Annotated in this window: 45 protein-coding genes, 3 pseudogenes and 1 riboswitch (1 of these 49 only partly in view); of the genes and pseudogenes, 22 read left to right on the top strand and 26 right to left on the bottom strand. The window is 72.3% G+C overall.

Annotated elements, in window-relative coordinates; all coding sequences use genetic code 11:
* Positions 1 to 317 precede the first annotated feature (317 nt).
* Positions 318 to 911, top strand: a complete 594-nt coding sequence (locus tag ABZ822_RS17590) for a GNAT family N-acetyltransferase (RefSeq protein WP_360854033.1) — start codon at positions 318 to 320, stop codon at positions 909 to 911.
* A 55-nt stretch (positions 912 to 966) separates the two neighbouring features.
* Here the strand turns inward: ABZ822_RS17590 and ABZ822_RS17585 are convergent, their stop codons facing one another.
* The gene (locus ABZ822_RS17585) at positions 967 to 2586 is read right to left on the bottom strand and encodes a glycoside hydrolase family 20 protein (RefSeq protein ID WP_360854030.1); all 1620 of its coding nucleotides are present in this window, start codon (positions 2584 to 2586) and stop codon (positions 967 to 969) included.
* A gap of 212 nt (positions 2587 to 2798) precedes the next feature.
* Between ABZ822_RS17585 and ABZ822_RS17580 the strand changes: the two genes are divergently transcribed.
* The 8 genes from ABZ822_RS17580 to ABZ822_RS17545 all read left to right on the top strand — a co-directional run bounded on the left by ABZ822_RS17580 (position 2799) and on the right by ABZ822_RS17545 (position 10935).
* Positions 2799 to 3380 (top strand): 2-oxo-4-hydroxy-4-carboxy-5-ureidoimidazoline decarboxylase, encoded by a 582-nt coding sequence (locus ABZ822_RS17580; RefSeq protein WP_360854027.1) that lies wholly within the window; start codon positions 2799 to 2801, stop codon positions 3378 to 3380.
* A 224-nt stretch (positions 3381 to 3604) separates the two neighbouring features.
* Positions 3605 to 3985: a succinate dehydrogenase, cytochrome b556 subunit gene (gene sdhC, locus ABZ822_RS17575; protein WP_360854024.1), complete on the top strand. Its 381-nt coding sequence runs from the start codon at positions 3605 to 3607 to the stop codon at positions 3983 to 3985.
* Positions 3986 to 3990: 5 nt separating this feature from the next.
* The gene (locus ABZ822_RS17570; RefSeq protein WP_360854021.1) at positions 3991 to 4470 is read left to right on the top strand and encodes a succinate dehydrogenase hydrophobic membrane anchor subunit; all 480 of its coding nucleotides are present in this window, start codon (positions 3991 to 3993) and stop codon (positions 4468 to 4470) included.
* Positions 4471 to 4491: 21 nt separating this feature from the next.
* Positions 4492 to 6246, top strand: coding sequence for a succinate dehydrogenase flavoprotein subunit (gene sdhA / locus ABZ822_RS17565; protein ID WP_360854018.1), 1755 nt, complete (start codon positions 4492 to 4494; stop codon positions 6244 to 6246).
* Entirely contained in the window at positions 6246 to 7010 is a 765-nt protein-coding gene (locus ABZ822_RS17560) for a succinate dehydrogenase iron-sulfur subunit (RefSeq protein WP_360854015.1), read from the top strand. The genes sdhA and ABZ822_RS17560 overlap by 1 nt, the downstream gene beginning before the upstream one ends.
* A gap of 144 nt (positions 7011 to 7154) precedes the next feature.
* Positions 7155 to 7649 carry a (2Fe-2S)-binding protein gene (locus tag ABZ822_RS17555; RefSeq protein WP_360854012.1) on the top strand — a complete coding sequence of 165 codons (495 nt, stop codon included), beginning with the start codon at positions 7155 to 7157 and terminating at the stop codon, positions 7647 to 7649.
* On the top strand, positions 7636 to 8634 hold the full coding sequence (locus ABZ822_RS17550) for a xanthine dehydrogenase family protein subunit M (protein ID WP_360854009.1): 999 nt from the start codon (positions 7636 to 7638) through the stop codon (positions 8632 to 8634). The genes ABZ822_RS17555 and ABZ822_RS17550 overlap by 14 nt, the downstream gene beginning before the upstream one ends.
* Positions 8635 to 8643: 9 nt before the next feature.
* A complete protein-coding gene (locus ABZ822_RS17545) occupies positions 8644 to 10935 on the top strand; it encodes a xanthine dehydrogenase family protein molybdopterin-binding subunit (protein ID WP_360854006.1) in 2292 nt (763 codons plus the stop codon).
* On the opposite strand, the pseudogene ABZ822_RS17540 reads toward ABZ822_RS17545, so the two are convergent.
* Together ABZ822_RS17540 and ABZ822_RS17535 are read right to left on the bottom strand one after the other, a co-directional pair.
* A pseudogene (locus tag ABZ822_RS17540) lies at positions 10933 to 11028 on the bottom strand (NAD(P)H-dependent oxidoreductase); the annotation flags it as partial. The gene ABZ822_RS17545 and the pseudogene ABZ822_RS17540 sit on opposite strands and share 3 nt — an antisense overlap.
* Before the next feature lie 126 nt (positions 11029 to 11154).
* Positions 11155 to 12726, bottom strand: coding sequence for an MFS transporter (locus ABZ822_RS17535; RefSeq protein WP_360854003.1), 1572 nt, complete (start codon positions 12724 to 12726; stop codon positions 11155 to 11157).
* A 406-nt stretch (positions 12727 to 13132) separates the two neighbouring features.
* On the opposite strand from ABZ822_RS17535, the gene ABZ822_RS17530 reads away from it, so the two are divergent.
* Positions 13133 to 13675, top strand: a complete 543-nt coding sequence (locus tag ABZ822_RS17530; protein WP_360854000.1) for an HD domain-containing protein — start codon at positions 13133 to 13135, stop codon at positions 13673 to 13675.
* Positions 13676 to 13726: 51 nt separating this feature from the next.
* Here ABZ822_RS17530 and ABZ822_RS17525 read toward each other — a convergent pair whose 3' ends face one another.
* Positions 13727 to 15220: a metallophosphoesterase gene (locus tag ABZ822_RS17525; protein WP_360853997.1), complete on the bottom strand. Its 1494-nt coding sequence runs from the start codon at positions 15218 to 15220 to the stop codon at positions 13727 to 13729.
* Between the two features lie 128 nt (positions 15221 to 15348).
* Positions 15349 to 15579: pseudogene (locus tag ABZ822_RS17520) on the bottom strand (hypothetical protein); the annotation flags it as partial.
* Positions 15580 to 15689: 110 nt separating this feature from the next.
* Between ABZ822_RS17520 and ABZ822_RS17515 the strand changes: the two are divergent.
* Positions 15690 to 16982 carry a D-alanyl-D-alanine carboxypeptidase gene (locus tag ABZ822_RS17515; protein ID WP_360853994.1) on the top strand — a complete coding sequence of 431 codons (1293 nt, stop codon included), beginning with the start codon at positions 15690 to 15692 and terminating at the stop codon, positions 16980 to 16982.
* Here ABZ822_RS17515 and ABZ822_RS17510 read toward each other — a convergent pair.
* From ABZ822_RS17510 to trpS, 3 genes are all read right to left on the bottom strand, one after another.
* Entirely contained in the window at positions 16885 to 17856 is a 972-nt protein-coding gene (locus ABZ822_RS17510) for a YihY/virulence factor BrkB family protein (RefSeq protein WP_360853991.1), read from the bottom strand. The two genes, ABZ822_RS17515 and ABZ822_RS17510, sit on opposite strands and share 98 nt — an antisense overlap.
* A 298-nt stretch (positions 17857 to 18154) precedes the next feature.
* Positions 18155 to 18742 (bottom strand): 2'-5' RNA ligase family protein, encoded by a 588-nt coding sequence (locus ABZ822_RS17505; protein WP_360853988.1) that lies wholly within the window; start codon positions 18740 to 18742, stop codon positions 18155 to 18157.
* A 209-nt stretch (positions 18743 to 18951) separates the two neighbouring features.
* Positions 18952 to 20019, bottom strand: a complete 1068-nt coding sequence (gene trpS, locus ABZ822_RS17500) for a tryptophan--tRNA ligase (RefSeq protein WP_360853985.1) — start codon at positions 20017 to 20019, stop codon at positions 18952 to 18954.
* A gap of 192 nt (positions 20020 to 20211) precedes the next feature.
* Here trpS and ABZ822_RS17495 point away from each other — a divergent pair.
* Positions 20212 to 20751 (top strand): annotated as a pseudogene (locus ABZ822_RS17495) (sigma-70 family RNA polymerase sigma factor); the annotation flags it as partial.
* A 1089-nt stretch (positions 20752 to 21840) separates the two neighbouring features.
* Positions 21841 to 22515 carry a hypothetical protein gene (locus ABZ822_RS17490; protein WP_360853982.1) on the top strand — a complete coding sequence of 225 codons (675 nt, stop codon included), beginning with the start codon at positions 21841 to 21843 and terminating at the stop codon, positions 22513 to 22515.
* Positions 22516 to 22914: 399 nt separating this feature from the next.
* Here the strand turns inward: ABZ822_RS17490 and glyA are convergent, their stop codons facing one another.
* Positions 22915 to 24186: a serine hydroxymethyltransferase gene (gene glyA, locus ABZ822_RS17485; protein ID WP_360853979.1), complete on the bottom strand. Its 1272-nt coding sequence runs from the start codon at positions 24184 to 24186 to the stop codon at positions 22915 to 22917.
* A 38-nt stretch (positions 24187 to 24224) separates the two neighbouring features.
* Positions 24225 to 24316, bottom strand: a riboswitch (ZMP/ZTP riboswitch).
* Between the two features lie 114 nt (positions 24317 to 24430).
* Between glyA and rocD the strand changes: the two genes are divergently transcribed.
* Positions 24431 to 25636: an ornithine--oxo-acid transaminase gene (gene rocD / locus ABZ822_RS17480; protein WP_360853976.1), complete on the top strand. Its 1206-nt coding sequence runs from the start codon at positions 24431 to 24433 to the stop codon at positions 25634 to 25636.
* A gap of 144 nt (positions 25637 to 25780) precedes the next feature.
* Here rocD and ABZ822_RS17475 read toward each other — a convergent pair whose 3' ends face one another.
* The 4 genes from ABZ822_RS17475 to ABZ822_RS17460 all read right to left on the bottom strand — a co-directional run bounded on the left by ABZ822_RS17475 (position 25781) and on the right by ABZ822_RS17460 (position 30717).
* Entirely contained in the window at positions 25781 to 27172 is a 1392-nt protein-coding gene (locus ABZ822_RS17475) for a phytase (protein ID WP_360853973.1), read from the bottom strand.
* An 83-nt stretch (positions 27173 to 27255) separates the two neighbouring features.
* Positions 27256 to 28560 carry a glutathionylspermidine synthase family protein gene (locus ABZ822_RS17470; protein ID WP_360853970.1) on the bottom strand — a complete coding sequence of 435 codons (1305 nt, stop codon included), beginning with the start codon at positions 28558 to 28560 and terminating at the stop codon, positions 27256 to 27258.
* Positions 28561 to 28566: 6 nt separating this feature from the next.
* Positions 28567 to 28980 carry a hypothetical protein gene (locus tag ABZ822_RS17465; RefSeq protein WP_360853967.1) on the bottom strand — a complete coding sequence of 138 codons (414 nt, stop codon included), beginning with the start codon at positions 28978 to 28980 and terminating at the stop codon, positions 28567 to 28569.
* Positions 28981 to 29094: 114 nt separating this feature from the next.
* A complete protein-coding gene (locus ABZ822_RS17460; RefSeq protein ID WP_360853964.1) occupies positions 29095 to 30717 on the bottom strand; it encodes a PLP-dependent aminotransferase family protein in 1623 nt (540 codons plus the stop codon).
* Between the two features lie 46 nt (positions 30718 to 30763).
* Here ABZ822_RS17460 and ABZ822_RS17455 point away from each other — a divergent pair, with 46 nt between their 5' ends.
* Positions 30764 to 31264 (top strand): carboxymuconolactone decarboxylase family protein, encoded by a 501-nt coding sequence (locus tag ABZ822_RS17455; RefSeq protein ID WP_360853961.1) that lies wholly within the window; start codon positions 30764 to 30766, stop codon positions 31262 to 31264.
* Complete coding sequence (locus tag ABZ822_RS17450) at positions 31261 to 32004, top strand: isocitrate lyase/phosphoenolpyruvate mutase family protein (protein WP_360853958.1); 744 nt, start codon at positions 31261 to 31263, stop codon at positions 32002 to 32004. Before ABZ822_RS17455 ends, ABZ822_RS17450 begins: the two co-directional genes overlap by 4 nt.
* Before the next feature lie 184 nt (positions 32005 to 32188).
* Here the strand turns inward: ABZ822_RS17450 and ABZ822_RS17445 are convergent, their stop codons facing one another.
* The 6 genes from ABZ822_RS17445 to ABZ822_RS17420 form a co-directional block, all read right to left on the bottom strand.
* Positions 32189 to 33220: an FUSC family protein gene (locus ABZ822_RS17445; protein ID WP_360853955.1), complete on the bottom strand. Its 1032-nt coding sequence runs from the start codon at positions 33218 to 33220 to the stop codon at positions 32189 to 32191.
* 472 nt (positions 33221 to 33692) lie between these two features.
* On the bottom strand, positions 33693 to 34685 hold the full coding sequence (locus ABZ822_RS17440; protein WP_360853952.1) for an ABC transporter substrate-binding protein: 993 nt from the start codon (positions 34683 to 34685) through the stop codon (positions 33693 to 33695).
* A 1-nt stretch (position 34686) separates the two neighbouring features.
* On the bottom strand, positions 34687 to 36663 hold the full coding sequence (locus ABZ822_RS17435; RefSeq protein ID WP_360853949.1) for an ABC transporter permease subunit: 1977 nt from the start codon (positions 36661 to 36663) through the stop codon (positions 34687 to 34689).
* 34 nt (positions 36664 to 36697) lie between these two features.
* Positions 36698 to 37972 carry a glycine betaine/L-proline ABC transporter ATP-binding protein gene (locus tag ABZ822_RS17430; protein WP_360853946.1) on the bottom strand — a complete coding sequence of 425 codons (1275 nt, stop codon included), beginning with the start codon at positions 37970 to 37972 and terminating at the stop codon, positions 36698 to 36700.
* The gene (locus ABZ822_RS17425; protein ID WP_360853943.1) at positions 37969 to 39531 is read right to left on the bottom strand and encodes a GMC oxidoreductase; all 1563 of its coding nucleotides are present in this window, start codon (positions 39529 to 39531) and stop codon (positions 37969 to 37971) included. The genes ABZ822_RS17430 and ABZ822_RS17425 overlap by 4 nt, the downstream gene beginning before the upstream one ends.
* 93 nt (positions 39532 to 39624) lie before the next feature.
* Complete coding sequence (locus ABZ822_RS17420; protein ID WP_360853940.1) at positions 39625 to 41127, bottom strand: aldehyde dehydrogenase family protein; 1503 nt, start codon at positions 41125 to 41127, stop codon at positions 39625 to 39627.
* A gap of 479 nt (positions 41128 to 41606) precedes the next feature.
* On the opposite strand from ABZ822_RS17420, the gene ABZ822_RS17415 reads away from it, so the two are divergent.
* A complete protein-coding gene (locus ABZ822_RS17415) occupies positions 41607 to 43079 on the top strand; it encodes a glutamate synthase subunit beta (protein WP_360854212.1) in 1473 nt (490 codons plus the stop codon).
* A gap of 124 nt (positions 43080 to 43203) precedes the next feature.
* Here the strand turns inward: ABZ822_RS17415 and ABZ822_RS17410 are convergent, their stop codons facing one another.
* The 4 genes from ABZ822_RS17410 to ABZ822_RS17395 all read right to left on the bottom strand — a co-directional run bounded on the left by ABZ822_RS17410 (position 43204) and on the right by ABZ822_RS17395 (position 47881).
* Positions 43204 to 44193, bottom strand: a complete 990-nt coding sequence (locus ABZ822_RS17410; RefSeq protein WP_360853937.1) for a malate dehydrogenase — start codon at positions 44191 to 44193, stop codon at positions 43204 to 43206.
* 382 nt (positions 44194 to 44575) lie between these two features.
* Positions 44576 to 45802: a DUF2690 domain-containing protein gene (locus ABZ822_RS17405; protein WP_360853934.1), complete on the bottom strand. Its 1227-nt coding sequence runs from the start codon at positions 45800 to 45802 to the stop codon at positions 44576 to 44578.
* Between the two features lie 436 nt (positions 45803 to 46238).
* Positions 46239 to 46829: a DUF3017 domain-containing protein gene (locus tag ABZ822_RS17400; RefSeq protein ID WP_360853931.1), complete on the bottom strand. Its 591-nt coding sequence runs from the start codon at positions 46827 to 46829 to the stop codon at positions 46239 to 46241.
* Positions 46830 to 47020: 191 nt separating this feature from the next.
* Positions 47021 to 47881: a bifunctional methylenetetrahydrofolate dehydrogenase/methenyltetrahydrofolate cyclohydrolase gene (locus tag ABZ822_RS17395; RefSeq protein WP_360853928.1), complete on the bottom strand. Its 861-nt coding sequence runs from the start codon at positions 47879 to 47881 to the stop codon at positions 47021 to 47023.
* A gap of 202 nt (positions 47882 to 48083) precedes the next feature.
* Here ABZ822_RS17395 and ABZ822_RS17390 point away from each other — a divergent pair, with 202 nt between their 5' ends.
* The 4 genes from ABZ822_RS17390 to ABZ822_RS17375 all read left to right on the top strand — a co-directional run bounded on the left by ABZ822_RS17390 (position 48084) and on the right by ABZ822_RS17375 (position 52305).
* Positions 48084 to 48749, top strand: a complete 666-nt coding sequence (locus tag ABZ822_RS17390; RefSeq protein WP_360853925.1) for an RDD family protein — start codon at positions 48084 to 48086, stop codon at positions 48747 to 48749.
* A gap of 238 nt (positions 48750 to 48987) precedes the next feature.
* Positions 48988 to 49617, top strand: a complete 630-nt coding sequence (locus tag ABZ822_RS17385) for a hypothetical protein (RefSeq protein WP_360853922.1) — start codon at positions 48988 to 48990, stop codon at positions 49615 to 49617.
* Positions 49618 to 49861: 244 nt separating this feature from the next.
* Complete coding sequence (locus tag ABZ822_RS17380) at positions 49862 to 50605, top strand: FHA domain-containing protein (RefSeq protein WP_360853919.1); 744 nt, start codon at positions 49862 to 49864, stop codon at positions 50603 to 50605.
* On the top strand, positions 50602 to 52305 hold the full coding sequence (locus ABZ822_RS17375) for a protein kinase (protein ID WP_360853916.1): 1704 nt from the start codon (positions 50602 to 50604) through the stop codon (positions 52303 to 52305). Before ABZ822_RS17380 ends, ABZ822_RS17375 begins: the two co-directional genes overlap by 4 nt.
* Positions 52306 to 52541: 236 nt before the next feature.
* On the opposite strand, the gene purH is transcribed toward ABZ822_RS17375, so the two are convergent.
* Both purH and purN read right to left on the bottom strand, forming a co-directional pair.
* Positions 52542 to 54116: a bifunctional phosphoribosylaminoimidazolecarboxamide formyltransferase/IMP cyclohydrolase gene (gene purH / locus ABZ822_RS17370; RefSeq protein ID WP_360853913.1), complete on the bottom strand. Its 1575-nt coding sequence runs from the start codon at positions 54114 to 54116 to the stop codon at positions 52542 to 52544.
* The gene (purN, locus tag ABZ822_RS17365) at positions 54113 to 54766 is read right to left on the bottom strand and encodes a phosphoribosylglycinamide formyltransferase (RefSeq protein ID WP_360854209.1); all 654 of its coding nucleotides are present in this window, start codon (positions 54764 to 54766) and stop codon (positions 54113 to 54115) included. Before purN ends, purH begins: the two co-directional genes overlap by 4 nt.
* A 251-nt stretch (positions 54767 to 55017) precedes the next feature.
* Here purN and ABZ822_RS17360 point away from each other — a divergent pair, with 251 nt between their 5' ends.
* Positions 55018 to 56061, top strand: a complete 1044-nt coding sequence (locus ABZ822_RS17360; RefSeq protein ID WP_360853910.1) for a hypothetical protein — start codon at positions 55018 to 55020, stop codon at positions 56059 to 56061.
* Positions 56062 to 56171: 110 nt separating this feature from the next.
* Here ABZ822_RS17360 and ABZ822_RS17355 read toward each other — a convergent pair whose 3' ends face one another.
* On the bottom strand, positions 56172 to 56791 hold the final stretch of the coding sequence (locus ABZ822_RS17355) for a DUF6350 family protein (RefSeq protein WP_360853907.1). 916 nt of this gene lie beyond the right edge of the window; 620 of the gene's 1536 nt are visible here — the last part of the coding sequence; the start codon falls outside the window, past its right edge; it ends in the stop codon at positions 56172 to 56174.

Here is a 56791-nt window from a genome sequence, read left to right as displayed (position 1 = left end):
GCATGGCAACCAGAAGTTGACGACTGAAGTAAACCACGGACCCGTTTCATCGCCGCCCGGCGCGATCCAGCACGCTAGGGCCTCAAGCGGGTGCGCGTCCACGTCTCGGCCGGTGTGACAGAAACCGAGCCTCGTACGCAGAGGAGAGTACGGGCCTCCTTCCGGGCCCTCACCGACGACGGCCGGGGTCTCTCCTGTGGGGGGTGGCGACCCCGGCCGTCTCGTGTGAACACCCCGGAGAATCCGCCCCGTTCGCCTCTCCGGCTCCCCCCGTAAATGCGTCGCGACCAGCGGTTCGAGCCGCTTACGGTGGCCCCGTGCAGAGCATCCTCGAGACCCACCGCCTCCGCTTGACACCCCTCACCGAGGCCGACGGGGAGCTTCTCGTCACACTCGACCACGACCCGGGCGTCATGCGCTTCCTCGACGGGGGCACACCGCCGTCGCGCGCAAGGATCTTTGGCGAAATCCTGCCGTCCTTGATCCACCGCGCCGCGTGCTTCCCCGGCTTCGGGCACTGGATCGCCACCGAGAAGTCCTCCGGGACCTTCGTCGGCTGGTTCGAGTTCCGGCCCGAGGAGGACGGCGATCCCCGCGAGGCGGAGCTGGGCTACCGGTTGCGCACCGCCGCCTGGGGCCGGGGCTACGCCACCGAGGGCTCGCGGGCCCTGATCCGCGCGGGCTTCACCGGACTCGGTGTGCGGCGCGCGTTCGCGACGACGATGGCCGTCAATCTCGCGTCCCGCCGCGTGATGGAGAAGGCCGGCCTGACGTACGTACGGACCGTCCATGACGAGTACCCGGTGTACGTCGAGGGCGCGGAGCACGGGGACGTGGAGTACGCAGTGCTCCACGCTGAATGGAGTGAGGGCCGGGACACCGGTCCCGGCCCTCGTACCCGTCACAACTGACCGCGCCACCGCGAACCGGCCCTTACCGCCCGGGCCGGACTCGGCGTCGCACCGGTCAGGGCGTGAACCCGGCCACCGGTCCGAGCTTGTTCGCGAGTGCGGTGAAGTCCGGCCAGCTCAGCGGCGGGCGCCCGGGGTCCCACAGCTTCTGCGCCACCGCCGCCAAGGGCAGCCGGATGCCCTTGGCGACCTGGTCCTGGGTCTGGGCGTCCGCGATGTCGGACCAGACGGCGAAGCGGCCGCCCGGTACCTTCCCCGGGCCGGTGGCGGACGAGGAGAGCGCCGTGTTCCCGCGCAGCACGGACGGGGTCCACTCCTTGTAGATCCGCTCGCCGGTCGGGTAGGTGAACTGGTTCGGCTCACCGAGCACGTAGTAGAGGTACTCGTCGTTGAGGTTCACGACCGTGCGCCCCTCGGACAGGTACTCCGCCGGCTGCCGCTCGCCCGATTCCTTGCCGGTCCAGTACTCGACCTCGATGCCCTTGTCCGGGTGGACGACCCCGCCGCTGAAGAACCCGTCGTTCCACGCCTTGGGGCGCTTGCCCTGCCCCCGGACGAACGACGCCCGGTCGTTCAGCCAGGCCGTCGCCAGGTCCTGGACACGCGCCTTGGACCCGTACTTCGCACGCGCCGCGGCGGCCAGTTGCGGATAGGTCGCCTCGGGATCCGAGGCCATGAGGGCCAGGTACTCGTCGGCGCCGATGTGCATGTAGCGGCCGGGGAAGACGCCCGCGTACTCCCGCAGCAGGTCGTCGACGATGCGGGCCGCCTGCGGGTTCGTGATGTCCACCGCACCCTGCGCGGGGGTCCCGGACGCGCTCTTGAGCTGGAGCGAGGGGTGCGCGGCGATGACCGCGCCCAGGTGGCCCGGTGAGTCGATCTCGGGGATGACGGTGATGTGCAGTTGCTCCGCGAGGTCGAGGATCCGGCGCAGTTCGGCCTTGGTGATGTGCTCCTTGGAGACGACCTCGGGGTGCGAGGTGCTCTCGATGCGGAAGCCCTGGTCGTCGGAGAAGTGGAGCCCGAGCTGGTTGAGCTTGAGGTCGGCCATCTGGCGCAGCCGGGCCTCGATCCAGTCCGGTGTGTAGTGCTTGCGGGCGATGTCGAGCTGGAAGCCGCGTTGCGGACGGTCGGGGCTGTCGTCGACGACGCCCTCGGGGACCTTGCCGCCGGAGCGGAGCGACTGCACGAGCGTGCGGGTGCCGTAGAACACTCCGGCGTCGGCGCTGCCGGTGATGGTGACCCGGTTGTCGCCGGTGCTGAGCCGGTAGCCCTCGGCACCTCCGCGCTGCCCGGTCCTGATGGCCAGTTCGACGTCGCCTGCCCTGGCCGGCGGTGCCGCGACCTCCGCCTTGAGTTCGCCCGCGAGCATGCGGGCCTCGTCGGCCAGGGGTCCCTTGGGGTCGGCGACGATCCGGGTCCTGTCCCCGGGTTTCCAGCCGGGTCCTGTGCCCGGGTCGAAGTCATGGACGGAGGGGATGGTCCGGGGCGCCGAGGACGGGGCGCCCTGGGGCTCCTTGCTCGCCGGGGCGCTGCTCGGCGACCGGTCGTCGTCGCTCGGACGTTCGCCTCCGTCGCCGCCGGAGCAGCCACCGAGCACGGCGGTGGCGACCACCGCCGCGGCCCATACGGCCGACCGCCTGGGCCGTCCGCCTGTCCTTGCCACATGAATCATCCGCCCAAAACCTCCTATTTAAGGATGAAGGTACGGCTTCTCGCTCACCATTTCGTCCATCACGCGCGCGCATTAGTCCCCGTCCGGGTGAAATACACGTCATCCATCAGTCGCTGCCCGACATCCCCCGATACGGTTACGACTCAGTCGTACCTCCAGTCCCACCTGCATCCCAGGACTGGTCCGCGCCGCAGGGAATCCCAGAGGAGCCCATGCTGACCAGCGACTTCCCCGCAGGCCCCGCACGCCAGGAGCCGCCCACACCGGCGGCCCGGCGGGCCCGGCGCCCCGTGCCGGCACAGAGTCGCGGCAGCGGCCCCGCCGTCACCGCCCCGCTTTCCCGCCTCGAGCGGTTCAACACCGCCGGTCCGGACGCGGCTGAGACCGCGTTGCTCGCCTGCTGCGGCAGCCGGCGGTGGGCGCACCGCCTGGTCAACCACCGCCCCTATCCCGATGTCGCAGCGCTCCTCGCCGCAGCGGACGAGGCGAGTTACGACATGGCGCCCTCCGATCTGGCCGAGGCGCTCGGCGGAGAATCGGTTTCCCACGCCCTTCCCGCCCGCGCCCCCTCCGCCGCGCTCACCGCGCTGCGCGCCGCCCAGCAGGCGTACGAGGACCGTTTCGGGCACGTCTTCGTGGTCTGCCTGGACGCACTCCGCCAGGACGAACTGCTCGACCACGTGCTGGCCGCGCTCCGCACCCGGCTCGCCCACGAGGTCGACGAGGAGCGCGCGGTGACGGCCGACGAGCTGCGCCGCATCGCCCGCGGCAGGCTCGCCCGTCTTGTGGCCTGAACACCTGAAACAGCCCGCAACGGGTGCTTTGCACCAGCCTGGTACGCCGTACGTGCCTGTTTGATCACACCTGCAGGCCCCCGGGGCAGGGAGCCGACAACGCGTCGCTACGATGGCCAGGGCCGGTGGAAGGTACCCGGCCGGGCCCGACCGACAGTGCAGTACCCCACCGGTAGAAGCTGGCGGCCAGCCCCACCCGATCCCCGCTTCCGGAGGGTTTTTCCGTGCCGGCTGGAACGCTGTACCGCGGCCGGGAAGGCATGTGGTCGTGGGTGGCTCACCGAGTCACCGGTGTCCTCATTTTCTTCTTCCTGTTCGTTCATGTCCTCGACACCGCTCTCGTCCGCGTCTCCCCCGAGGCGTACGACGACACCATCGCGCTCTACAAGACGCCGCTCGTCGCGCTGATGGAATACGGCCTGGTGGCCGCGATCCTCTTCCACGCGCTCAACGGTCTGCGCGTCGTCGCCGTGGACTTCTGGTCCAAGGGCGCGCGCTACCAGAAGCAGATGCTGTGGACCGTCATGGGCATCTGGATCGTGCTGATGGCCGGGGCCGTGTACCCCATCCTCAACCACGCCGCGCGTGAGCTGTTCGGGAGCTGAGAGACATGGCATCCACTGAGACACCCTCGACGGATTCCGTCGAGCTGGCCGGCGCCGGCTACGGCCCGGACAACCCGGCCCCGCTCATCGAGGCGCCGCGCGCCCGTACCGCCAAGACGCCCAAGGCGTCCCGGACGAACTTCGAGATGTACGGCTGGCTGTTCATGCGGCTGTCCGGCATCGTGCTCGTCGTCCTGGTGCTCGGCCACCTGCTGATCCAGCTCGTGCTGGACGGCGGCGTCAGCAAGATCAGCTTCGCGTTCGTCGCGGGCCGCTGGGCCTCGCCGTTCTGGCAGATCTGGGATCTGCTGATGCTGTGGCTGGCCATGCTGCACGGCGCGAACGGCCTGCGGACGGTCATCAACGACTACGCCGAGCGGGACAACACGCGCTTCTGGCTGAAGATGCTGCTCTACACCGCCACGGTGTTCACCGTCCTCCTGGGCACGCTGGTGATCTTCACCTTCGACCCGAACATCCGCTAGAGCCGGGGCTGACCCACGATCATGAAGATTCACAAGTACGACACCGTCATCGTCGGCGCGGGCGGCGCCGGCATGCGCGCGGCCATCGAGGCCACCCAGCGCAGCCGCACCGCCGTTCTGACGAAGCTCTACCCCACCCGCTCCCACACCGGCGCCGCCCAGGGCGGCATGGCCGCGGCCCTCGCGAACGTCGAGGAGGACAACTGGGAGTGGCACACCTTCGACACGATCAAGGGCGGCGACTACCTGGTCGACCAGGACGCCGCCGAGATCCTGGCGAAGGAGGCCATCGACGCGGTCCTCGACCTCGAGAAGATGGGCCTGCCGTTCAACCGCACCCCGGGCGGCACGATCGACCAGCGCCGCTTCGGCGGGCACTCGCGCAACCACGGTGAGGCCCCGGTCCGCCGGTCCTGCTACGCCGCGGACCGCACCGGCCACATGATCCTCCAGACGCTGTACCAGAACTGCGTCAAGCAGGGTGTGGAGTTCTTCAACGAGTTCTACGTCCTCGACCAGCTCATCACCGAGGTCGACGGCGTCAAGAGGTCGGCCGGCGTCGTCGCGTACGAGCTGGCGACCGGCGAGATCCACATCTTCCAGGCGAAGGCCGTGATCTACGCCTCCGGTGGCTGCGGCAAGTTCTTCAAGGTGACCTCCAACGCGCACACCCTCACCGGTGACGGCCAGGCGGCGGTCTACCGGCGCGGACTGCCGCTGGAGGACATGGAGTTCTTCCAGTTCCACCCGACCGGCATCTGGCGCATGGGCATCCTCCTCACCGAGGGTGCGCGCGGTGAGGGCGGCATCCTCCGCAACAAGGACGGCGAGCGCTTCATGGAGAAGTACGCGCCCGTCATGAAGGACCTCGCCTCGCGTGACGTCGTCTCCCGCTCGATCTACACCGAGATCCGCGAGGGCCGCGGCTGCGGTCCCGAGGGCGACCACGTCTTCCTGGACCTGACGCACCTGCCGCCGGAGCAGCTCGACGCCAAGCTGCCGGACATCACCGAGTTCGCGCGGACCTACCTCGGCATCGAGCCCTACACGGACCCGATCCCGATCCAGCCGACCGCGCACTACGCGATGGGCGGCATCCCGACCAACGTCGAGGGCGAGGTGCTGGCCGACAACGCGACGGTCGTGCCCGGTCTCTACGCGGCGGGCGAGGTCGCCTGTGTCTCCGTGCACGGCGCCAACCGCCTGGGCACCAACTCGCTGCTCGACATCAACGTCTTCGGCCGCCGCGCCGGCATCGCCGCCGCCGCGTACGCCGAGAAGGCCGACTACGTCGAGCTGCCGGACGACCCGGCGCAGCTCGTCGTCGACCAGGTCGAGCGGCTGCGCAACTCCACGGGCACGGAGCGGGTCACCGAGCTGCGCAAGGCCCTGCAGGAGACGATGGACGCCAACGTGATGGTGTTCCGTACGGAGCAGACCATCAAGACGGCGGTCGAGAAGATCGGCGAGCTGCGCGAGCGGTACCGGAACGTCGCGGTCCAGGACAAGGGCAAGCGGTTCAACACCGACCTGCTGGAGGCCATCGAGCTGGGCAACCTGCTCGACCTGGCCGAGGTCATGGCCGTGTCCGCCCTCGCCCGCAAGGAGTCGCGCGGCGGTCACTACCGCGAGGACTACCCGAACCGCGACGACGTCAACTTCATGCGCCACACCATGGCGTACCGCGAGGTCGGCGACGACGGCACGGAGTCCATCCGCCTCGACTACAAGCCGGTCGTCCAGACCCGCTACCAGCCGATGGAGCGTAAGTACTGATGAGCACCCCGACGCTCGACAAGGACAAGGTCGAGGCACAGGACACGGCGTCGCCGTACATCACGGCCACCTTCCGGATCCGCCGGTTCAACCCGGAGATCTCGGACGAGGCGACCTGGGAGGACTTCCAGGTCGAGATCGACCCGAAGGAGCGTGTGCTCGACGCGCTCCACAAGATCAAGTGGGAACTGGACGGTTCGCTGACCTTCCGGCGCTCCTGCGCGCACGGCATCTGCGGCTCCGACGCGATGCGCATCAACGGCCGCAACCGGCTGGCGTGCAAGACGCTGATCAAGGACATAAACCCGGCCAAGCCCATCACGGTCGAGCCCATCAAGGGGCTGACGGTCCTCAAGGACCTGGTCGTGGACATGGAGCCGTTCTTCCAGGCGTACCGCGACGTCATGCCGTTCCTCGTGACGACCGGGAACGAGCCGACGCGGGAGCGGCTGCAGTCCGCCGAGGACCGTGAGCGCTTCGACGACACGACCAAGTGCATCCTGTGCGCCGCGTGCACCAGCTCGTGCCCGGTGTTCTGGAACGACGGCCAGTACTTCGGCCCGGCGGCGATCGTCAACGCCCACCGCTTCATCTTCGACTCGCGTGACGAGGCCGGGGAGCAGCGGCTGGAGATCCTCAACGACCGGGACGGCGTCTGGCGCTGCCGTACCACCTTCAACTGCACGGACGCCTGCCCGCGCGGTATCGAGGTGACCAAGGCGATCCAGGAGGTGAAGCGGGCGCTGATCACGCGCCGCTTCTGACGCCTCCGCCGCACATCCGCGGGGCCCCGCCGTCCGAGCGACCGGACAGCGGGGCCCTTCGCATGCCGGGCGCCGCCCGTGCCGCCGCCCCCAATGCCGTAGGCCGAGTCGCGGCGGCCGGGCGGGGCGACGAGAGTGGTGGGCATGAATGCTCCCCCGCAGGTCGCCGTCTCCCTCCGGGTCAACGGCACCGAGCACCGGCTGGAGCTCGACGCCCGGGTCACGCTGCTCGACGCACTGCGCGACCGGCTCGGCCTGACCGGGACCAAGAAGGGCTGCGACCAGGGCGCGTGCGGCGCCTGCACGGTCATGCTCGACGGCAAGCGCGTGGTGTCCTGCCTGACGCTCGCCGCCAGTTGCGAGGACCGCGAGGTGACGACGGTCGAGGGGCTGGCGGAGGACGGTGCGCTGAGCGCGATGCAGGAGGCGTTCGTCCGTCATGACGCCTTCCAGTGCGGATTCTGCACCCCCGGGCAGGTCGTGTCGGCGGTCTGTCTGCTGCGGGAGGGCCGTGCGGGGTCGGACGAGGACATCCGGGAGTACATGAGCGGCAACATCTGCCGCTGCGGGGCGTATCCGAACATCGTCGCGGCGATCCGTGAGGTGGCCGGGGCCGGAGGCGGCGATGCACGCGTTTGAGTACGTACGGGCCGCGGACGCCGGGGCGGCCGTGGCGACGGTGACCGGCGACCCGCAGGCCTCGTATCTGGCCGGGGGGACCACGCAGCTCGACCTGATGAAGGACGGGGTGCTCGGCCCGGGGCGGCTGGTCGACATCACACGGCTGCCGCTCGGCGGGATCACGCGCGACGGCGACACCCTGCACGTCGGTGCGCTGACCACCATGGAGGAGCTGGCCGCGTTCCCCGCGGTGGGCAAGCGGCTGCCGCTGGTGCGGCAGGCGCTGCTGCAGGGCGCGTCCGCGCAGTTGCGGAATCTGGCCACGATCGGCGGCAATCTGCTGCAGCGCCCCCGCTGCCGCTACTTCCGCGACCCGGCCGAACCCGCCTGCAACAAGCGGCGGCCCGGCACCGGCTGCGCGGCGCTCACCGGACCGGCCCGCATGCACGCGATCCTCGGCGCCAGCGAGCACTGCATCGCCGTCCACGCCTCGGACCTGGCCGTGCCGCTCGTCGCGCTCGACGCGGTCGTCCGCGTCCAGGGGGCCGACGGAGAACGGACCGTGCCGCTGACCGGGTTCCACCGTGAGCCGGGGAACACCCCGGACGTCGAACACGTCCTGGCCCGCGGTGAGTTGATCACTTCCGTGGACGTCCCGCTGCTGCCGAAGGCGGTCCGCTCGGGCTATCTGAAGGTCCGCGACCGGATGTCGTACGAGTTCGCGCTCGCCTCGGCGGCCGCCGCGCTCCACGTCGACCACGGCACCGTCCGCGAGGCCCGGCTGGCGCTCGGCGGCGTGGCCACCGTCCCGTGGCGGGCCCGCGCCGCCGAAGAGGTGCTGCGGGGTGCCCCGGCGACCACGGAGACCTTCCGGGCGGCGGCGCGGACGGTGGTCGAGGACGCCCGCCCGGTACCCGGCACGGCGTTCAAGGTGGAGCTGGCGCAGCGCACCGTCGTACGGATCCTGGAGGACCTCGCGGGCATCGGGCCCGGAGCGGAGTGAGGTGGCGCCATGACGACCATGGAGGCTCCCAAGAAGCACGAGGCCGGTGCCGTCGGCCTGGGTGTGGACCGGGTGGACGGCCCGCTGAAGGTCACCGGCGCCGCCCCGTACCCGTCCGACATCGGCTTCCCGCACCTGGCGCACGCCGTGCTGGTGCGCACCACGGTGGCGGCCGGGCGGATCAGCGTGGTCGACACCTCGGAGGCCGAGGCGGCGCCCGGTGTGCTGGCCGTGATCACGCACCTCAACGCGCCCCGCCTGGCCCGCGGCGGCCGCACGATCCTGGGCCCCGAGCCCCCTCCCCCGCTGCAGGACGACCGGGTGCTGCACTACGGGCAGTACGCGGCGGTCGTCGTCGCCGAGACGTTCGAGCAGGCCACGGACGCGGCCCGGCTGGTCCATCTCTCCTACGACCCCGGCGACCCGCTGCTGGACGCGGAGGATCCGCGGGTCGTGCCGAAGAACAACCCGTATCTGCTGGACATGAAGCGGGGCAGTGTCGCGGACGGTCTGGATCAGGCGGAGGTCCGGCTCAAGGCCACCTACGTCACCGCGGAGAACACCAACAACCCGCTGGGGCCCTTCGCGACGGTCGCGGCGTGGGACGGCGACCGGCTCACGGTCCACGACGCGACCCAGTGGCCGTACAACGTGCGCAACTCACTGGCGTCGGCGTTCAAGATCTCCAAGGACCAGGTGCGGGTCCTGGCGCCCTATGTGGGCGGCGGGTTCGGGGCGGGCCTGCGCACCTGGCCGCATGTGATCCTCGCCGCGCTGGCGGCCCGTACGGTGGCGCGCCCGGTGAAGCTGGTGCTCACCCGCCCGCAGATGTTCACCGGCGTCGGGCACCGGCCGTCCAGCGTGCAGCACATCAAGCTGGGTGCGCTGCGCAACGGCAGGCTGACGGCGATCGACCACGAGGCCACCTCGACGACCGCCGTGGAGGACTCCAACATGGAGCCGATCACGATGGGTACCGCCGCCGCCTACGCCTGTCCCAACGTCGCGACCCGCGACAAGCAGGTCAAGCTCAACATCCCCTGCCCCGGCTCGATGCGGGCGCCCGGTGAGGCCCAGGGCAACTTCGCGCTGGAGTGCGCCCTGGACGAGCTCGCGTACGAGCTGGACATGGACCCGCTGGACCTGCGGCTGCGCAACTACGCCGGCTTCCAGCCGCAGACCGGGCTCGCCTGGTCGAGCAAGGCGCTGCGCGAGTGCTACCAGGCGGGCGCGGAGCGCTTCGGCTGGCGGACGCGCGATCCCAGGCCGGGGTCGATGCGGGACGGGCGTGTGCTCATCGGGTACGGCATGGCCGGGGTCTCCTTCCCGCACTACCAGTCCAAGTGCGCGGCGCGGGCGACGATCGCGCGGGACGGCACGGCGTACGTGCGCAGCGCGGCGACGGACATCGGTACCGGTACGTACACGGTGATGGCTCAGCTGTCGGCCGAACTGCTGGGCCTGACCATGGATCAGGTCCGGTTCCAGCTCGGCGACAGCGACATGCCGCAGGCGCCGCAGGCCGGCGGGTCCGGGCTGACGGCCGCTCTGGGCACGGCCGTTCACGACGCGTGCGGGCGGCTGGTGGGCGCGTTCCTGGACCTGGTGCGCAAGGACGCCGAGTCGCCGCTGCACGGGTGCCGGCTGGAGGACGTGGTGGTGGCGGGCGGGCGGATCCTGCGGGCCTCCGACCCCTCGCGCGGGGAGGCGTACACGGACATCCTCGCCCGGCACGGCCTGCCCGAGCTGACCAGCGACGGCAACTCGGCCTTCCCCAAGGCCGACATCGGCCAGCTCGTCGGGTCGCTGGCGGTCTCACGGCTCGGCCGGCTGGGGAGCTTCGCCGTGAAGGCGACGCGGGCGACGGTTCCGGCGGGCGCGTTCGGAGCGAAGTTCGTGGAGGTCCATGTGGACCGGGACCTGGGGCTGGTACGGGTCGCGCGCGTGGTGTCGGCGATCGACGGCGGGCGCATCCTCAACGCGAAGACGGCCCGCAGCCAGATCATCGGGGGCACGGTCGGCGGCATCGGCCAGGCGCTGTTCGAGGACACCGTGACCGATCCGGGGACGGGCCGCATCGCCAACGCGACGTTCGGGGACTATCTGGTGCCGGTCAACGCCGACGTCCCGGACATGGACGTGCTGTTCGTCGGCGGTCCGGACCCGGCGACACCGGTCGGGACGAAGGGGATCGGCGAGATCGGGCTGGTGGGGGTGGGGGCCGCCGTCGCCAACGCCGTCCATCACGCGACGGGGCGGCGGATCCGGCGGCTGCCGATCACCCTCGACCAACTGCTCTGAGACGGCGTGCAGCCCGGCGAAGACCTGCCGCAGATGCTCGACGGCGCGCAGCCCGCCCGCCGAGCCGCCGTAGCTGACGAGGCCGACGGCTCGGCACGACGGCTGGTGCGCCGACGGCTCGGCACCGACGGCTGGTGGGCCGGCGCCCTCGTCGACGCCGAAGGTGCCCGATGGACGCGAACTCGGCTTCCCCGTACGCCGATCGGCGAGATGTCGTGGTCAACCGTCCCCGGGGGCCCTGCCCTGCGTTCCGGGCCCGCGGTTCGTGCGGCGCGGCACATGGAAGGCTCCCAAGGCGAGCAGAACGCCCAGGAACAGCACCGCGGCGGCCGTCAGCAGCGTGGTGGTCAGTGCCGTGGTGAAGGCCGCGTCGGCAGCATCGTGGACGAGTCGGCGCTCGGCGGGCGGCAGGCGGTCGAGCAGGGCTCTGCCCTTGTCGGCGTCGGTGAGGACGGTGTCGAGTCCGTTCTGCGCATCGGCGGTGAAGTGCTCCCCCGGGTCGGCGAGCCGTGCGTTCCGCTCCTGCCACTCCACGTAGGTGAACAGGGCGCTCATCAGGGCGAGTCCCATGGTCGCGCCGATCTGGCGAGCCTCCACCTGCAGACTCGCGGCCACACCGCGCGCGGAGGGCGGAAGCGCGCCCAGGCTCAGCGCTCCGGCTGATGGATAGATCAGGGGTACGGCCAGGCCGAGCAGGAGGAGGGCGGGCACCAACAGGGTTCCGTGCCGGTGTGTGACGCCCAGGGCGAGCCACAAGACGGATGCGGTCAGCAGGACCAGACCGCCGAGGACGAGGTGGTGGCCCGCGCCGCGGTCGGTCAGTCGGCCCACGACCGGGCCGAGCAGGACGGAACCCACGCTCGCGGGAAGCATCAGCAGGCCCGTCTCGACGGTGCCGAGATCGAGGACCTGCTGCAGGTACAGCGTCACGTACACGGTGACCACGAGGACGGCGCACTGGGCGAAGGCGAGAGCGGTCAGGGGTACGGAGACCCCGGAGCGGCCCAGTGGCCGCAGGTCGAGGAGCGGATCGGCGGCCCGCCGCTCGTTGCGGACGAAGGCCAGGAGCAGCAGGAGGCCCGCGGCCAGCGGCACCAGGGTTTGGCGGTCGGTGAAGCCCCAGTCCGACGAGCGCTCGAAGGCGAAGACCAGCAGGGTGAGGCCACCGGCGATGAACAGGCACCCCCGGACGTCCATCGAGGCACCAGGGGGGCGCGGGGACTCGGCGATGTGACGGCGGCCCGCCAGGAAGACGTAGACCGTGACGGGCACGAAGGCGACGAAGAGCCAGCGCCAGCTGACGTAGTGCACCAGGACCGCGACGGACGGCGGGACGGCGACCGAGACCCCCGTGGTGACCGCGGACAGCACACCGATCGCCCAGCCGCGCCGGTGTCCGGGGAGAGCACCGGTGAGGTTGGCGAGGGCCAGGGGGACGGCCAGGGCGACGCCGATGCCCTGGATTCCGCGGGCCGCCACCAGCACGACTTCGTCCGGGGCGACCGCGCACAGCACCGAACCTGCGCCGAAGGCGATGATGCCCGCCAGGAAGACGCGGCGGCGCCCGAGCACGTCGCCCAGCCTGCCGCTGACCACGGCAAGCGCGCAGAGCGGGAGCAGGGCGGCCACGATCACCCAGTGCAGGGCCGAACTGCTGATGCCCAGGTCCCGCTGGATGACCGGGAGGGCGACGGTGATGCTCGTCAGACTGGAGAAGAGCAGGGCACTGGCGGTGATGGTGGCTGCCATCACCGTGCGCTGCTGCGAGGTCAGCGCACCGTGGTCTCCCATCCCTGCGCCCCCTAGGTGTCCCGTCGAGGTCCGCGCCCCTGCAGGTCGCGGTCCGCCTCGCCCCCCTATGTCCCGCGCCGTGGCGTCGGCGACACCCGGCCGAGGCCGCGTGGGTGACGTACGGGAGCAGCGTCCACGGCCCCTCGACCCCACCGACCGGGAGGGACAGACCACGCCCTGCAGGCGACCCCGGCCTGAGCTGCGGCGCCGGGCAGGGCCGGAGGGCCTCTCCGGAGCCGGCTTCGGAGAGCGGCGGGCGCGGCCGGCAGGCCGCCATGGCGGGGTGCCCTCTCCACGGGATGACCGGACCCGCAGCCTGAAACCTCGATGAAGGCTGAGGTTCGAGCCATGATCGTTCCGGTACGAACGGGAGAAATACGACGGGTCAGGCCCTAGGCTCCGCTTTATGCACCACACGCAGGACACCCGCCGCACCCTCACGCTCACCGAGACCGACGCCCTCGCCGCGTCGGCGCACGCCGGGCAGACGGACAAGATCGGGGTGCCGTACGTCGAGCACGTACGGGCCGTGGCCCATGGCCTCGCGCCCGCCGGGGAGCACCTGGCCCAGGCCGGGCTGCTCCACGACGTCGTCGAGGACACCGACTGGACCCTCGCCCGCCTGCTCTCGGCCGGCGTCCCGGCGGAGGTGGTCGCGCTCGTCGACGCGGTGACGAAGAAGCCGGGGATCACCTACCGGGACATGATCCGCACGATCGCGGCCGACGAGGACGCGTCCCTGCTGAAGATCGCGGACAACGCGCACAACTCGCGTCCCGACCGGCTCGCCGCCCTCCCGGAGGAGCAGCGCGCCCGGCTGGAGCTGAAGTACGAGGACGCGCGGACGGTGCTGTGGCCGGTGGTGGAGCCGGAGCTGCTGGAGACGGTGGTACGCCGGATCAACCCCTCGCTGCTGCTGGACGGGGTGCCGGCGCAACGCCACGCCTGAGCCCCGCTCCCCTGGGCGCCCTCCTGGCCCCTTCGGGCCCGCCGCGGGGGCTCAGGCCTGCTTCGAGGCGAGCGTCACGACGGTGATGTCGGACTCCGCGCCCACCCGTACCGGCGGGCCCCATGCGCCCGCGCCCCGCGTGACGTAGAGCTGGGTGTCGCCGTAGCGCTCCAGCCCCGCCACCGTCGGATTGGCCAGCTCCGCAAGGTAGTTGCCGGGCCACAGCTGACCGCCGTGGGTGTGCCCGGAGAGCTGGAGGTCCACGCCGTGCTTCACCGCGTCGTGGACGACGACGGGCTGGTGGGCGAGGAGGACGGACGCGCGGCGCGGATCGCGGTCCCCCAGCGCCCGCTCGAAGTCCGGTCCCTGGCTGGGGTGCAGGTCCTCGGCGGACACGTCGTTGACCCCGGCGAGGTCGAACCCCGGCAGCTCCTGGCGGGCGTTCTCCAGCGGATGCACTCCGAGTTCGCGGACGTGGTCGATCCACTCGGCCGCGCCGGAGAAGTACTCGTGGTTGCCCGTGACGAAGTACGCGCCGTGCCGCGCGCGGAGCCCGGCCAGCGGCTCGGCGGCCGGGCGGAGATCCGAGACGCTGCCGTCGACGAGGTCGCCGACGATGGCGATGAGGTCGGGCTGGGTGCGGTTGACCGTGTCCACGATCCTCCGGCAGTGCGCGCGCCCCAGGACCGGGCCGAGGTGGATGTCGCTGACGACGGCGATGCGGAAGCCGTGAGCGCCGCGGGGCAGCTTGGCGAGCGGGACCCGTACATGCTTGACCGCGGGCCCGTTCAGCACACCGTAGGCACCGTGGGCGACGGTGCCGGCGGCCACGGCGGTCGCGGCAGCGGCCACGCTCCGCGCGACGAACAGCCGGCGGCTGACGGCCCGCTCCTCGGGGGCCGGGACGCCCTGCTGCGCGGGCTCGTCCTCCACGGCCGGAGGCGTCTCGGTACGGACCGAGCCGGCGGCCGTTCCCTTCGCGGCGGACGAGAGCGGTTCCGCTCCGTCCGCCGGTGAGAGGTCCGTCGGTGAGAGGTCCGGTGCCGGCCTGGACGCGGGGGCGGCGGGCGCCGCTGTGGAGGACAGGGCGGTCGACGTCACCGGCACGGCATCGCCGCCCTCCGCGGGCGCGCCCGCGGAGGGCGTACGCGTACGGGACACCGCCGACGCTCCGTCAGGCCCCGCTGCGGGCTCGGCAGCCGCGGGCCCGCTCGCACGCTCCTCCCGCGCAGCGAGCAGGCGGTTCAGCAGCGGCCGCACGGCCTCGCCCACGAGCAGAGCCAGCGTCAGATACAGGACCAGCGCCAGCCACAGGTACCCGGGCCAGGCGAGGACCTGCTCCAGCGCAAACGGCGCACCGGCACGGCCGCCGATGAGAGCACCGAGGGTCGTCAGGGGAAGAACTACGGCAGCGACGGTGCCCACCCGCCGCGCAAGCCCGCCCCGCGCGGTCGTGTCCCGTACGAGCCTGCGCCACAGATACCAGTGCACCAGGCCCAGCAGACCCAGGATCACCAGCAGGACCAGGAGGAAGACCACGACCATCGCCAGCTCTCCTAGCCCGCCGAGCCGGCGCGGCCCGCGGACCGCGCGCCCTCGGAATCCGTGCCGGCGGTGCGCGGTGAGCCCGTACCGGCGGCCCCTCCGGTGTCCGTGCCGGCGCCACTTCCGCCACGCAAGGCCAACAGCCCCCGCAACCCGATCACTCCAACGGCCGTCCCCAGGAGAAAGGACGTCACGGCGAGCACAAGATGCACCCAGAAGTACGCAGTCGGTTCACCCGCATCGTCGAACGCGAGCCCGCTGGCGTCGTTCCAGAGGTTTTTGACGAAAGTAATCCAGATGAGCCAGCTCCACACCCCGAAGGCGAGGAGGAACCATGACACGGGGCGGGAAAGCTTCATACGCTCCAGTATCACCGCCCGTTGCGAACACCGGCCGCGGGGGTGCCCAGGGGCACCGCAGGCGGACCTCGGTGTCTCGTAGCGGCGGGGCGCCCGGTACGTTCACCGGCGTGCCCGCATTCCTCACCGCCTCCGGCCGTCCCCCCTCCCGCCTCACGAGCCGCCGCCTGGCGATCACCGTCGCCGCGGCGGCGCTGCTGCCGGTCCTGACGGCCGCACCGGCGCACGCGCTCCTGCGAGCGCCCCAGGACGGGAAGGAGAAGCAGCCCCGGCCGCCCGCCAAGATGTCGGCGATCGGCGGCAAGCGCCTCGCCCGCGCGGGCACGCAGGTGCAGCTCGGGCCCGGGGCCCCGAAGCTGCCGAAGAAGCTCTCCGGGCGCTCGTGGGTGGTGGCGGACGCCGAGTCCGGCGACATCCTGGCCGCGCACAACGCGCACTGGCGGCTCCCACCCGCCAGCACGCTGAAGATGCTCTTCGCGGACACCGTCCTGCCCGAGCTGCCGAAGGACCAGAAGCACAAGGTCCTCCCCTCCGACCTGGAGGGCATGGGCGAGGGCAGCAGCCAGGTCGGCGTCAAGGAGAACTACAGCTACTCGGTCCACGACCTGTGGCTGGGCGTCTTCCTTCGCTCGGGCAACGACGCGGTGCATGTCCTGTCGGCGATGAACGGCGGCAAGGAGAAGACCGTCCAGGACATGCAGGCCCACGCCCAGGAGCTGAACGCCCTGGACACCCATGTCGTCTCCCCCGACGGATACGACGAGAAAGGCCAGGTCAGCAGCGCGTACGACCTGACGCTCTTCGCCCGTTCGGGACTGCAGAAGCCGGACTTCCGGGAGTACTGCTCGACGGCCGTCGCGGACTTCCCGGGCGGGGCGAAGAAGGACAAGAAGACCAAGAAGAAGAAGCGCGAGTCGTTCGCGATCCAGAACACCAACCGTCTGCTGACGGGTGACTTCGGCCTGGAACCGTACAAGGGGATCGCCGGGGTCAAGAACGGCTACACCTCGCACGCCGGGTCGACCTTCACGGGCGTCGCCCAGCGCGGTGACCGGACTCTGCTGGTGACGGTCATGAACCCGTCCGAGGGGGAGCACAACGAGGTCTACAAGGAGACCGTGCGCCTCTTCGACTGGGGCTTCAAGGCGTCGGGCAAGGTCGAGCCCGTCGGCAAGCTGGTGCCGCCGCAGGGCGCCGCCAAGCAGGTCTCCGGGGCCAAGGGCGAGGCGCGCAGGGACCGTACGAGCGCCTCCGTCGCCGCCTCGGAGGAGCAGGAGTCGCGCGGGATGTGGATGGCGCTGGGCGTCACCGGCGCGGCGCTGGTGGCTCTGGCGGGGGCGGCGCTCCTGGTGCACCGCCGCTGGCCGCTGCCGGAACTGGTCCGCCGCCGTCCCCGGGGCTGACCTCCGCCGTACCGGCCGTTTCCGGGCTGTTGTGCTGCGTCGCCGTCCAGGCGGCGCAGTACAGCAGCAGCTTGGCCATGAAGTTGATCCACAGCAGGAGCGCGACGGGCACACCGAACGCGCCGTACATGCTCTTGGTCGCCACGCTCTGCAGATAGCCGCTCAGCAGCGCCTTCAGCAGTTCGAAGCCGACCGCGCCCATGAGGCCGGCCACCAGGACCGAGCGGAGGCCGGGGTGCACCTGGGGTAGCCGGGTCAGCAGATAGGCGAGCATCAGGAAGTCCGCGAGCACGGAGATGGCGAGGCTCGCGACGACGAGCAGGACCCGACCGGCCCCGCCCTCCGCGAGCCCGATCCGGTCCGCCACCCATCCCACGGCGCTGGAGGCGAAGACCGATCCGCCCGCGGCCACCAGCCCGACCGCACCGAGCCCGACCAGCACCACGGCGTCCTTCGCCTTGAGCAGGAAGGGATTGCCCGGGTCCTCCTCCTTCAGCCATACGGCGCGCAGGCACTCGCGCAGCGAGCCGACCCAGCCGACACCTGTGACAAGCAGCAGCGCACCGGCGATGAGCCCGACGGTCGTGGCGTTGGCGACGAGGGAGTCGAGGTCGAGCTGGTCGGAGATGCCCGGCACCTGCTGGGCGAGCTTGTCCTTGAGCGTGTCGAGCTGCTTCTGGCTGAGCAGCGCGGCGCCGATCGCGGCGCCGACGGTGATCAGCGGGAAGAGCGCGATGAAGCTGATGAAGGTGATGGCCGCGGCGAGACGCGTCCACTGCACCGAGTCGAGACGCTCGTACGCCCGCCAGGCGTGGGTGCGCATCAGCCGTACGACCACGGGCCCGATCACGGGGAGCTTGGTGAGCCACTCCATGCGAGGACGCCTACCCCGGTCGGGCGCGGGCGTGCCCAGGCGATCTGCAATCACCCCTTCCGGTGACCGGGGCGGGACCGGTGATCGGGGCGGGCTCAGGGGCGGGCCGGAGGCCGACGGGGAGCCGGGGGGCCGGTGCAGGGGCAGCGGGGGCCGGTGCAGGGGCAGCAGGGGCCGGTCCCGGGGCTACGGGCGGGCGCGCTCCGGGTCCAGGAGCGTCGCCGGGCACGGGAGTGTCGCCGGGCACGGGAACGGGCTCAGCGGCGACCGCGACGCGACGGGGCTCAGAAAAGTCCGTTCAGGGGCGCAGGGAGTGCGCGGGCGCCTCCACCGGGCACGCCTGCGCGGGTACCCCCGGCGCCGGAAGGCCCTCCCCGAACGGGAACTCGCGCATCTTGCGCCAGTGGCCGTCCCCGCCCTGCTCGTACAGGGCGAACCCGGTGACCAGCCAGGAGGCGGCGTAGTCGGCCAGCTCCTCGTAGGCCCGGTCCATCGCCTCCTCGGCGATGCCGTGGGCGACCGTCACGTGCGGGTGGTACGGGAAGAGCAACTCGCGCTGCACCGGCCCCGAGCGGACCCGCTCCTGCAGGTCGGCGCACTCCCCCATGCCCTCGGCGAGCTGGACGAAGACGACCGGGGAGATCGGCCGGAAGGTGCCGGTGCCCTGCAGCCGCATCCGGAAGCACCGGCCCTCCGTGGCGATCCGGGCCAGGTGGTGCCGGAAGGCGGGGAGGTCGGCGACGTCGACCTCGGTGGGCGGGAGCAGCGTCACATGCGTGGGGATGCCATGGGCGGCGGGATCCCCGAAGCCCGCGCGCCGCTCCTGGAGCAGGCTGCCGTAGGGCTCCGGGACCGCGATCGAAACGCCGAGCGTTACGGTCCCCATTCGCTCTCCTCTGCTGCTGGTGCGGTCGCTTGTGCTGCGTCCGGTCCGTGCCAGTGTGCCGGGTCCGCCGCCCTGTCCGCGAGCCCGCTGATGAGGGGCTCGGGGGACGGGGTACCGGCTCCGGCCCGTACGCGTCGTACGGGCCGGGTGACCGCGTCCTGAGGTCGCGGTCGGTGGTGATCGATCGTGATCGGTACTGGTCAGTGCTGTCAGTGCTTGGCGGGGAGGAAGCCCACCCGGTCGTACGCCTGCGCCAGCGTCTCGGCGGCGACCGCACGTGCCTTCTCCGCGCCCTTGGCGAGGATCGAGTCCAGTGTCTCCGGGTCGTCAAGGTAGGCCTGGGTGCGGGCCCGGAACGGGGTCACCCAGTCGACGTAGACCTCGGCCAGATCGGTCTTGAGCGCACCGTAGCCCTTGCTCTGGTACTTCTGCTCCAGCTCGGTGATGCCCGTACCGGTGAGGGTGGCGTAGATCCGCAGCAGATTGCTGATCCCGGGCTTGTTCTCCTCGTCGTAGAGGATCTCGGTGCCCGTGTCGGTGACGGCGCTCTTGATCTTCTTCGCGGAGGACTTGGGCTCGTCGAGAAGGTTGATGATGCCCTTCGGCGCGGACGCCGACTTGCTCATCTTGATCGCCGGATCCTGAAGATCGAAGATCTTGGCGGTCTCCTTGACGATGTACGGGTCCGGCACGGTGAAGGTCTGGCCGAACCGCCCGTTGAAGCGCTCCGCGAGGTCCCGGGTCAGCTCGATGTGCTGGCGCTGGTCCTCGCCGACGGGGACCGCGTTGGCCTGGTAGAGCAGGATGTCGGCGATCTGCAGGATCGGGTACGTGAACAGTCCGACCGTCGCACGGTCGCTGCCCTGCTTGGCCGCCTTGTCCTTGAACTGCGTCATGCGGGAGGCCTCGCCGAAACCGGTGAGGCAGTTCATCACCCAGCCGAGCTGCGCGTGCTCGGGGACGTGGCTCTGCACGAAGAGGGTGCAGCGGTCGGGGTCGAGGCCGGCCCCGAGGAGCTGGGCGGCGGCGAGGCGGGTGTTGGCGCGCAGCTCCGCCGGATCCTGCGGGACGGTGATCGCGTGCAGGTCCACCACGACGTAGAACGCGTCGTGCGTCTCCTGCAGCGCCACCCACTGCCGGACCGCGCCCAGGTAGTTCCCGAGGTGGAACGAGCCTGCGGTGGGCTGGATGCCGGAGAGCACTCGCGGACGAGAGGGCGGCGCGGAGCGCCCCGGTTGCGGGGGGCTGTGGGTGACGGGCGGGCGATCAGATGCCATGCCGCCCATTCTCTCAGGTGCGGAACCGATCCCCCGCCTCCGGTGTAAGAGAAGTGTGAGCACGCGCAAGGGGGCCGCATCGTGATCGACATCCCGGCCGGTGAGGGCATCGGCGAGGGCACGGGTGGGGACATCGGTGAGGGCACGGGTGGGGGCACGGGTGGCGGTATCGGTGAGGGCACGGGTGAGGGCATGGGCGAAGGCATCGGTGAGGACGCGAGGATCGCGCGGGTCCGCGCCGGTGACCGCGAGGCGTACGCGGATCTGGTGCGGGCGCACGCGCAGATCGCGCACCGCACAGCGGTGCTGATGGGGGCGGGCGCGGACGCCGAGGACGTGGTGCAGACGGCGTTCCTGAAGGCGTACCAGTCGCTCGGGCGCTTCCGGGACGGGGCCGCGTTCCGTCCGTGGCTGCTGCAGATCGTCGCCAATGAGACGAGAAACACAGTGAGATCGGCGCGCAGACTCCGCACTGCGGTGGATCGCGAGGCGGCGTTGGTGGGGGCGGAGCCGCTGATACCCGAATCCGCCGACCCTGCGGCCGCGGCGTTGGCGGGTGAGCGGCGTGCGCGGCTCCTGAAGGCGCTGGACGGGCTGAGCGAGGAGCAGCGGCAGGTGGTGACGTACCGCTATCTCCTGGATCTGGACGAGGCGGAGACGGCGCAGGCGCTGGGCTGGCCGCGTGGCACGGTCAAGTCCCGGCTGAACCGCGCGTTACGGCGTTTGGAGCGGGCGCTGGGAGCAGTGGACGGCACGGCCGGGGCTCGGGCAGGGGCCGGGCCGGGGAGGACGAAGGGGCCGGGGAGAGGGGCGGGGGCGGGGAGGGGGAAGGGGCCCGGTCCCGAGAGGAGAACGGGACCCGGAGCAGGGAGCCGAGGCCGGCCGCCCAGGGGCCGGGACGTGCGGCGCCCCGGCCCAGAGATGGGGCGCTCCGGCCCAGAGATGGGGCGCTCCGGCAGCCCTCGGCTGCGGGCAAGCGATGGGCCGGGAGAGACGGAGGCGACGCGGTGAGGAAGCAGGACGAGGACGGAGGAAGCGAAGGCCTTGAGGTCTCTCGTGGCGGACACCCGGGTGAGCGGTGCGCCGAGGGTGTGGGTGGTGAACGGGAGCTGTTGCCGGAGGAGTTGAGATCGCTCAGCCGCGACCTCCGGATACAGCCGGTGGACGCCGAGACGCTGGTGGAGCGGGTCCTCGCCGGGCTCGTGGGTGAGCCCGCACCCGGGGCGCCGGATGCGGTCAAGGGTCCCGATGCATCCGAGACGCCCGAACTACCCGGCGTGTCGGGCGAGTTCAGAGCCGGACGTGGCCGCGGCGGTGGTGCCCGGAGGGTTCGCGGTGTTCGCGGCTCGGATCCCGGCCGTGGCGGCAGCGCCCGGGGGTGACCGCTGGCCGACGCCGGAGGCCGGGCCGGGCCTCGGCACGGCCGGTCGTCGGGTGGACAAGGGGTACGGCGGAACGGGCACATGGCGCGGAGCCGGTGCTGAGCGTGCGGCATGGCTGGCCGAAGGCCGCTGGGAGGCGGGCGGGCGTGGAACGGCCGCTGCGGGGCGGGCGGGTGGCGAACGGGGGCACATGGGGCGGACGTGTGCCGAACGGGCCGTTGTGGGGCGGCCGGTGCTGAAATCGGCGCCGTTGGCGCAGTGAAGGGTGTGGGGCCGGTGAAGCGTGCCCGAGACGCTTCGAGTCTCCGCGCCGGGCCAATCCTGAACCGGGCTCGGCGAGTTGGGGCGGAAATACCGGAATCGGGAACCTGGTGGGCCCGGGAGGTGTACCAGATGTGACGTGGGGCGGAGGGGCCGCACCACGTGGTTGGGGGGAATCATGCGTCGTTTCACCGTGCGGGCGGGCATCACGGCAGTGACAGCGCTTGCTGCGTTATTCATCTGCGGCTCGCCGGCGGGCGCGGTCGGGCGGACGAGCGTGGTGATCACCTCGCAGGCCACGGGCGAGGCGACAGCACTTCCGGTCGACACGGAGCGCTACAGACGGCTGGAGCAACTGCTCGGGCCTGCCACGGGAGAGCGGAAGCGGCCGCCGAGCCTTAAGGAGACCGGTGGGGCCGGGGGGCCTCAGGTCAATGTGAGTTGGGTGGTCCGCGATGTGTCCGTGTGGCGCACCGACGGTATCTACGCGGACGACCCGTCCGGGACGGTCTGGATCCGTACGGTCTCCAGCGGCAGAGGCTCGGCTCCGCGCTCTTCGGAGACGGGCTTCTGGCACGCGGCCGAGAAGCCGCGGGAGCTCCGTGCCCTCCTCGGCGATCTCGGACTGATGGGTGGGAAGACCCGTCCGGTGTGGGGCCGGGCCGAGGCGATGGAGGGCGGGGCCATGCACGCCGTCGCACCGGGGCCCAGCGGCATGGACGGGTGGTGGACCGTGCCCGGGTTCGCGGCGGGCATAGGCATAGGCTGCGGCGGCACCGTGCTGCTTCGGCGCTGGGTGATCCGCCGCAGCCTTGCCGATCCGGTGATGCACCACCGGCTTCTCGACGTCTGACGTCCCGGACGTCCCTCCCGGCACACCTGCCGACGCGAGCCGCCGGGCGGCGTCATCTACCGGGACCTGTCAGGCGCGACCGCGGTCGGCCGTGAACCATCGGCGCCACCGCGGTGTGCCGAGACCCGCGGCGGGGCGCGACCTCCCTGGGCCTGTGGCCGCCCTCAGGTGCAACTGTCGTCGGGCCGTCATCCGCCGAGCGCGCGACTGCGGTCGGCCGCGCCCCGGAGGGCGCCGGCGTCATCAGCCCGTGAGAGTCCGCGAGTTGCGGCTTCTGGGGTCATCACCGAAGGGGGGCCCACGAGGGCATCCGGCAGGAGAGGGCGCCACCGCAGGCGCTCACCACCGCAGAGGACCACCGTCGTTGGGGTCGCCACCGCCGCCTGGAGGTCGGCGCGGTCAGCCCGTGGGAAGGCCCGGGGCCGGGTGGGCGGCCATCACGTCGCGGACCTCGGCCCGGATCTTGGCGAGGGCGTCCTCGTCGCCGTTGCCGGCGGCGGCGACACCTCGGTCGATCCACTGGGCGACCAAGGGCATCTGGTCGGTGCCCAGACCGCGGGAGGTGAGCGACGGGGTGCCGATGCGGATGCCGGAGGGGTCGAACGGCTTGCGGGGATCGAAGGGCACGGTGTTGTAGTTCACGACGATTCCGGCGCGGTCGAGCGCCTTCGCTGCGACCTTCCCGGGCACGCCGTTCCGGGTGAGGTCCATCAGGATGAGGTGGTTGTCCGTGCCGCCCGAGACGAGCTCGAAGCCGTGCTCCAGCAGGGATTCGGCGAGCGCCTTGGCGTTGGCGACCACGGAGTGTGCGTAGTCGCGGAAGGAGGGTTGCGTGGCCTCGTGGAGGGCCACGGCGATGGCGGCGGTGGTGTGGTTGTGGGGACCGCCCTGGAGGCCGGGGAAGACCGCCTTGTCGAGCGCCTTCGCCTTCGACTCGTGGGAGAGGAGCATGGCGCCGCGGGGGCCGCGGAGCGTCTTGTGGGTGGTCGTGGAGACGACGTCGGCGTGCGGGAAGGGGGAAGGGTGGGCACCGCCCGCGACGAGTCCGGCGATGTGTGCGATGTCGGCGACCAGGACGGCGTCGACCTCTCGGGCGATCTCCGCGAAGGCGGCGAAGTCGATGGTGCGCGGGACGGCCGTACCGCCGCAGAAAATGATCTTCGGCCGTTCCTTGACGGCCAGTTCACGCACCTCGTCGAAGTCCGTCAGCCCCGTGTCGGCCCGGACGCCGTACTGGACGCCGCGGAACCAGGTGCCCGTCGCGGATACGCCCCAGCCGTGGGTGAGGTGGCCGCCCATCGGGAGGGACATACCCATCACGGTGTCGCCGGGCTCGGCGAACGCCAGGTAGACGGCGAGGTTGGCGGGTGATCCCGAGTAGGGCTGGACGTTGGCGTGCTCGGCGCCGAAGACGGTCTTCGCCCGCTCGACGGCGAGGAGCTCGACGCGGTCGATGTTCTGCTGGCCTTCGTAGTAGCGGCGGCCGGGGTAGCCCTCGCTGTATTTGTTGGTCAGCACGGTGCCGGTGGCTTCGAGCACGGCCTGCGAGACGTAGTTCTCGCTGGGGATCATGCGCAGGGTGTCGGACTGGAGCTGTTCCTCGTCGGCGATGAGGGCGGCCAGCTCGGGGTCCTCGGCGGAGAGGGCGGGATGGGAAAGGGACACGGTCACGGCGTCCTCCGGGTCGATCCGTATGTCGGTTCACGAACCCGGGGTGCCCAGGCGGGCGGCACCTCGTGGGGGATGTCCGCACACTGCTCCCTCGTGGTCGTTTCCACGCGCGCCAGTCGCAATGTGTGCGCACAGTCTATGGCCTGAGTCGTATCGGAGCAGTTCTGGAAGGTTTCTTCGCAATCCGACCGAGCGACGATAGAAATGAGCACGGAACCGCCACGACACCGAACGGAGCATCGCCGTGACGACTACGGAACGCAGCATTGCCGCCGCCGAGGCACACAGCGCGCACAACTATCACCCGCTGCCGGTCGTCGTCGCCTCCGCCGAAGGCGCATGGATGACGGACGTGGAGGGTCGGCGCTACCTGGACATGCTGGCCGGGTACTCCGCGCTGAACTTCGGTCACGGCAACCGCCGGCTGATCGACGCGGCGAAGGCGCAGCTCGAGCGGGTGACGCTCACTTCGCGGGCGTTCCATCACGAGCGCTTCGCCGACTTCTGCACGCAGCTCGCCGAGCTGTGCGGCATGGAGATGGTGCTGCCCATGAACACCGGGGCGGAGGCCGTGGAGACGGCGGTGAAGACCGCGCGCAAGTGGGGCTACCAGGTCAAGGGGGTCCCGGACGGCCAGGCGAAGATCGTCGTGGCGCGCAACAACTTCCACGGGCGGACGACGACCATCGTCAGCTTCTCGACGGACTCGGAAGCGCGCGCCGACTTCGGTCCGTACACCCCCGGTTTCGAGATCGTGCCCTACGGCGACCTGACGGCGCTGGAGGCCGCGGTCACCGACAACACCGTGGCGGTGCTGCTCGAACCGATCCAGGGTGAGGCGGGTGTCCTGGTGCCGCCGCCGGGCTACTTCTCCGCCGTGCGGGAGCTGACCCGGGAGCGGAACGTCCTGTTCATCGCGGACGAGATCCAGTCCGGGCTGGGCCGGACGGGCAAGACCTTCGCATGCGAGCACGAGGACGTCGTTCCTGACATGTATGTGCTGGGGAAGGCGCTGGGCGGCGGAGTCGTCCCGGTCTCGGCCGTCGTCTCCTCGCACGACGTCCTCGGCCTCTACCGCCCCGGCGAGCACGGCTCCACCTTCGGCGGCAATCCGCTGGCGTGTGCCGTCGCGCTCGAGGTGATCGCGATGCTGCGCACCGGCGAGTACCAGCAGCGGGCAACGGAGTTGGGCGAGCATCTGCACGCGGAGCTGAATCTGCTGGTGGGCGGCGGGGCAGTCGAGGCGGTGCGCGGCCGCGGCCTGTGGGCGGGTGTGGACATCGATCCCGCGCACGGCACGGGCCGGCAGATCTCGGAGAAGTTGATGGACCAGGGCGTGCTGGTCAAGGACACCCACGGGAGCACCATCCGGATCGCTCCCCCGCTGGTGATCAGCAAGGAGGACCTGGACTGGGGCCTGGACCGGCTCAGGGCGGTTCTCCAGGGCTGAGCAGTTCCGCAGGGCTGAGCGCGTCGGCCGGGCGTGCAGAGCAGTTCGGTGCCGGGAGGAGGGTCGGCCGTCCTCCCGGCACCGTCATGTGCATCCCGGCCGGCCCGCTCTGTGCGGTCGGGCGCGGGGACCGTCGTCAGGCGATCAGTCGGGGTCGCGCGGGTCGAAGGACGCGGTGTCCACGATCAGGTCGTCCGGGAAGGCGGAGGCGATGGCGTCCCACTTGACGAACTTGAAGTTGGTGGTTTCGCGGTCGCCGTCCGCCGGTTCGGCCTCCCCGTCGTGGGTGACCAGCAGGCCCTTCGGATAGTTCCGGCCGAGGGGGACGTTGACGACGGTCGAGCCGTCGGAGTGCTGGACGGCGTCGGCAGCCGGGCCGCCGGCGACCTCGAACGACCCCAGATACGAGTTGCGGCCGCCGCGGCCGTAGACCGCGAAGGTGTTGTCACCCTGGCTGGAGGAGAGCACGTATCCCTTGCCGTCGCCCGCGTGGTAGACGGTGACGCCTTCGGCGTCGGCCCGGAGGTGCTTACCGCCGTAGCCGGGGTCGTGATCGGTGTCGATCACGCACTCCTCCTCGGTGCTGTCGTACGTCCACGGCACGCCGTACTCCCGTACGCGGTCGAGGAGGCGCGGGGTGTCGAACTCCTCGTCGTCGAGGTCGATGCGCCACAGGCCGACGTCCTCCTGGGCGGCGTAGAGGACGCGCTCCTCCAGGTCGACGGCCATGCCTTCGACCTGCGCGTGGTCGCCGGGGTCGGCGCACGGTTCCCAGCGCTTGCCGTCGGGCAGCGTGAAGGAGCCCGGCAGGTCGACGGTGTCCTCGGCGGTGTAGCCGACCTTGCCGCCACCGGCGTCCGTCAGCTTCAGCAGCTTCAGACGGGTCTCCGAGCGCCGCGAGACGACCACATGGGCGTCTCCGTCGTGGGTGTACGCGGCCAGCCCGTACGCGGTGCGCTGCTCGTCGACGTCGCCTTCGTCCCGGGAGAACACGGGCGCGACGCCGTCCGCGGTGACGTCGCGCAGCGGCGCCCGGCCCGCGCGGACGGCGCGCGGGTCGATGGCGTAGGCCCGTACGCGGTCCCGCCCCCGGTCGCTGACCAGCGCCAAGTCGGTCTTGCGGCCGTCGAGTTCGAAGCCGTAGACGATGTCGACGTTGTTGAACCGGCCGGGTTCGGTGCCGTCGCCGGGCGGCGCGGGCGGTGCGGCGATGTGCTGCAGGCGCTTGCCGTCGAGTCCGTAGACGTCGAGTCCGGCCTCCTTGAGGGTGCTGACGACGATGCTGCGCCCGGAGTCACGGGGATCGACCCAGACCGCCGGGTCGTCGGCATCGGCGTTGCCGCCCGCCTCGTCGTCGTGGACGGCGGGGGTCTCGGCCGTCGCGGTGACCCGCGCCGGTCGCGGGGCCGCGTCAGCCCCTCCCGGGCCGTCCGCCGCCGCCCCGGCCCCGGTCGGGGCCATGAGGGCGGTCAGCAGCAGGGCGCCAAGGACCGCGCCGTTCCTGGGAGTTGCGATTCTCTGCTTCGTGGGCGTCACAGCTCTCCTCGGGTTCGGACAAACTCTCGAACCGTAGGAGCAGACGGTGAACACGCAAAGACCACAAGGGAAAGGGAGACACGTCAGAGGATGACGTGCGGGAGGAAGCGGGCGTATTCGTCGGTGACGGGCCCGGCGGACTCGCGGATGCCGAGACCTGCCGCCTCCCCCTCGACGACCCAGGCGCCGAGCACCACGTGGTTCCCGCCCACCGCTCCGTCCCCCACCGAACCTTCCCCCGCCGAGCCGTCCCCCACCGGGCGGTCCCCTGCCGAACCGTCCCCCGCAGGGCCTTTCGCTCCCGGACCGACGTCGGCCGCCGTCGCTGTGAGGTCCGGGAGCAGCGCCAACTCCTGGTAGCAGCAGGGCTCGTCCCGTACGACGGGTGCGGCGCCCGGTTCGTGCAGGGTGATCCCCGCGCCTTCCCGGCCCAGCAGCGGCTTGGCGACGTATCCCGTCGTCCCGGCGAGTTCCCGCGGCCCGTCCAGGTAGGCGGGCAGCAGGTTCGGGTGCCCGGGGTGGAGTTCCCAGAGCACGGCCAGGAGCGCCTTGTTGGAGAGCAGCATCTTCCAGGCCGGTTCGATCCAGAGGGTGCTGCCGGTGCCGCCGCCGTTGTCCAGGGTGTCCAGAGCGCCCTGGCCGAAGCCGTCGGTGACCAGCCACTCCCACGGGTAGAGCTTGAAGCAGCTGCGGATGAAGCGCATCCGCAGGTCCACGAAACGGCCGGAGAGCCGGTCCCAGCCGATGTCCTCCATGGAGATCGACTCGGTCTCCAGACCGGCCTGTCCGGCGGTCTCCCGCAGATAGGCGACGGTCATCAGGTCCTCGCCCAGCTCGTCCCCCGCCGAGTGCGCGAAGTGCACGGGAGCGCCCGGGGGCAGCAGTGTCGCCTGGCGCTTCCAGGCGGCGACGAGCCGCTCGTGCAGCGAGTTCCACTGGTCGGCGCCCGGGAAGCGGTCCTCCATCCAGAACCACTGCGGGCTCGCCGCCTCGACCAGCGAGGTGGGGGTGTCGGCGTTGTACTCGAGCATCTTCGCCGGGCCGGTGCCGTCGTAGCGGAGGTCGAACCGGCCGTAGATACTGGGCTGTTCGTCCCGCCGTCGCCAGGAGTCGGCCACGAGCGCGGCCAGCCGGGGATCGTCGATGCCCAGTTCGGCGAAGCGGTCGTGCTCCACGATGTGCGCGGCCGCTGCCAGGCACATGGCGTGCAGTTCCTCGACGACCTCCTCCAGCGCCTCGACCTCGGGGAGCGTGAACGCGTAGTACGCGCTCTCGTCCCAGTAGGGGCGCAGCGAGCCGTCCGGGTAGCGGGTGAGCGGATAGATGAGCCCTTGCTCCTCGACCGTCTGCTGCCAGCCGGGGCGCGGGGCGATGTTGTGGCGCCGCATGAGGGATCAGCCGCCGCCGCTGCCGCCGTGGCCCTTGCCGAAGCCGCCGCGTCGTACGTCCGAGTCGTCGTACGAGCCGCCGGAACCGCCCGATCCCTCGGAGTCGTCGGAGAACGAGCCGCCGTCGACCCAGCCCTTCTTCTCCTCGCCGCCGTAGTACCAGGAGGCGTCCCCCGTGAGGGAGGCGCGGCCAGTGCTCCTGCTCTTGCCCTTGGCGTTCCAGCCGCTCTTCAGGCTGCTGCGGCCGTTCTTGCAGTCGTCCGCGTCGATGACCCGGTAGCCCTGGGTGACGCGGTAACTGTCCTCGTCCACGCACCGCTTGTCGGGCTCCGAGCTGCAGGCGGTCAGGGCTGCCGCGAGGGCGCCCATGCTGCCGAGAATCACGGTGCCGGAGCGCAGCCTGCGTCGAGTGTCCGTCATGTCTTCCTCAACCCCCGTCGTGTTCATGTCCAGTTGAGCCCGGTCATCCTAGGGGCGGTGGAGGGCTTCCGCGTGACGGGGTCCGCGTGGGTCACGCCTGTGGGTGACGACACGTCAGGGCAGCGCGGCACACAGGGCGTCGAGGGCGCCGGAGAACGCGTGGTCCGGTGGTGTGCCGTATCCGACGACGAGGGCGTCGGGGCCCGCGTCCGGCCTGCCGGCCCCGGCTGTCTCCGCGTCCTCGTGCCGGTAGCGGCCGAGCCCGTCGAGGGCCAGACCGTGCCAGGCCGCCGCGGCACCGATGACGGACCGCTCGGTGCCCGTGGGGAGTTCGAGCACGGCGTGCAGTCCGGCCGCGATGCCGGTGACCCGGAGGTGCGGGGCGCGTGCGGCGAGCACGGACACCAGCTGGTCGCGGCGGCGCCGGTAGCGCAGGCGCATGCCCCGCACATGCCGGTCGAACGCCCCGGATGCGATGAACTCCGCCAGCGTGAGCTGGTCGAGCGCGCTCGCCTGCCATTCGACGCCGCCCTTCGCCTCCACCACCGGCTCGACGAGGTGGTCCGGCAGCACCATCCACCCCAGGCGCAGGCCGGGGGCGAGGCTCTTGCTCGCGGTACCGACGTAGACGACGCGCTCCGGGTCCAGGCCCTGGAGCGCGCCGACCGGCTGCCGGTCGTAGCGGAACTCGCCGTCGTAGTCGTCCTCCACGACCAGCCCGCCGGTGCGCCGCGCCCAGTCGACGACGGCGGCCCTGCGCTCGGGGTGGAGCGGTACGCCGGTGGGGAACTGGTGGGCCGGTGTGAGCAGCACCGCGCCCGTGCCCGGCAGATCCGCCAACTCCTCGGTGCACCCGCCCCGTTCGTCAACCGTCAGCGGAGGCGTACGGAGTCCGGCGCCGGTGAGGATGCGGCGGTGGACGTCGAGCCCGTAGCCCTCGACGGCCACCCCGGAGGTGCCCGACCGCCGCAACACCTCGGCGAGCAGCCGCAGTCCGTGCACGAAGCCGGAGCAGACGACGATCCGTTCGGGTTCGGCCAGGACGCCGCGTGCCCGGGCGAGATACCCGGCGAGGGCCTCGCGCAGCTCGGGGCGGCCGCGCGGGTCTCCGTACCCGAAGGCCGTTGCGGGTGCGGCCTGCAGGGCCCGCCGGGAGGCGGCGAGCCAGGCGGTCCGGGGGAAGGATCCGGGGTCGGGAGAGCCGGGGAAGAGGTTGTGGGCGGCGCCGGTGCGGGGAGCCGGCCCCGCGGTGGGACCCGACCGGTCACCACCGGCCCGGCGCACCGCCGGTGCGCTACGGGATACCCGGTCCGCCGGTGCGCCACGAGATGCCTGGTCCGCCGGTGCGCTACGGGATGCCCGGTCCGCCGGTGCCGTACGGGAGGTCCGACCCTCCGGTGCGCTACGGGACGCGCCCCGGGCCGGCGCGGTCCCCGTCGCCCGAGCCGCCGGTACGGCTCCCGTCGACCGGTCCGCCACGCGCGTCCCGGAGCCCTGACGGGCCATGAGCCAGCCCTCGGCGACGAGTTCGGCGTAGGCGTCGGCGACCGTGTTGCGGGCCAGTCCCAGGTCGGCGGCGAGCGAGCGGGACGAGGGCAGGCGTGTCCCGGGGGCCAGCCGACCCGTACGGACCGCGTCCCGCAGCGCGCCGATGAGCGCGGCCCGGACGCCCGTCGTGCCGCCCGCCGGCAGATCGAGATGCAGATCGCTCCCGTAAGTGGCCCACGTTTTCTCCATGGAAATGGACCATACTCCTGGGTCAATGCATGCCTAGGGTGGGGGCATGACGATCAAGGACACCACCCTTGGCCAGGCCCCGCGGATGCGTCTGGCGGACCACGCCCCCGAGGTCTACAAGGCGATGGTCCGGCTCGACGCGGCCGCCTCGAACGGCGTCGACCCGGTCCTCGCCGAGCTGGTCAAGATCCGCGCCTCGCAGATCAACCACTGCGCGTTCTGCCTCGACATGCACACCAAGGACGCCCGCGCGATGGGTGAGCGCGAGGACCGCCTGTACCTCCTCAGCGCCTGGGAGGAGGCGCCCGGCCACTACACCGAGAAGGAGCGTGCCGCCCTCGCGCTGACCGAGGCGGTCACGGTACTGACGGACGGCTTCGTCCCCGATGCGGTCTACGCCCGCGCGGCCGAGCATTTCGACGCGACCGAACTCGCCCATCTCATCGCCCTGATCCTCACCATCAACGCCTGGAACCGGATCGCGGTGACCACGCGGTCGGTGCCGGGCTCCTACCAGCCCGGCGATCGGAAGAAGGCCGCCGTATGACCGCCGCGGCGACTCTGCGCGCCCTGCACCTCGGCCGGGAGGCGGGCGACCCGCTCGTCCTGCCCGGTCCGTGGGACGCCGTGAGCGCCCGCGCGTTCGAGGAAGCGGGCTTCCCGGCCCTGGCCACACCGAGCGCCGGGATCTCGGCGACGCTGGGGTACGAGGACGGCGGCCAGACCCCTCCCGCCGAGATGTTCGCGGCGATCGCGCGGATCGTACGGGCGGTGGACGTGCCGGTGTCCGCGGACATCGAGGACGGCTACGGGCTCGCACCCGCCGAGATCGTGGAACGGCTGCTGGAAGCAGGCGCAGCGGGCTGCAACCTGGAGGACTCCGACCCGGCCACGGGACAGCTCGTCGACCCGCGGCGGCACGCCGACCGGCTCGCGGACGTTCGGGCCGCGGCGGGCGGCCAACTCGTCGTCAACGCGCGGATCGACACGTTCCTGCGCGGTACGCCCGACGCGGCGGCGGCGATCGAGCGCGGGCTGCTCTACCGGGAGGCGGGTGTCGACTGCGTGTACCCGATCCTCGCGCCGCGCGAGCTGCTGCCGGAGCTGGCGGCGGGCATCGGCGGTCCGCTCAACGCCCTGGCGGCACCGGCCGGGCGGCCGTCACCGCGCGAGCTGGGCGCTCTCGGAGCCACCAGGATCACCTTCGGTGGCGGTCCGCAGCAGCGCATCGCGGGAGAAATCCGGTCCCTCGCGGGAGGGTTGGCCACGACGGCAGCCGCCCCCTGAGCACGCCGGAGGCACCCGTACGCGAGCCGGTCCGCCGACAGGAGTCGTTCGTCGGTGGTGCGCCTGTACGCGGGCCGGGTCTCATTCGCCGGAAGCGGCGCCCCCGCCGGTCACCCCGTTCGCGAGCGGGGGTACGCCGGTCACCCCGTACGCGAGCAGGGGTACGTCAGCGGGCGCCCGGCGTTCACCCCGTACGCCGCCGGACCGCCGCGGTCAGCCGGCCCCCGGCCGCGAGCATCACCAGGGCCAGGGCGACACCGCCGACCGTCAGGGCGATGCGTTCCGCGGCCAGTTCCCAGTCCCCCATCCCGTGCTCCATACCGAAGACCAGCGCCACGACGGTCAGGCACAGCGTCCACCACCCGTACCGGGCCGCGGTCACCAACTGCATGGCACAGAGGGTGACCGCCACGACGAGGGCGAGGAGGAGGACGGGGACCCGGGGGGTGAGGAGCAGCGCGGCGATGACTCCGCCGCCGAGCGTGCCCAGGACGCGGTCCTTCGCGCGTGTGTGCACCGCCTCCCGGGAGGGCTTGGCCACCCGCAGCGCCGAACTGGCCAGCCAGACGGCGTGGGAGAGGGGGATCAGCCAGGCCGTTCCGGTGGCGAGGGCGCCGGTGCAGGCGAGGGTCGCGGCGAACGGCGTCGCGTCCCGCAGCCGCCCACGCGTCCGGCGCAGGCTCGCGGCCGGCCCGGGGCCCGTGACCGTCCGTCCGGTGGCGGTGATCACCAGCGCCTGCCACAGCGTCCCGGCCGCGAACTGGGCCGCGTACGCCCACCAGGACACGCCCTGGGCGAGGTCGACCCCGGCCAGGAGGAAGGCCAGGACCGCCATCGCGGCCGCCATGCGCAGCGGGCCGCCCGCGACCTCGGACACCCCTTGGAGGGCGGCGGCGAGCGCGGCCCCCGCGACCACGGCGGCCGCGATGCCGGCCGAGGCCGCACCAGCCGCGGCGGCGAGGCTCAACAGCACGCCCCCGGCCAGCAGATCGGCGACCGGGGGCCTGGAGGTCAGCGAGGAGAAGGCGGCGAGCGTGAGATAGGCGCCGAACGAGCAGGCGAGCCCCGGGCCGAGGTGGCCGGTCCCCGCTCCGACGGCCATCGGTGCCGCCACCGCGGCCGACCGCACGAGGGCGATGAGGCGGGCCCGGCCGGGCGGGACGGCGGACGGCCGGTCACGTGGCGCGGGCGGGCGCTCCGTACGACTCCGGCTCATCAGCCGGATGCGGAACGCGCGGCGCCGGACCGCGCGGGCGCGGCGGACGTGGCGCCGGACCGCGTGGGCGCGGCGGACGTGGCGCCGGACCGCGCGGGCCGAGAAGTCGCGGCGGCGGGGACGGCCACGGCAGCCGCTGCGGACCGTCCGGACATCGAGAACATGGCAGGCATGGCAGACATCACGGACATGCTAGCCACGCGGCCGCAGCGGCACGGCACGAACGCGCGCCCCGCCTCCCCCGCGCCGAGCGCCCGACCGGCCGAGGGCCCGAGCCCCGAGCCCCGAGCCCCCGAGCGCCCGAGCGCCCGAGCGCCCGAGCGGCAGCGCGGCAGCAGGGCAGCAGGGCAGCAGGGCAGCAGGACGTCACCCCACGAACGCGGCTGCCCCGCCTCCCCCGCGCCGGACGGCAGGGGGAGACGGGGCGGGCCGAGCCGCTGTCAGGCGCGGACGGTGAGAGCGGCAGTACCCGTCAGGGCATCCACGCCTTCCAGACGTCCGGGTTCTCCTTGACCCACCGCTCCGCCGCGTCCTGCGGCGACATCTTGTCCGCGGCGATCATCTCGGAGACCTCGTTCTGGTGCTCCTTGGTCCACCGGAACTTCTTGAGGAAGGTCGCGGCCTTGCCGCCCTTCTTCGCGAAGTCCGCGTTGAGGAACTTCTGCAGCGGAGTCGTCGGATACGCGCAGTCGATGGACTCGGGGTCCTCGGTCCCCTTCTCCGCGCACGCGTCCGTGTACTTCGGCAGCTTCACCTCGACCATCGGCACCTGGTTGAACAGCCACTGCGGCTCGTACCAGTAGGTGAGGAACGGCTTCTTCTGCTTGGCGAACTGCTTGATCTGGGTGATCTGAGCCGCCTCCGAACCCGAGAACACGACCTGGTAGTCCAGGTTCAGGTTCTTCACCAGCGCCTTGTCGTTGGTGATGTACGAGGGCGAGCCGTCCAGGAGCTGGCCCTTGCCGCCGCTCTCGGCCGTGCGCAGCTGGTCCGCGTACTTGTTGAGGTTCTTCCAGTCCGTCACATCGGGGTGCTGGTCGGCGAAGTACTTCGGGACGAACCAGCCGATGTGGCCGGTGACACCGAGGTCGCCGCCGCGGGCGATCGTCTTCTTGTCCTCGATGTACCGCTGTTCCTGCTCGGGGTGGCCCCAGTCCTCCATGATCGCGTCGACGCGGCCCTGGCTGAGCGCGTCCCAGGCCGGGATCTCGTCGACCTGCACGGTGTCGACGCGGTAGTCCAGTTCGTGCTCCAGCAGGTACTGGGCGACGGCGACGTTGGCCTGTGCACCGACCCAGGACTGCACCGAGAGGTTGACGGTCTTCGCGCCCTCCGCGTTCGCGAACGGCGATGTCTGCTGGGTCATGTCGGCGGCACCGCAGCCGGTCGCCGCGAGCAGCGCGGCGGCGACAAGGGCGGCGCCGGCGACCCGCCGGCGCGGGCCGGGGATCCGTATGCGCACCATGTCAGCTCTCCTTCCGCTCGCGGCGGGTCGTGGGCTGGGTGACCCGGTCGAGCACCAGCCCCAGGCAGACGATCGCCGCGCCGGCGACCAGGCCGGTCGCCAGTTCGCCGCGGGCCAGACCCGCCACGACGTCGTAGCCGAGCGCGCCACCGCCGACCAGGCCGCCGATGATGACGACGGCGAGGACCAGGACGACGCCCTGGTTGACGGCGAGCAGCAGCGCTGAGCGGGCCAGCGGAAGCTGGACCTGACGCAGTTGCTGGACGGTGGTGGCGCCCATGGAGCGCGAGGACTCCAGGGCCGCCGGGTCGACCTGCCTCAGGCCCTGGGTGGTGATGCGGACGACGGCGGGCAGCGCGTAGACGACCGCCGCGGCGACGGCGGGCGCCCGGCCGACCGCGAACAGCGCGACCACCGGGATGAGATAGACGAACTGCGGCATCGTCTGGAACACGTCCAGCACCGGGCGCAGCATGCGTTCCAGCCGGGGGCTGCGTGCCGCGGCGATCCCGATGAGGAAGCCGAGGACCAGCGTCACGGCGACGGCCGCGAGGACCTGCGAGAGCGTGTCCATCGACGGCTTCCACACCCCGAGGACGCCGATCGCGGCCATCGAGGCGACGGCGGTGAGCGCGGTCTGCCAGGTGCCGATGACCCAGGCGAGCGCGGCGACGATGAGCAGGACGCCCCACCAGGGCAGGCCGAGCAGCCCGCTGCGCACGGGGTCGAGGACCCAGCGGGTGAAGTGGGCGGCCCAGTCGGCGGTTCCGCCGACGACGGGCACGCCGGTGTAGAGGTGGTCGACCATCCAGTCCTTGGCGGTGTTGACCGGTTCGGCGATGGCGAACGTCCAGCTCTCCGGCCAGCTCAGGGCGCCCGTCAGCCGTCCGGTCACTGCCACGGCGGCCGCGGCCACGGCGGCGAGGCCCCAGCCGCGCGGGCCGCGCAGCGCGGCGGGCCCGGTCGGTTCGGCGCCGAGCTTCTCGCCGGCGGCGCCGGTGACCCGGTCGAGGACGACGGCGAGCAGCACGATCGGGATACCGGCGGCCAGCGCGGCGCCCACGTCCACGGACGACAGCGCCTGGTAGACGCGGTCACCGAGACCGCCCGCGCCGATCATCGAGGCGATGACAGCCATCGAGAGGGCCATCATGATCGTCTGGTTGACGCCGAGCAGCAGTTCCTTGCGAGCGAGCGGCAGGCGGGCCGTCAGCAGCCGCTGCCTGCCGGTCGCGCCGAGCGAGGCGACGGCCTCCATGACGCCGCCGTCGGCGCCCCGCAGTCCGAGCGCGGTGAGGCGTGTCATGGGCGGCGCCGCGTAGACGACGGTCGCGAGGACCGCGGCGGGCACGCCGATGCCGAAGACGAGCGCGACGGGCAGCAGATAGGCGAACGCGGGCAGCACCTGCATGGTGTCGAGCACGGGGCGCAGCGCGCGGTACGTGCGGTCCGACAGCCCGGCCGCCAGGCCGAGTACGCCGCCCAGCACGACGGAGGAGAGGACCGCCACCACCATGACGGCGAGCGTCTGCATCGTCGGCACCCACATGCCGAGCACTCCGCACAGCGCCATGGAGGCGGCGGAGGTCAGCGCGAGCCGGAGCCCGGCCACGCGCCAGGCGACGAGGCCCGCGACGGCCGTGACACCGGCCCAGCCGAGGGCGAGCAGCACGAGGTAGACGGCGCGTACGGACAGCACGATGGCGTTGCTGATGTGGCCGAAGAAGTACAGGAACAGCGGGTGGCTGTCGCGGTTGTCGATGATCCAGTCGCTGGCGGTGCCGAGCGGCTCGGACACGTCGACGGTCAGCGCGCCCGGCCAACTGCCGCTGGACCACTGGGCGTGGGCGAGCGGGACGAGTACGGCCGCGGCGACGGCGAGCAGGAGCAGCTTGCCGAGCGAGCGGTGGCGGGTGAGCGAACGCAGCGAGAACGTACGGGCGGTGTCGGGGCTGCCGACGGAGGTGACGGCACTCATCTGCGCCCCCTGACACCGGCGGGGTCGGGCAGCGTCATGCGGCGACCCCCTCGCCTTCCGCGGTCTTCGCGTCCTTCGGACTCCCGGAGTCCTTCACGGCCCCGGAGTCCTTCACGCCCCCGGAAACCGTCGCGTCCTCGGTGCCCTCCGGCCCGTCGGTGCCCCGCGGCCCGTCGGGGTCCGGGCCCTGCGGGCCGTCGGGGCCCTCGGTGCCGGCCACGACGCCGAGCAGGCACTCGTGGTCGACGACGCCCAGCAGCTTGCCGTCGGACATGACGCGCGCGGCCGGGTCGCCGGAGCGGGCGACCGCCTCGATCGCCTCGGAGACCGTGGCGCTCGGGGCGATGGCCGGGCCGGTCTCGGACTCGCCGATGTCGGCGGGGCGCATGGCGGAGCGGACGGTGATGACCTGCTCGCGGGCGACGTCGCGGACGAACTCGCGCACGTAGTCGTCGGCCGGGGAGCCGACGATCTCCTCGGGCGTGCCGAGCTGCACGATCTGCCCGTCGCGCATGAGCGCGATGCGGTCGCCGAGGCGCAGGGCCTCGCTGAGGTCGTGGGTGATGAAGATCATCGTCCGGCCCTCCTCGCGGTGCAGCCGGATGACCTCCTGCTGCATGTCGCGGCGGATGAGCGGGTCGAGGGCGCTGAACGGCTCGTCGAAGAGCAGCACTTCGGGGTCGACGGCGAGCGCCCGGGCCAGGCCCACGCGCTGCTGCTGACCGCCGGAGAGCTGGCCGGGGCGGCGGGCCTCCAGGCCCTCCAGGCCGACCTTGGCCACCATCTCGGCGGCGCGGGCGCGGCGTTCGGCCTTGCCGACGCCCTGGATCTCCAGGCCGTACGCGACGTTGTCGAGCACCGAGCGGTGCGGCAGCAGGCCGAAGTGCTGGAAGACCATGGAGGCGCGGTGGCGGCGCAGTTCGCGCAGCCGGGCGCGGTCCATGCCGAGCACGTCCTCGCCGTCGATGGACACGCCGCCGCTGGTCGGCTCGATGAGCCGGGTCAGACAGCGCACCAGGGTGGACTTGCCGGAGCCGGACAGGCCCATGACGACGAAGACCTCGCCCTTGCGGACGTCGAAAGAGACGTCGCGGACGGCCGCGGTGCAGCCGGTGCGGCGGCGCAGTTCGTCGGCCGGGAGGGAGGCGTGCGGGCCGCCGGGTATGCGGTCCGCCTTGGGTCCGAAGACCTTCCACAGGTTGCGGACGGAGAAGACGGGAGCCTGCCCCAGCGCCGTCTTCTCCTCCGCTTCCTGGCGCGGGCGTGACGCGCCCGCCGTCCCGGTGTCGCTTCTACCGGTAGCCGTCATCGGACATCACCTTCATCTTTCGGGCCTGATGCGAGCAGTTCTGCGCACTTCTCCCCCACCATCAGGACGCCGATCATGGGGTTCACGGCGGGGATGGTGGGGAACACGGACGCGTCGGCGATCCGGATGCCCTCCAGCCCGCGGATCCTCAACTCGGGGTCCACGACGGCGAGTTCGTCGTCTGCCGCACCGATGCGGCAGGTGCCCGCCGGATGGTAGACGGTGTGCGCGACATGGCGTGCGTATGCGCTGATCTCCTCGTCGGAGGTGACCTCGGGGCCGGGGCAGACCTCGCGCTTGAGCCATCCGGCCAGCGGTTCGGTCTTCGCGATCTCCCGTGCGGTCTTGATGCCGTCGACGAGGGTGTTGCCGTCGTAGTCGTCCTCGTCCGTGAAGTAGCGGAAGTCGAGGGCGGGTTTGACGGCCGGGTCGGCGCTGGTGAGGTAGAGGCGGCCGCGGCTGCGCGGCTTGGGGATGTTCGGCGTCATCGACACCCCGTGCGCGGGCTTCTCGTAGCCCAGGCGCTCGGGGTTGTCGGTGAACGGGATCTGGTAGAAGTGGAACATCAGGTCCGGGCCGCCGGACTCCGGGTCCCGCCGGACGAAGAGCCCGGCGTCGGAATCCATCGCCGAGTTCTCCGGGATGGGCCCGTTCGTCTCCCACACGATGACCGACTCGGGGTGGTCGAGCAGGTTCTCGCCGACGCCCGGAAGGTCGTGCACACCGGCGATGCCCAGCGCCTCCAGGTCCCTCTTCGGCCCGATGCCGGAGTGCATCAGCAGCCGCGGGGTGTCCACCGCGCCCGCGCAGACGATCACTTCGCGGCGGGCCCGGATCAGGCGCTCCTCGCCGTCCTGGGTCCGGATGCGGACGCCGGTGGCGCGGGTGCCGTCCAGCTCCAGCTTGTACGCCCAGGTCTCCAGCAGGATGCGGAGGTTCGGGCGGTCACCGGCCTCGATGTGCGGGTGGAGGTAGGCGACCGAGGCGGAGGAGCGCTTGTTGTCCTCCGGGTGGTAGGCCAGGTCGAAGAAGCCGACGCCCTCGTGGAACGGCTTCTTGTTGAAGCCCTCGACGCGCGGCACGCCGAGCGCGGCCTGGGCCGCGTCCACGAAGTCCCGCGCGATGGCGTTCCGGTCCTGCTCGTCGACGGCCACGATGTTGTTGCGCAGCCGGTCGAAGTACGGGTCCATGGACGCCGCGTCCCAGCCGTCGGCGCCGGCCTCCGCCCACTCGTCCCAGTCGGACGGCAGCGGCTTGAAGCTGATCAGGGTGTTGTGCGAGGAGCAGCCCCCCAGCACGCGGGCCCGGCTGTGCCGGATGTGGGAGTTGCCGCGCGGCTGGGGAACCGTCGGGTAGTCGTAGTCCAGATCGCCGCCGAGGAGGCCGAGCCAGCGGCGGAGGGTGAGGACGTCGGGCCGGTCGATGTCGGTCGGGCCGCCTTCGATGACGGTGACCGTGACCTCGGGGTCCTCGGTGAGGCGGGAGGCGATCACCGATCCTGCGGTGCCGCCGCCGACCACGACATAGTCGGCTGCCTCGGTCTCAAGGGAGGGGGGCATGGTGGGTCCTGCTCCTTGCAAGGTGCGTGCGTGTGCGTGATCCGCAAGGGCGGGTACGGACGTGACGCCCGTACCCGCCGGGGGGGGCGGGCGTCAGCCCGCGAACCAGCGGACGGGCCGCGGGTCGAGGTTCTGGTAGATGTGCTTGGCCTCGCGGTACTCGTCGAGACCGGTGGGGCCCAGCTCCCGTCCGACGCCGGACTTGCCGAACCCGCCCCACTCGGCCTGCGGGAGGTACGGGTGGTAGTCGTTGATCCATACCGTGCCGTGGCGAAGCCGACGGGCCACGCGGCGGGCGCGGCCGGCGTCGGAGGTCCACACGGCGCCCGCGAGCCCGTACTCGGTGTCGTTGGCCAGGGCGACCGCGTCGTCCTCGGTGTGGAAGGTCTCGACGGTGAGGATCGGCCCGAAGGTCTCCTCGCGCACCACGCGCATCTCGCCGTGGCAGTAGTCGAGGATCGTCGGCGGGTAGAAGTAGCCGGTGGCGGGCCGTACGCCGGAGGGCTCGGGCCGGCGGCCGCCGCAGCGCACGACGGCGCCCTCGTCGCGGGCGGAGTCGACGTACGCCTCGACCTTCTCGAGCTGCTGGGCCGAGACCAGCGGGCCGCACTCGACGCCGTCCTCGGTGCCGCGGCCCAGTTTGATCTTCTCGGCCCGGCGCGCCAGTTCGGCGACGAAGCGGTCGCGCACGGACTCCTCGATGATGAGCCGGGCGCCGGCCGAGCAGACCTGGCCGCTGTGGATGAAAGCGGCGTTCAGGGCCTGGTCGACGGCGGTGTCGAAGCCCTCGTCGGTGGCGCAGGCGTCCGCGAAGACGACGTTGGGGTTCTTGCCTCCCAGCTCCAGGGCGACCTTCTTCACGGTCGGCGCGGCGGCCTGCATGACCTTGGTGCCGCTGGCGAGTCCGCCGGTGAAGGAGACCAGGTCCACGTCCGGGTGCTCGGAGAGCCGGGCGCCGACGGGGTCGCCGGTGCCGGTGACGAGGTTCGCGACACCGGCGGGGAGGCCGGCCTCGGCGAGCAGCCCGACCAGGTGGACGGTCGAGAGCGGGGTGACCTCGCTGGGCTTGATGACGAACGTGTTGCCCGCGGCGAGCGCCGGGGCGACCTTCCAGCTCGCCTGGAGCAGCGGGTAGTTCCAGGGCGTGATCATCGCGCAGACGCCGACGGGCTCGTGGACGACGACGCTGTGCACCGTCTCGCTGCCGGCGTCGACGACCCGGCCTCCGCTCTCGTTCATGACGAGATCGGCGAAGTACCGGAAGGCATTGGTCACGTCGTCGACGTCGACCCGGCCCTCCTCCAGGGTCTTGCCGGTGTCGCGGCTCTCGGTGAGCGCGATCTCCTCGCGGTCCCGCTGCAGCAGATCGGCGACGCGGCGCAGCAGCGCGGCGCGTTCGGCGACGGGAGTGTGCGGCCAGGGACCGGAGTCGAAGGCGCGGCGTGCCGCGGCGACGGCGGCGTCGGTGTCCTCGCGGCCACCCTCGGCGACGAGGGCCAGAGGCTTGGCGTCGGCGGGGTCGAGGACCTCGCGGGTGGCTCCGGATGCGGCCGTCCGCCACACGCCGTCGATATGGATACTCTCGGTAGCCGACACGTTTGTTTCTGCCTTCCCCTGCATGTCATGTTCATCGCTGGTCGACCGCCGGTCGAACCAGCAACGGGGACCCCTCCCCCGTCACGGGAAACCCATGCGCAAGTTTTCACGCTCAGTGACCCATTTCACGCTGCCGGGAAGGGATTCGGGCCGGAATGGCAGATTCGGGCAGCGGGACCGCGGATGACGGGCGACGGACGAGCACGCCCCCGGCTCGATCGAGCACCACGTCCGCATCCGCCGCGAGCCAGGTGTCCGCGATGCACGGGACGGCACACGGGAGTTGGGCGGCGGCCCGGCACGGGACGCCGGTGCCGGACAGGAGCCGGTCCGCGCCGGAGGAATAGGCCGGGCGGCGGAGAACCACCGGGCGTGGAGGTCGGCGTGGAGCCCCCGTCCCGCACTGATGAAAGGCGGACAAACCAGGCGTAGAGTGGCCGGAACGCCACGGTCCGATGCTGCGAGCGACGGAGCAGCACATGGTCGACCCCAAGGGCTTCCTCAAAACCTCACGCGCCGCGAGGCCACGCCGGCCCGCCGAGGAGCGCGTGGCCGACTGGCATGAGGTCTACACGGGCCAGGAGCTGCTTCCGCTGGTCACGAAACAGGCGAGCCGGTGCATGGACTGCGGCGTCCCGTTCTGCCACAGCGGCTGCCCGCTGGGGAATCTCATCCCGGAGTGGAACGAGTACGCCTCGCTCGAGGACTGGCGTGCCGCCTCCGAGCGCCTGCACGCCACCAACAACTTCCCCGAGTTCACCGGTCGCCTGTGCCCCGCTCCGTGCGAGGACGCCTGCGTCCTGGCGATCAACTCCGACCCCGTGACGATCAAGGACATCGAGTCCACCATCGCCGACCAGGCGTGGGCGCTCGGCCACACGCCCCCGCAGCCACCGGAGCGGCTCAGCGGAAGGACCGTCGCCGTCATAGGGTCCGGGCCCGCCGGGCTCGCCGCCGCGCAGCAGCTCACCCGCGTCGGGCACACGGTCGCCGTCTACGAGCGCGAGGACCGTATCGGCGGGCTGCTCCGCTACGGCATCCCCGAGTTCAAGATGGAGAAGCGCCACATCGACCGGCGCATCGAGCAGATGGAGGCCGAGGGGACCAAGTTCGGCCCCGGCGTGGCCGTCGGGCACGACGTCGACGCGGCCGAGCTGCGGGCGCGGTACGACGCGATGGTCCTCGCCGTCGGCGCCACGGCATGGCGGGAGCTGCCGGTTCCGGGCCGCCAGCTGCGCGGCATCCACCAGGCGATGGAGTACCTGACGCTCGCCAACCGCGTGCAGGAGGGCGACTACGCGGCACCGCCCGTCACCGCCGAGGGCAAGGACGTCGTGATCATCGGCGGGGGCGACACCGCGTCGGACTGCCTGGGCACCGCGATCCGGCAGCACGCCGCGTCCGTCACCCAGCTCGACATCAACCCGGAACCGGGCGCGGAGCGGCGCGAGGACGAGCCCTGGCCCACGTACCCGAAGGTCTACCGGGCCTCGCACGCCCATGAGGAGGCCAGGGCCGGGTCGGGGCACGACCCGCGGATCTTCTCCTCGGCGACGCTGCGCTTCGACGGCGACGACCACGGCACCGTACGGGCGTTGCACCTCTCCGAGGTCGAGCCCGTGCACCGGCACCCCGTGCCGGACACCGAGGAGGTGCTCCCGGCGCAGCTCGTGCTCCTCGCGCTGGGCTTCTCGGGCCCCGAGCGGGACAGCGGCCTGGTGGACCAGCTCTCCCTCGGGCTCGACGTCCGGGGGAATCTCGCCCGCGACCGTCGGTTCGCCACGGACCTGGACGGCGTCTTCGCGGCCGGGGACGCGGGCCGCGGCCAGTCGCTGGTGGTCTGGGCGATCGCCGAGGGACGTGCCGTGGCCGCGGCCGTGGACTCCTATCTGACGGGCGGCACCGTGCTGCCGTCGCCGATCGGACCCGCCGACCGGCCGCTCAAGGTCTGACCGAGGCCCCTCCACGGCGGAACGCCCCGTACGGGGAACGCCCCCGGCAGCGGTGTGCTGTGCCGGGGGCGTTCGATGCGCTCGACGCGCGGGCGCGGCACGGAGGCCGCGGCAGCGGACGGGCTCAGATGAGGCCGAGACCGCGGACCGCTTCGCGCTCCTCCGCCAGCTCCGCGACCGAGGCGTCGATTCGGGTGCGGGAGAAGTCGTTGATGTCCAGGCCCTGCACGATCTCGTACGAGCCGTCCTTGGTGGTGACCGGGAAGGAGGAGATCAGACCCTCGGGAACGCCGTACGAACCGTCGGACGGAATGCCCATCGAGGTCCAGTCGCCGTCGGCGGTGCCGTTGACCCAGGTGTGGACGTGGTCGATCGCGGCGTTGGCGGCGGAAGCGGCCGAGGACGCGCCACGGGCCTCGATGATCGCGGCGCCGCGCTTGGCGACGGTCGGGATGAAGGAGTCGGCGAGCCACTTCTCGTCGCCCACGACCTCGGCGGCGTTCTTGCCCGCGACCTCCGCGTGGAAGATGTCCGGGTACTGGGTGGCCGAGTGGTTGCCCCAGATGGTGAGGCGGCGGATCTCGGAGACCGGCGCGCCCGTCTTCTTCGCGAGCTGGGACAGCGCGCGGTTGTGGTCGAGGCGGGTCATCGCGGTGAAGCGCTCGGCCGGTACGTCCGGGGCGGAGGACTGGGCGATCAGCGCGTTGGTGTTCGCCGGGTTGCCGACGACCAGGATCTTGACGTCGTCCGCGGCGTGGTCGTTGATGGCCTTGCCCTGCGGCTTGAAGATGCCGCCGTTGGCCTCGAGCAGATCGCCGCGCTCCATGCCCTTGGTGCGGGGGCGGGCGCCGACGAGAAGCGCGATGTTGGCGCCGTCGAAGGCCACGTTCGGGTCATCGGCGATGTCGATGCCCTGCAGCAGCGGGAAGGCGCAGTCGTCGAGCTCCATCGCGGTGCCCTCGGCGGCCTTGACCGCCTGCGGGATCTCGAGGAGTCGCAGCTTGACCGGCACGTCGGCGCCGAGCAGCTGACCGGAGGCGATGCGGAAGAGCAGCGCGTAGCCGATCTGGCCGGCCGCGCCGGTGACGGTGACATTGACGGGAGTGCGGGTCATGGCGATCTCCTGCTTGCTTGCCTGGCGGTGGGTGTCCCTGGCCGTCTAGGGATCTCTTGGTATCGAGAGAATTCCGGCCGTCAGGCTATCGCCCCGCGCTGGGCGGCCGCTCGCGGGTGTGAGGGGGGGGAGCGAGCGGCCGCCGGGGGTGCGCGGCACCCGTGGGGGGGTGTTGTTCCGTCTGCCCTCGCTTCACAGGGCCATGCCTCAGAATTTCAGCCGCTTTCCGGGGCGGTTTCCGGCCACATCCGGACACGCCATGACACAGGGCCCGCGCGGCGACATTCGCTGCACGGGCCCTGTGTCATGACCTGCGGGAGGTGGAGCTGGAGGGCGTACGGGAGCGGGCCGGGTGGCACGGGGCGGGACCGGCGCCCCGTGCTCAGTTGCCGGCAGTCGTACCGGCGTCGGTGCCTGATCCCGTTCCCGCGCCGGTACCGGAGTCGGCGCCTGCGCCCGAACCCGTGCCCGCCCCTGCCGCGTCGCCGTCCGTGCAGCCGCGCAGGCCCGCCTGCGTCTGCGCACACGCCTTCGCCGCCTCCGGGGACTTCGCGGCGACCATCGCGGTGTACGCGTCCCGGTCGGCGTCCGCCGTACGCCTCTGGCTGCCGCGCGCGGCCGTGACGGTGACCTCGTCGCCCGCCGCGGCCTTGGTGATGCGCGCCCAGGCGGCGGCGCACACCTTGCTGTAGCGCACCTCCACGACCGCGGTGCCGACCGTCGTATCGGCCACGGTCTCGGCGTACTCGCCGCCGCAGCCCATGGCCTCGGGATCGGCACCGGCGCACTTCTCGCCGGTGCACTCGACCCCGGCCGGAAGCTCGGGCGACTTCGACGCGGTGGGGGAGGGCGGGGGCTCGGCGGCCTCCGACCCGTCGTCCTTGTTGAGGCCGAGCAGCAGCACACCGGCGGCGACCACGGCCAGCGCGCCCGCGATGCCCGCCAGGAACATCGGTACGCGGCGCGCGCCCTGCCTCCGCGCGCCCCGGCCACGACCGCCGCGATCGCCGCCGCCACTCGCGGAGTCGGCGGGCGCGACGGGGCCGGGGTGACCGGCGCCGTACGGCTGCGGCGTCGCGGAGGCGGCCGCGTACGGGGCCGCCGCATGCTGCACGGACGGCTGCCCTGCGGCCCGTTCGGAGGTCTGCCCTGCGGCCCGTTCGGGGGTCGGTGCGGACGTCCGTGCCGGGGTCTGCCCGGGGGCGCCCACCTCCGGGGCCTGCGCCTTCTTCGCCTTGCGGCCCTTGGCGGCCTTCGGCGGCTGCGGGCCGAACTCCCCCAGCGCGGCGCGCGCCTGGGAGACCCGGATCGCCTCCATCGTCACGTCGTGCCGCATCTCGGACCGGCTCCACGCACGCTCCGCCAGCTCCCACATCGTGGTGAGATGGCCGCTGTTCGTGCCGGTCACGTCCGCGAGCGCGACGACGGCGCCCTGCGGCGGCAGCAGCCTGCCGTTGAGGTAACGCTCCCACGAGGTCCTGCTGTAGCCCGTGCGGTCGGCGACCGCCGAGACGGACAGACCGCTGCGGTCGACGAGTCTGCGGAGCTGACTGGTGAACTCCTGCACCTGCGGGTCGAGTTCCTCGGGCAGCGCCTTCCAACGAGGCATGTGGCCTCCCCCTGTTCCCCCCGAGTCGATCTGTGGTCCTGGCGCCCTGGGCCCCACGGTGTCCCGGTCCGGACGCCCATGCACAGGATGTCAGTTCGAGGCCCGGGGTTGCGATGTGGGCCGGAACACGTCCCTCCCGTCCACGACGCGTCACAGGAACCGGACAGCCGGCACACGGCGGTGACGCTTGTTGCACTGCCGCAGCACGGCGGCGATACGGTCACGTCCGCGCCACAGCGCGCCCGTGAACCTTGAGTGGCGTCGCCAGGCACAAGATCCTCATGTGCGGAAGGGACGCGCCACGGGGGCGCGGCAGCGACGCACCCTTCCCCACGCAACGGCGCCCGTCCTCACCCGGGGGAGAGGGCGGGCGCCGTTGTTCCGGGTGTCGCCGTCCGCACGACGGGGGCCGTACGCGTCGCCGTCGCCGTACGCGTCAGCGCACCACCGCGCGGATCAGGTCCTGCAGCCAGGGCATCTCCAGCCAGGGATCGGGCTGGATCATCATCGCCAGCAGCACGATCACCACACCGAGCGTGCCGTAGGTGACCATGTCCGTGAACCGCGACCGCACCGCCAGCATGCCGACCGACGGCAGGACCCGGCGGAGCACCGCACCCGCGATCAGCGCAAGCCCGATGATCAGCGTGCCGATGCGCGCCGCGTCGGCGGCGACGACGAGCAGCCCGGTGGCGGTCCCGCCGAGCACGGCCAGCAGCGGCCACTGGCGCGCGGGCGCGGGCGCATCGCCCGGCGCGGCCCGTCCGCCGCCTTCGGGCCGTGCGGTGTCCCGGGTGATCCGCGGGAACCTCCGGCTCCCTGCGGGCCGGTCCGTCTCCTCCTCGCCGCCCGGGCGGTCGTCGCGGCCTTCGCGCTCCGCGACACGGCCTCCCGCACCCGGCGCAGCGCCGTCCGCGCCCTGGGCGCGTGCCCCGGCGCCCGCGGCGAAGGGGCGGGCGGACGCGGCCGAACCGCGTCCGGCGTGCGGCGCCCCGGGTGCGCCGTTCGCTCGCGCATCAGCAGCCATGGTTGGTCGACCCCTTCCCTTCCGGCGAGGGCATGGTTCCGAAGGTAGCGCTGTCCGGCCGGGGAACGTGCCCCCGGCGTCCGCTCCGTGCGTCACACGGCGGGGCCCCGCCCCCGTACGGCGCAGGAGGCTCACGCTCGGTGCGGCATGCGGCCCACGTACACAGCAGGCGTCGCGTGGTCTCCGTGGGACTACGCCGACGCGGCCTGGCGCTCGGCCGCCTCGACGACGTTCTGCAGCAGCAGGGCCCGCGTCATCGGGCCGACGCCGCCGGGATTCGGCGAGATCCACGCCGCGACCTCCGCCACGCCCGGGTGCACATCACCGACGATCTTGCCGTGCTCGTCCCGGCTCACGCCCACGTCCAGGACGGCCGCGCCCGGCTTGACGTCCTCCGGCTTCACGATGTGCGGCGAGCCCGCGGCGGCGACGACGATGTCCGCCTGCCGCAGCTGAGCGGACAGATCGCGGGTGCCGGTGTGGCACAGGGTCACGGTCGCGTTCTCCGACTTACGGGTCAGCAGCAGCCCGATCGAGCGCCCGACGGTGACACCGCGGCCGACGACCACGACATGGGCGCCGTTGATCTCCACCTGGTGGCGGCGCAGGAGCTGGACGATGCCGTTCGGGGTGCAGGGCAGCGGCCCCGGCTCGTTCAGCACCAGCCGCCCGAGGTTCATCGGGTGCAGTCCGTCGGCGTCCTTGGCCGGGTCGATCAGTTCGAGCACCCGGTTGACGTCGATCCCCTTGGGGAGCGGGAGTTGGACGATGTAGCCCGTGCAGGCCGGGTCCTCGTTGAGCTCCCGTACGACCGCCTCGATCTCGTCCTGGCCCGCGGTGTCCGGCAGCTCGCGCTGGATGGAGGCGATGCCCACCTGCGCGCAGTCACGGTGCTTTCCCGCCACGTACCACTTGCTGCCCGGATCGTCACCGACCAGCAGGGTCCCGAGGCCGGGTGTGACCCCGCGGGACGTGAGCGCCTCCACGCGGGCGACGAGTTCCGACTTGATCGCGGCGGCGGTGGCCTTGCCGTCGAGAATGTTGGCGGTCATGCCTCCATCCTCCCGGATGAGGTGCGCCGGGTACCAATCCGGTCTCACCGACCACCGCATGCCCGGACAAACCGCACCAGGGACTCGACAGCGGCCGTACAGGTCATGAGCATGGCTGAATAGAGCTGTCGCAATCGGGGGGTGCCGCGGCGCAGAGGTCTCCTTCCGGTGCGCATCGACCGTTGATCGCTCGGAGGAGCACATGAGTTACCCGCCCGGCCCCGGCAACCCGTACGGCCAGCCGCAGCAGCCGCAGCAGCCCCCGCAGGGGCAGCCCTACGGCTACCCGCAGCAGCAGCCCGGCTTCCCTCAGCAGCAGGGCTACCCCGCCCACCCCGGCGGCGGCTACGGCCAGCCGGGCATGCCCTCGGGCATGCCGCCCTTCGCTTCGTGGGGCTCGCGCGTGGGAGCCTCCCTGGTCGACTTCCTCATCAGCGGCCTGGTGCCGATGGTGCTCATGATCGCCGGGTACGTACAGATCATCGGCGACACCCTCGACTCCGCCTCGGACTGTGACGCCGGTGACCAGGCGTGCATCGACGCGGCCGCCCAGTCCACCGCCGAGGGGTCCGGGGGTGCGCTGGCGCTCATCCTCATCGGCGCGCTGCTCAGCCTCGTGGCGAGCCTGTGGCTGATCTACAAGGAGGGCAAGACCGGCCAGACGCCGGGCAAGAAGGCCATGAAGATCAGTGTGCTCCGGGAGGCCGACGGGCAGCCCCTCGGCTTCGGCATGGCCTTCGTCCGCCGCCTGTGCCACGCGCTGGACGGGATGGCCTGCTACATCGGCTTCCTGTGGCCGCTGTGGGACGAGAAGAAGCAGACCTTCGCCGACAAGATCGTGAAGTCGGTCGCCGTCAGGAGTCAGTGACCGCAGCGCGGTCGGCCGGAACACGGTGACGGGCACCCGGCGGGCCGGGCCGGGTGCCTCGCGGCCTGCGCACCGGACAACCGGTGCGCAGGCGCCACTGGTTACCGGCTGGACAACCCCGATCGTCCGGACGACCATGACCGGGCAAGGTACCGCGGCTGTACGGGGGGACGGGCCGCAGTTCCGTCCGGCCTCCGTGCGTCACCGCGCCGTCCCCGTACATCCGCTCGGAGGAACCGTGAGTTATCCCGACCCCAACAACCCCTACGGCGGGCAGCCGCAGGGGCAGCCGTACGCAGGGCCGCCGCCCCAGGGGCAGCCGTACGGCTACCCGCAGCAGCAGCCGCAGCAACAGCCCGGCTACGCATACCCGCAGGCCCAGCAGGGCTCCCCCTACGGCGCATATCCCGGGTATCCGGGCGGAGTTCCGGGCGCCCCGGTCTCGATGCCGGGCCAGGTCGTCACCGCGCGCGTGCTGCTCTTCATCGCCGGGGCGCTGTGGGCCCTCACGGCCGTGCTCATCCTCATCTTCGGCATCACCGCCCAGAACATGGGCGACGACCTCCCCACGGAGTTCCGCGACGTCGCCGCCGGCGCCGGGATCCTCCTCTTCCTCCTCTTCGGCGGATTGGCGGCGCTGCACATCACGCCCGCGTCGATGTTCGGCAAGGGGCGGGGCGGCACCCGGATCACCGCCATCATCGCCGCGTCCCTCAACACCCTGGTGTCCGTCCTGGCGTTCTTCTCCGCCGCGGCCCAAGGCGGCAATCCCGTTCTCGCCGTCCTGTGGGCCGCGACCGCGATCGTGACGCTGGTCTTCTGCTGCCTCCGCCAGGCGAGCGAGTGGTTCAACCGGCCGCAGTACTGAGTGCGCCCTCCGGCACCGGCCGGCACGGACCCGCCCGCCGGGCCCGCCGCGGCTCCAACGCCCCGCACCGGCAACGGAGTTGCCGGCCCGGCGGCGCACCGGCCCGGACCTGGACACCGGCGGTCCGGCCTCCGTGAGGGGCGCACCGAAAGACCTCGGGTGCGCCCCTCGCGCCGCGTTGCGGCTGCGATCGGGCGCTCAGTAGCCTGCTGACCGCTGCCGATCCTCACCAGGGGGAACGTTCGTGTTCAGCGTCATCGTGGTGCCCGACGGTTCACGCGGCCCCGACTCCCAGATCCGGCTGGAGCCGGGCGAGACCCTGCGCTTCGGCCGCACCAGGAGCGAGGAACAGGCCGCAGGGCCGCCGTTCCTGGTGATGAACCATGCCGGGGTCTCACGGTCCGCGGGGGAGATCACCGCCACCGCCACGTTCTGGACGCTGACCAACCTCAGCGGCCGCCAGACGTACGTCGTCGAGAACCCCGAAGGCGCCGGTGAGCACATCAAGGTCGGGCCCGGCCGGGTCGAGGCCCCGGTCCCGTTCGAGTTCTCCCGCGTCGTGCTGCCCGCCGGCAGCGACCTGGTGGGCTTCGACGTGTGGGCCCCGCGCCACGACTACCTCGAGGACCACGCCGGCACCGGCGGCGAACCCACCGCCCTCCCCTTCCCGTTGGACCGCTCCAAGCGCTACTTCCTGGTGCTCGCCGCGCTCTGCGAACCCAGGCTCCGGGGCGAGCCCCACGCACCGCTGCCCACCACCGAACAGGTCGTGGAGCGCCTCAAGCCCGCCTGGCCCGCGGTGAACCGGACCACGGTGCAGTGGAACATCGACTATCTGGCCGTCAAGCTGCGCCTGAAGCCTCCGGCCGAATCCGCCCTCCCCGGGCCCCGGTTGAACGGCAAGAAGGAGTCGCTGGTCTCCCTCGCGCTCCGCTTCGACCTCGTACGGGAGGAGGAGCTCGAGGTGATCGAGGAGCCGGTGCGGTGAGCGGGACCGGCGGCGGCGCGCCGTTCGCCGTCCAGGTGCCCAAGGGGTACCGGGTCGGATGCTGGGAGGTGCGCGAGCCGCTGGCCTCGGGCGCGTTCGGCAGCGTCTACGCGGCACGGCGCCGCGGAGGCCCGGGCCAGGACGCCCCGCCCGACCTCCCCGGGTCCGCCGCGCTCAAGTTCCTGCCCACCGGCACCCGTACGCCCCGCCAGCTCCGTCATCTGGAGGATCTCGCCCACCGCGAGCTGGAGTTGCACCGCCGGCTGCGCCGCCCGCGCCTGATCCGGATGTACGAGGCGCTGACCGTCGACGACCCGGGGAACCCCGGACTCGACGGCGCGACCGTGCTCGTGCTCGAACGCGCCGAGTGCTCCCTCGACGCTCTCCTCGCGCCGCCCGGGGGCGGACCTCTGCAGGACGGCCCGGCGCTGCTGGCGCAGATCTGCGAAGGACTGGCCCAGCTCCACGGCGCGGGCTGGGTGCACGGCGACCTCAAGCCGGGCAACGTGCTGCTCATGCCGGGCGGTTCCGGCCCCTCCGAGTCCGTGGTGGGCGGCCGGGAGGAGGACACCGGATCCGGCGGGAAGCGGTCCCGCGGAGCGGGCGGCGGATGGTCGGTCCGGCTGGGCGACTTCAACCTCGCGGCCGAGCTCGAGGGCACCCACGCCTACGCCCCCGCCTTCGCCACCCCCGACTACACCCCGCCCGAGCTGCTGTGGTCGGACATCGGCGAACGCGGCCAGCAGATCCGTACCACCGCCGACATCTGGGCCTTCGGTGTCGTGGCCCATCTGGTGCTGGCCGGGACGCTCCCGATGCCCGGTGCCACGGTGGCGGCCCGCCGGGAGGCGGCCGTCCGCTACGCGCGCGGCGCCGAGGACCTGCGCCTCTCCCCCGAACTGCCGGACGGCTGGCGGGAGATCATCGGCGACTGCCTCGCCCGTACGCACGACGAGCGCGCCGCGCACACCTCCGCGGACCTGCTCCGGCGGATCGGGAAGCAGGCCGGGACAGGGCGTCCGCCCCGGCTGCCGCGGCGGCTGCTCCGCACACCGCGTCAGGGCGCGGTGCGCCGTCCGCGCGGCCTCGTGGTCGCCGTCGCGGCCGCCGCCACGGCGGTGGTCGCGGGGCTCGGGTACGGCCTGGGTGTGCTGGGGGACGACGGTGGCTCCGGCGAGGACGGCGCGAGCAGGAAGGCCACCTCGGTCACGTACGGCAGGGAGGTGCTGCGGACCGACGCGGGCGTGCCGACCGCGTACCGCAAGCTCATCGTCGAGGCGGCTCACGCGTGCACCCAGGCGGAAGTGACGCCGCCGCTGATCGCCGCCCTGCTGAAGGCGGAGAGCGACTTCGACCCGGACCTGTCCGATCCGGCGAAGGACGAGTACGGCATCGCCCGCTGGACGCCCCGGGTGCTCAAGTTCTACCTCCCGCCCTCGCAGGTCCCGGACACCGGCGACCCGAAGCCGCCGTTCCCGCCCGAGGTGTCGATCCCGGCCGTGGGCCGCTACCTCTGCGTCATCGCGCCCCGGCTCGACGCCGAACTGAAGGGCAACCGCGAGGTGCTGGTCGCGGCCGCGTACCGCACCTCGTTCCGCACGGTGAACGACGCCGGCGGGGTGCCCGCCGCGTACCGCGACTACGCGGCGCGCGTCGAGCGCCACCTCGAGCAGTACACACCCCGGCCGCCCGCGCAGTGACCCTCGGAGGTCCGAGGTTCCGCCGCGCCCCGGGGCGCGATTGGCTGACCCGCACCGGAAACGGGGGGAGACTCCGTCCCTCGCGCCCAGGCCGCGCGGGGGCCGGAGTCGTTGGTGCGGCTCTTACGGGGCCGTGGACGCGGACGGCGCCGGCCCCGGACCTGTGAAGGTCCGCGGCCGGCGCCGCCTCGCATGGCCCCCGTCGACCGGCGGGACCGCGATCGGGCGATGCGCGATCAGTGGAAGAAGTGGCGCGTCCCGGTGAAGTACATCGTCACTCCGGCGCGCTTCGCCGCCTCGACCACCTGCTCGTCGCGCACCGAACCCCCGGGCTGAACCACGGCCTTGACGCCGGCCTCCAGCAGGACCTCCAGCCCGTCCGGGAACGGGAAGAACGCGTCGGACGCGGCGTACGCACCGGACGCACGCTCCTCGCCCGCACGCTGGACCGCGAGCCGGGCGGAGTCCACACGGTTGACCTGGCCCATGCCCACGCCCACGGTCGCGCCGCCCTGGGCGAGCAGGATCGCGTTGGACTTCACCGCGCGGCAGGCGCGCCAGGCGAACGCCAGCTCGCGCAGGCCGTCCGCGTCCAGCGGATGGCCGCTGGCGAGCGTCCAGTTGGCCGGGTCGTCGCCCTCGGCCTGGAAGGTGTCGGCGTCCTGCATCAGGACACCGCCGGAGATCGGCTTGAGGTCTCCGGACCGCAGCGGCGAGCCCTCCACGCGCAGCACCCGGATGTTCTTCTTGCGGGCCAGCACCTCGACGGCGCCGTCCTCGTAGCCCGGGGCGGCGATGACCTCGGTGAAGATCTCGGCGACCTGCTCGGCCATCGCGACCGTCACGGGGCGGTTGACGGCGATGACGCCGCCGAACGCGGAGAGCGGGTCGCAGGCGTGGGCGTTGCGGTGCGCCTCCGCCACGTCGTCGGCGACGGCGATCCCGCACGGGTTGGCGTGCTTGATGATCGCGACGCACGGCCGGTCGTGGTCGTAGGCGGCGCGGCGCGCGGCCTCGGTGTCGATGTAGTTGTTGAAGGACATCTCCTTGCCGTGCAGTTGCTCGGCGTCGGCGAGCCCGCCCGGGCTGCCGTCGGAGTAGAGCGCGGCGCCCTGGTGCGGGTTCTCGCCGTAGCGCAGCACGCTCTTGCGCTCCCATGCGCCGGCCAGGAACTCGGGCAGCCCGCTCGACTCGGGCTCCGGGGCGTAGGACTCGGTGAACCAGGAGGCCACGGCCACGTCGTAGGCCGCGGTGTGCTGGAACGCCTCGGCGGCCAGCCGCTTCCGCGTGGCCAGGTCGAAGCCTCCCGCGCGCACGGCGGTCAGCACGTCGCCGTACCGGGCGGGGCTGGTGACGACGGCGACCGAAGGGTGGTTCTTCGCGGCGCCGCGGACCATCGACGGGCCGCCGATGTCGATCTGCTCGACGCACTCGTCGGGCGAGGCGCCCGAGGCGACGGTCTCCCGGAACGGGTAGAGGTTCACCACGACCAGCTCGAACGGGGTGACGTCCAGGTCGTTGAGCTGCGCGCGGTGGGAGTCCACCCGCAGGTCGGCGAGGATCCCGGCGTGCACGCGCGGGTGCAGGGTCTTGACCCGGCCGTCCAGGCACTCCGGGAAGCCGGTCAGGTCCTCGACCTTGGTGACGGGGATCCCGGCGGCGGCGATCTTCGCGGCGGTCGAGCCCGTGGAGACCAGCTCCACCCCCGCCTCGTGCAGCCCGCGGGCCAGCTCCTCGAGTCCCGTCTTGTCGTAGACGCTGACCAGTGCGCGGCGGATGGGGCGCTTCGTAGCTTCGGCGGTGGCGGTCACGGGATCATTACCTTTCGTCCCTCAATGCGGTAGCCGTTACGGGCCAGGCGCCCCACGACATCGACGAGCAGCTCTCGCTCGGTTTCCTTGATGCGCTCGTGCAGAGCGTCTTCGTCGTCCTCGTCCCGGATCTCGATCACGCCCTGGGCGATGATCGGGCCGGTGTCGACGCCGTCGTCGACGAAGTGGACGGTGCAGCCGGTCACCTTCACGCCGTACGCGAGGGCGTCGCGCACGCCGTGGGCGCCGGGGAAGCTGGGCAGCAGGGCGGGGTGCGTATTGACGAACCGGCCGCCGAACCGGGCGAGGAACTCCTTGCCCACGATCTTCATGAAGCCGGCCGAGACGACGAGATCGGGCTCGTACGCGGCCGTGGCCTCGGCCAGGGCCCCGTCCCATTCCTCACGCGTGGCGTGCTCCCCCACCCGGCACACGAACGTCGGGATCCCGGCGCGCTCGGCCCGCTCCAGACCGGTGATCCCCGCACGGTCGGCTCCGACGGCGACGACGCTCGCGCCGTATCCGTCCGGGTCGGCGGCGATGGCGTCGAGGAGGGCCTGAAGGTTCGTCCCGGACCCGGAGACGAGGACGACGAGGCGGGCCGGGGCGGACGGCCGGCGGGGCGAGGACACAGCGGGGCTCTTTCTCAGGGCGCTGACGGGACCAGCTGACGGGACCGGTGGGGCCCGGGTCGGAGGACGTCGTCGTAGGGTCGTACAAGTGTGGGCGATGCCCGTAACCGGAAGACTCTACGAAGCCGCAGACCGCCAGCAACGATACCGGCACACCGAGCGGCCCCCGCGGGACGGGGCCTTCGGGGGGAGGTAGCGTCTGTGCCACGAACCGTCCCGCCGGGCACGGAATGAGCGGGATGACGACACAAGGGGAAGACACACTCCACATGCCGGAACGACGCCGCCGCGCGGCTTTCCTCACGCTGCTCCCGGCCTCGTCCTGCGATGTGCGGCGGGGGGACTTCGGCCCCGCCGCGCTCCCGGGGGCGGCCCTGGCGCTGCGCGTTCCTCTGAACGGTGTCCCCCTGGCCGCGGCGGGAACCACGGTGTTCCCCGTGCACACCGCGCAGGACGACGCCGGTGCGCCGGTGCTCCGGCGCGAGCGGAAGTCGTCGTCCGCACCTCCCCCCGAGGACGAGGACAACCCCTTCGCGGCGCCGCCGGAGAACCGGCCGGAGCAGCCGTGGCGCCCGCGCGGGCGGCGGGGCGGCTCCGAGGGATCGGACGGTTCGGGTGGTTCGGGACCGTCGGACGGTTCGGGCGACTCCGGCAACGGCGGTGACGGGAACGGCGACGAGGGCCGCCGGCAGGCCCCGTGGGGCAACCGGTGGAGCAGTCGGCAGCCGGGCCGCCAGAGCGGCGGCTTCGGCGGCGGCCCCGGCGACCGCCGTCAGGGCGGCGGCCAGGGCGGCCCCGGCGGACCCGCCGGCCTGCGCTGGGACCCCACGGATCCGCTGCAGCGCCGCGCGCGTTACGCCCTGCTCGCGGGCATGTGGGGCTTCTTCTTCGCCCTGTTCAGCATCCCGGAGATCGCGCTGCTGCTCGGCACGCTCGCTCTGTACTGGGGCATCAGCGCGCTGCGCGGCCGTGCACCCCGTACGCGCGGGAGCGAAAGCCCGGGCCCGGGCGTGGGGGCGAGCGCGAACGACGTCGGCGCCGGCACGGAGAAGGCTCCGGCCGGCCGTCCCGAGGCGGCCGGACCGGCCGCGGGCGGCCCGCCGCAGAGTTCCCGGCCGCAGACGACCGCCGCGATCAGCGGACTGGTGACGGGCGGGCTCGCGCTGGCGATCGTGGCGGCGACGTTCACGTTCCAGCTCGTGTACCAGGACTACTACGCGTGCGTGGACGACGCGCTGACGACCTCGTCCCGCCAGTCCTGCGAGGACCTCCTGCCCAAGCAGCTCCGCCCCCTGCTGGGCGCCCAGGACTGACCGGGCGGTGCTGACCGGGGGCTGATCGGGGGCTGATCCGGCGCGGGCCGGCCGCCGCGGCGTTCGCGCACCATCCCCCAACTCCCGGGATCCCGGGGCCGCTACGGGTCTCAGGACACCGGAGCCGCCGACTCCTCGGAGACCGCCGCCGCCGGGACCGAGACCGAAGGCCGTCGCTTCGCGGGCGCGGTCCGGGGCGGACGCCGGCGCCACCAGCGCAGCACGAGCGCCGTCGGCGCCGCCACCGGTACCGTCCAGCACAGCGCCACCGCCCCGGTGAGCCACCAGCTCGGACCGAAGTCCTCCAGTGCGCCCGTGCCGAGCCCGCCCTCCGTCACGCCGCTCAGCACGGCCATCGCCAGGGCGCAGGCGAGGCTCCCCAGCAGCGCCGTCAGCGCCGTGTCACGCCAACCACGTACGCCCCTGCCGGAAACGGCCGCCCGCCGCACCGCCCCCGAGCCCTCTCCCCCGGACCCGTCGCCCTTGAGCGCGCCCCCGCGGAGCCGCCGCCACCACGCGGCCGCCCGCTCCCTCAGCGACTGCCGTACGGCGAGTGGTTCACCGGCGGCGGCGCGCATCGCCGCGGCCGGGACCGCGGCCCGCGCCACGTACCAGCCGACCGTCACCCCGGCGGCGAGCGGCAGCAGGGCCACGGGCCAGGTCAGCGGGGAGCCGGGGCCCGCGTCGGGGACGGCCGCGAGCAGCGGGAACCGCGGCAGGTCCGGGTGGA

The organism is Streptomyces sp. NPDC047108 (assembly GCF_040643575.1).
GTDB lineage: Bacteria > Actinomycetota > Actinomycetes > Streptomycetales > Streptomycetaceae > Streptomyces.
This window is presented reverse-complemented; position numbering and strand designations above follow the sequence as displayed.

Bases quoted from the DNA above. Each gene is read 5' to 3' on its own strand.
- ABZ822_RS17585 (WP_360854030.1), bottom strand. From the start codon at position 2,586: ATGATTCATGTGGCAAGGACAGGCGGACGGCCCAGGCGGTCGGCCGTA.
- ABZ822_RS17580 (WP_360854027.1), top strand. From the start codon at position 2,799: ATGCTGACCAGCGACTTCCCCGCAGGCCCCGCACGCCAGGAGCCGCCC.
- ABZ822_RS17570 (WP_360854021.1), top strand. From the start codon at position 3,991: ATGGCATCCACTGAGACACCCTCGACGGATTCCGTCGAGCTGGCCGGC.
- sdhA (WP_360854018.1), top strand. From the start codon at position 4,492: ATGAAGATTCACAAGTACGACACCGTCATCGTCGGCGCGGGCGGCGCC.
- ABZ822_RS17560 (WP_360854015.1), top strand. From the start codon at position 6,246: ATGAGCACCCCGACGCTCGACAAGGACAAGGTCGAGGCACAGGACACG.
- ABZ822_RS17555 (WP_360854012.1), top strand. From the start codon at position 7,155: ATGAATGCTCCCCCGCAGGTCGCCGTCTCCCTCCGGGTCAACGGCACC.
- ABZ822_RS17550 (WP_360854009.1), top strand. From the start codon at position 7,636: ATGCACGCGTTTGAGTACGTACGGGCCGCGGACGCCGGGGCGGCCGTG.
- ABZ822_RS17545 (WP_360854006.1), top strand. From the start codon at position 8,644: ATGACGACCATGGAGGCTCCCAAGAAGCACGAGGCCGGTGCCGTCGGC.
- ABZ822_RS17535 (WP_360854003.1), bottom strand. From the start codon at position 12,726: ATGGGAGACCACGGTGCGCTGACCTCGCAGCAGCGCACGGTGATGGCA.
- ABZ822_RS17530 (WP_360854000.1), top strand. From the start codon at position 13,133: ATGCACCACACGCAGGACACCCGCCGCACCCTCACGCTCACCGAGACC.
- ABZ822_RS17525 (WP_360853997.1), bottom strand. From the start codon at position 15,220: ATGGTCGTGGTCTTCCTCCTGGTCCTGCTGGTGATCCTGGGTCTGCTG.
- ABZ822_RS17510 (WP_360853991.1), bottom strand. From the start codon at position 17,856: ATGGAGTGGCTCACCAAGCTCCCCGTGATCGGGCCCGTGGTCGTACGG.
- ABZ822_RS17505 (WP_360853988.1), bottom strand. From the start codon at position 18,742: ATGGGGACCGTAACGCTCGGCGTTTCGATCGCGGTCCCGGAGCCCTAC.
- trpS (WP_360853985.1), bottom strand. From the start codon at position 20,019: ATGGCATCTGATCGCCCGCCCGTCACCCACAGCCCCCCGCAACCGGGG.
- ABZ822_RS17490 (WP_360853982.1), top strand. From the start codon at position 21,841: ATGCGTCGTTTCACCGTGCGGGCGGGCATCACGGCAGTGACAGCGCTT.
- ABZ822_RS17470 (WP_360853970.1), bottom strand. From the start codon at position 28,560: ATGCGGCGCCACAACATCGCCCCGCGCCCCGGCTGGCAGCAGACGGTC.
- ABZ822_RS17465 (WP_360853967.1), bottom strand. From the start codon at position 28,980: ATGACGGACACTCGACGCAGGCTGCGCTCCGGCACCGTGATTCTCGGC.
- ABZ822_RS17460 (WP_360853964.1), bottom strand. From the start codon at position 30,717: ATGGAGAAAACGTGGGCCACTTACGGGAGCGATCTGCATCTCGATCTG.
- ABZ822_RS17455 (WP_360853961.1), top strand. From the start codon at position 30,764: ATGACGATCAAGGACACCACCCTTGGCCAGGCCCCGCGGATGCGTCTG.
- ABZ822_RS17450 (WP_360853958.1), top strand. From the start codon at position 31,261: ATGACCGCCGCGGCGACTCTGCGCGCCCTGCACCTCGGCCGGGAGGCG.
- ABZ822_RS17445 (WP_360853955.1), bottom strand. From the start codon at position 33,220: ATGAGCCGGAGTCGTACGGAGCGCCCGCCCGCGCCACGTGACCGGCCG.
- ABZ822_RS17440 (WP_360853952.1), bottom strand. From the start codon at position 34,685: ATGGTGCGCATACGGATCCCCGGCCCGCGCCGGCGGGTCGCCGGCGCC.
- ABZ822_RS17435 (WP_360853949.1), bottom strand. From the start codon at position 36,663: ATGAGTGCCGTCACCTCCGTCGGCAGCCCCGACACCGCCCGTACGTTC.
- ABZ822_RS17430 (WP_360853946.1), bottom strand. From the start codon at position 37,972: ATGACGGCTACCGGTAGAAGCGACACCGGGACGGCGGGCGCGTCACGC.
- ABZ822_RS17425 (WP_360853943.1), bottom strand. From the start codon at position 39,531: ATGCCCCCCTCCCTTGAGACCGAGGCAGCCGACTATGTCGTGGTCGGC.
- ABZ822_RS17415 (WP_360854212.1), top strand. From the start codon at position 41,607: ATGGTCGACCCCAAGGGCTTCCTCAAAACCTCACGCGCCGCGAGGCCA.
- ABZ822_RS17410 (WP_360853937.1), bottom strand. From the start codon at position 44,193: ATGACCCGCACTCCCGTCAATGTCACCGTCACCGGCGCGGCCGGCCAG.
- ABZ822_RS17405 (WP_360853934.1), bottom strand. From the start codon at position 45,802: ATGCCTCGTTGGAAGGCGCTGCCCGAGGAACTCGACCCGCAGGTGCAG.
- ABZ822_RS17400 (WP_360853931.1), bottom strand. From the start codon at position 46,829: ATGGCTGCTGATGCGCGAGCGAACGGCGCACCCGGGGCGCCGCACGCC.
- ABZ822_RS17395 (WP_360853928.1), bottom strand. From the start codon at position 47,881: ATGACCGCCAACATTCTCGACGGCAAGGCCACCGCCGCCGCGATCAAG.
- ABZ822_RS17390 (WP_360853925.1), top strand. From the start codon at position 48,084: ATGAGTTACCCGCCCGGCCCCGGCAACCCGTACGGCCAGCCGCAGCAG.
- ABZ822_RS17360 (WP_360853910.1), top strand. From the start codon at position 55,018: ATGCCGGAACGACGCCGCCGCGCGGCTTTCCTCACGCTGCTCCCGGCC.